General features: G+C 72.8%; 31 protein-coding genes. 11 read left to right on the top strand and 20 right to left on the bottom strand.

Annotated features, from left to right (window positions below; all coding sequences use genetic code 11):
- The first annotated feature begins 163 nt into the window (after positions 1–163).
- The gene (locus ACWCQK_RS10245) at positions 164–829 is read left to right on the top strand and encodes an HAD family hydrolase (protein ID WP_451153893.1); all 666 of its coding nucleotides are present in this window, start codon (positions 164–166) and stop codon (positions 827–829) included.
- Positions 830–903: 74 nt separating this feature from the next.
- Here the strand turns inward: ACWCQK_RS10245 and ACWCQK_RS10240 are convergent, their stop codons facing one another.
- Positions 904–1,470 (bottom strand): DJ-1/PfpI family protein, encoded by a 567-nt coding sequence (locus ACWCQK_RS10240; RefSeq protein WP_451153891.1) that lies wholly within the window; start codon positions 1,468–1,470, stop codon positions 904–906.
- A gap of 598 nt (positions 1,471–2,068) precedes the next feature.
- On the opposite strand from ACWCQK_RS10240, the gene ACWCQK_RS10235 reads away from it, so the two are divergent.
- The 3 genes from ACWCQK_RS10235 to ACWCQK_RS10225 all read left to right on the top strand — a co-directional run bounded on the left by ACWCQK_RS10235 (position 2,069) and on the right by ACWCQK_RS10225 (position 9,073).
- Positions 2,069–7,009, top strand: a complete 4,941-nt coding sequence (locus tag ACWCQK_RS10235; RefSeq protein WP_451153889.1) for an NAD-glutamate dehydrogenase — start codon at positions 2,069–2,071, stop codon at positions 7,007–7,009.
- Positions 7,010–7,152: 143 nt separating this feature from the next.
- Positions 7,153–7,623 carry a GtrA family protein gene (locus ACWCQK_RS10230; RefSeq protein ID WP_451153887.1) on the top strand — a complete coding sequence of 157 codons (471 nt, stop codon included), beginning with the start codon at positions 7,153–7,155 and terminating at the stop codon, positions 7,621–7,623.
- On the top strand, positions 7,604–9,073 hold the full coding sequence (locus ACWCQK_RS10225) for a hypothetical protein (protein WP_451153885.1): 1,470 nt from the start codon (positions 7,604–7,606) through the stop codon (positions 9,071–9,073). Before ACWCQK_RS10230 ends, ACWCQK_RS10225 begins: the two co-directional genes overlap by 20 nt.
- 17 nt (positions 9,074–9,090) lie before the next feature.
- Here ACWCQK_RS10225 and ACWCQK_RS10220 read toward each other — a convergent pair whose 3' ends face one another.
- The 4 genes from ACWCQK_RS10220 to ACWCQK_RS10205 all read right to left on the bottom strand — a co-directional run bounded on the left by ACWCQK_RS10220 (position 9,091) and on the right by ACWCQK_RS10205 (position 15,033).
- Positions 9,091–10,779 carry a glycosyltransferase family 2 protein gene (locus tag ACWCQK_RS10220; protein WP_451153883.1) on the bottom strand — a complete coding sequence of 563 codons (1,689 nt, stop codon included), beginning with the start codon at positions 10,777–10,779 and terminating at the stop codon, positions 9,091–9,093.
- On the bottom strand, positions 10,776–12,986 hold the full coding sequence (locus ACWCQK_RS10215) for a CDP-glycerol glycerophosphotransferase family protein (RefSeq protein WP_451153881.1): 2,211 nt from the start codon (positions 12,984–12,986) through the stop codon (positions 10,776–10,778). Before ACWCQK_RS10215 ends, ACWCQK_RS10220 begins: the two co-directional genes overlap by 4 nt.
- A gap of 273 nt (positions 12,987–13,259) precedes the next feature.
- Positions 13,260–14,126 (bottom strand): ABC transporter ATP-binding protein, encoded by an 867-nt coding sequence (locus ACWCQK_RS10210; RefSeq protein WP_451153879.1) that lies wholly within the window; start codon positions 14,124–14,126, stop codon positions 13,260–13,262.
- Positions 14,119–15,033: an ABC transporter permease gene (locus tag ACWCQK_RS10205; protein WP_451153877.1), complete on the bottom strand. Its 915-nt coding sequence runs from the start codon at positions 15,031–15,033 to the stop codon at positions 14,119–14,121. Before ACWCQK_RS10205 ends, ACWCQK_RS10210 begins: the two co-directional genes overlap by 8 nt.
- A 313-nt stretch (positions 15,034–15,346) precedes the next feature.
- Between ACWCQK_RS10205 and ACWCQK_RS10200 the strand changes: the two genes are divergently transcribed.
- Positions 15,347–15,985 (top strand): TetR/AcrR family transcriptional regulator, encoded by a 639-nt coding sequence (locus ACWCQK_RS10200; protein WP_451153875.1) that lies wholly within the window; start codon positions 15,347–15,349, stop codon positions 15,983–15,985.
- Between the two features lie 59 nt (positions 15,986–16,044).
- Here the strand turns inward: ACWCQK_RS10200 and ACWCQK_RS10195 are convergent, their stop codons facing one another.
- From ACWCQK_RS10195 to ACWCQK_RS10180, 4 genes are all read right to left on the bottom strand, one after another.
- Positions 16,045–17,067: an ADP-ribosylglycohydrolase family protein gene (locus ACWCQK_RS10195; RefSeq protein WP_451153873.1), complete on the bottom strand. Its 1,023-nt coding sequence runs from the start codon at positions 17,065–17,067 to the stop codon at positions 16,045–16,047.
- Between the two features lie 71 nt (positions 17,068–17,138).
- Positions 17,139–18,131, bottom strand: a complete 993-nt coding sequence (gene galE, locus ACWCQK_RS10190) for a UDP-glucose 4-epimerase GalE (RefSeq protein WP_451153871.1) — start codon at positions 18,129–18,131, stop codon at positions 17,139–17,141.
- 64 nt (positions 18,132–18,195) lie between these two features.
- A complete protein-coding gene (locus ACWCQK_RS10185; RefSeq protein ID WP_451153869.1) occupies positions 18,196–19,830 on the bottom strand; it encodes a glycosyltransferase in 1,635 nt (544 codons plus the stop codon).
- On the bottom strand, positions 19,764–21,041 hold the full coding sequence (locus ACWCQK_RS10180) for a glycosyltransferase 87 family protein (RefSeq protein ID WP_451153867.1): 1,278 nt from the start codon (positions 21,039–21,041) through the stop codon (positions 19,764–19,766). Before ACWCQK_RS10180 ends, ACWCQK_RS10185 begins: the two co-directional genes overlap by 67 nt.
- 92 nt (positions 21,042–21,133) lie before the next feature.
- On the opposite strand from ACWCQK_RS10180, the gene ACWCQK_RS10175 reads away from it, so the two are divergent.
- On the top strand, positions 21,134–22,780 hold the full coding sequence (locus ACWCQK_RS10175; protein ID WP_451153865.1) for a glycosyltransferase family 39 protein: 1,647 nt from the start codon (positions 21,134–21,136) through the stop codon (positions 22,778–22,780).
- Here ACWCQK_RS10175 and ACWCQK_RS10170 read toward each other — a convergent pair.
- The gene (locus ACWCQK_RS10170) at positions 22,728–23,219 is read right to left on the bottom strand and encodes a MarR family winged helix-turn-helix transcriptional regulator (RefSeq protein WP_451153863.1); all 492 of its coding nucleotides are present in this window, start codon (positions 23,217–23,219) and stop codon (positions 22,728–22,730) included. The two genes, ACWCQK_RS10175 and ACWCQK_RS10170, sit on opposite strands and share 53 nt — an antisense overlap.
- A 122-nt stretch (positions 23,220–23,341) precedes the next feature.
- Here ACWCQK_RS10170 and ACWCQK_RS10165 point away from each other — a divergent pair, with 122 nt between their 5' ends.
- Positions 23,342–23,755, top strand: coding sequence for an organic hydroperoxide resistance protein (locus ACWCQK_RS10165; RefSeq protein WP_451153861.1), 414 nt, complete (start codon positions 23,342–23,344; stop codon positions 23,753–23,755).
- Positions 23,756–23,782: 27 nt separating this feature from the next.
- On the opposite strand, the gene ACWCQK_RS10160 is transcribed toward ACWCQK_RS10165, so the two are convergent.
- From ACWCQK_RS10160 to ACWCQK_RS10120, 9 genes are all read right to left on the bottom strand, one after another.
- Positions 23,783–25,342, bottom strand: coding sequence for a hypothetical protein (locus tag ACWCQK_RS10160; RefSeq protein ID WP_451153859.1), 1,560 nt, complete (start codon positions 25,340–25,342; stop codon positions 23,783–23,785).
- 79 nt (positions 25,343–25,421) lie between these two features.
- Positions 25,422–26,696, bottom strand: a complete 1,275-nt coding sequence (locus tag ACWCQK_RS10155; RefSeq protein WP_451153857.1) for a hypothetical protein — start codon at positions 26,694–26,696, stop codon at positions 25,422–25,424.
- The gene (locus ACWCQK_RS10150) at positions 26,693–28,921 is read right to left on the bottom strand and encodes a bifunctional glycosyltransferase/CDP-glycerol:glycerophosphate glycerophosphotransferase (protein ID WP_451153855.1); all 2,229 of its coding nucleotides are present in this window, start codon (positions 28,919–28,921) and stop codon (positions 26,693–26,695) included. Before ACWCQK_RS10150 ends, ACWCQK_RS10155 begins: the two co-directional genes overlap by 4 nt.
- A 7-nt stretch (positions 28,922–28,928) precedes the next feature.
- Positions 28,929–31,130 (bottom strand): bifunctional glycosyltransferase/CDP-glycerol:glycerophosphate glycerophosphotransferase, encoded by a 2,202-nt coding sequence (locus tag ACWCQK_RS10145; protein WP_451153853.1) that lies wholly within the window; start codon positions 31,128–31,130, stop codon positions 28,929–28,931.
- Between the two features lie 142 nt (positions 31,131–31,272).
- Positions 31,273–33,579, bottom strand: coding sequence for a bifunctional glycosyltransferase/CDP-glycerol:glycerophosphate glycerophosphotransferase (locus tag ACWCQK_RS10140; RefSeq protein WP_451153851.1), 2,307 nt, complete (start codon positions 33,577–33,579; stop codon positions 31,273–31,275).
- Positions 33,580–33,729: 150 nt separating this feature from the next.
- Positions 33,730–34,638 (bottom strand): carbohydrate ABC transporter permease, encoded by a 909-nt coding sequence (locus ACWCQK_RS10135; protein WP_451153849.1) that lies wholly within the window; start codon positions 34,636–34,638, stop codon positions 33,730–33,732.
- A complete protein-coding gene (locus ACWCQK_RS10130) occupies positions 34,635–35,978 on the bottom strand; it encodes a carbohydrate ABC transporter permease (protein WP_451153847.1) in 1,344 nt (447 codons plus the stop codon). Before ACWCQK_RS10130 ends, ACWCQK_RS10135 begins: the two co-directional genes overlap by 4 nt.
- Before the next feature lie 7 nt (positions 35,979–35,985).
- The gene (locus ACWCQK_RS10125; protein WP_451153845.1) at positions 35,986–37,371 is read right to left on the bottom strand and encodes an ABC transporter substrate-binding protein; all 1,386 of its coding nucleotides are present in this window, start codon (positions 37,369–37,371) and stop codon (positions 35,986–35,988) included.
- 342 nt (positions 37,372–37,713) lie between these two features.
- Positions 37,714–41,301: an FHA domain-containing protein gene (locus ACWCQK_RS10120; protein ID WP_451153948.1), complete on the bottom strand. Its 3,588-nt coding sequence runs from the start codon at positions 41,299–41,301 to the stop codon at positions 37,714–37,716.
- Positions 41,302–41,720: 419 nt separating this feature from the next.
- On the opposite strand from ACWCQK_RS10120, the gene ACWCQK_RS10115 reads away from it, so the two are divergent.
- From ACWCQK_RS10115 to ACWCQK_RS10100, 4 genes are all read left to right on the top strand, one after another.
- Positions 41,721–43,412 (top strand): protein kinase domain-containing protein, encoded by a 1,692-nt coding sequence (locus tag ACWCQK_RS10115; RefSeq protein ID WP_451153843.1) that lies wholly within the window; start codon positions 41,721–41,723, stop codon positions 43,410–43,412.
- Positions 43,413–43,551: 139 nt separating this feature from the next.
- A complete protein-coding gene (locus ACWCQK_RS10110; protein WP_451153841.1) occupies positions 43,552–44,793 on the top strand; it encodes a serine/threonine-protein kinase in 1,242 nt (413 codons plus the stop codon).
- Between the two features lie 61 nt (positions 44,794–44,854).
- Positions 44,855–45,958, top strand: coding sequence for a peptide chain release factor 2 (gene prfB / locus ACWCQK_RS10105; RefSeq protein ID WP_451153839.1), 1,104 nt, complete (start codon positions 44,855–44,857; stop codon positions 45,956–45,958).
- A 305-nt stretch (positions 45,959–46,263) separates the two neighbouring features.
- On the top strand, positions 46,264–47,049 hold the full coding sequence (locus tag ACWCQK_RS10100; RefSeq protein WP_451153837.1) for a hypothetical protein: 786 nt from the start codon (positions 46,264–46,266) through the stop codon (positions 47,047–47,049).
- Between the two features lie 101 nt (positions 47,050–47,150).
- Here ACWCQK_RS10100 and ACWCQK_RS10095 read toward each other — a convergent pair whose 3' ends face one another.
- Positions 47,151–47,342 carry a hypothetical protein gene (locus ACWCQK_RS10095; RefSeq protein ID WP_451153835.1) on the bottom strand — a complete coding sequence of 64 codons (192 nt, stop codon included), beginning with the start codon at positions 47,340–47,342 and terminating at the stop codon, positions 47,151–47,153.
- Positions 47,343–47,516 lie beyond the last annotated feature (174 nt).

Raw genomic sequence — 47,516 nt, 5'->3', positions numbered from 1 at the left:
CCTGCGGCCTGCGGCCTGCGGCCTGCGGCCTGCGGCCTGCGGCCTGCGGCCTGCGGCCTGCGGCCTGCGGCCTGCGGCCTGCGGCCTGCGGCCCGTTGCTCCGTCGCCCGGCTGCGACCTGCGGTTCTCTTGAATGTCAGCGGTGGCGGGTAGCTTTTCTGGCATGGGGAAGCACGAAGCTGCGCACATTGTCTGGGACTGGAACGGGACGCTGTTCCACGACAACGAGGCGATCATCGGGGCCACGAACGCCGCGTTCGTCGAGCTGGGCCTCGCACCGATCACGCTGGAGCGGTACCGGTCGCTGTACTGCGTGCCGGTGCCGAAGTTCTACGAGCGGCTGATAGGGCGGCTGCCGACGGACACCGAGTGGGAGGTCATGGACGAGATCTTCCATCGGTACTACAGCGAACACCGGTCGGCCTGCAGTCTCACCGAAGGGGCGGTCGAACTGCTCGCGGGCTGGCGGTCGGCAGGGCAGAGCCAGTCGATCCTGAGCATGTACGGGCACGACGAACTGGTCCCGCTGGTGCGGGGATTCGGGATCGAGCCGCACTTCGTACGGGTCGACGGGCGGGTGGGGCCGTCCGGAGGCAGCAAGGCCGAGCACATGGTGCGTCACCTCGGTGTGCTCGCCGGGGTGGATCCCGCCCGTACGGTGGTGATCGGGGACGCGGCCGACGACGCGGTGGCCGCGCTGCACGCGGGGGCGCGGGCGGTGCTGTACACCGGGGGGTCGCACAGCCGGGCCAGCCTGGAAGCGGTGGGCGTGCCGGTCGTGGACACGCTGGCGGAGGCCGTCGAGGAGGCCCAGCGGCTGGCCGCGTGAGGGTGTCCGCGCGGGGCGCGACGTCCCGGGGGCGTCGCGCCGCACCGGGGTCCGGGGGACGGTGACGGAGTGGGTCAGCTGACCGGTGCCTTCGCGCGCAGCACCTTCAGGAACTCGCGCATCCAGGCCGAGTGGTCCGGCCAGGCGCGGGAGGAGACCAGGGTGCCGTCGACGACGGCCTCGCTGTCCTGGAAGGTGGCGCCGGCGGCCTGCATGTCCAGTTCGAGCGCGGGGTAGGCGGTGACGCGCCGGCCGCGGAGGCCGTCGACCGCCGCGGTGAGCAGCGGGCCGTGGCAGATCTGGGCGACCGGCTTGTCCGTGTCGAAGAACGACTTGAGGATCTTGCGGAGCTCGGGGTCGTTGCGCAGGTACTCGGGGGCGCGGCCGCCGGGGATGACGACGGCGGCGTACTGGCCGGGGTCCACCTCGGAGAAGGCGAGGTCGGCGGGCCAGGTGTAGCCGGGCTTCTCGGTGTACGTGTCGAAACCGGGTTCGAAGTCGTGGACGACGAACTGGAGCTTCTTGCGGGTGGGGGCCGCGATGTCGACGTCGTAGCCTTCTTCGAGGAGGCGCTGGTAGGGGTAGAGGACCTCCAGGGACTCTGCTGCGTCGCCGGTGAGGATGAGGATTTTCGCTGGCATGTCGGGCGGCTCCCCTCGGGCGTGGACTGTCATGGGCAACGTGCCGCGTGCGGGCGGGGTTGCCAAGAGGCGCGGTCGCTTTCAGCGTGCGCGCAGGTGCGGCCGGCGTCGACTTTTCCGCGCCGTCGCCCACCGCGCGGCACCCATTGCACGACATGTCCTCCGCCGCCCCTGTGCAGACTGTCAAAGTTCGCCCCCCTGTTTTGTACACATACGGCTCATGACGGGTCCCCCGTCGGGGGCGATAGCCTTAGTGGCGTGATCAGCGCGATAGCTCGCGGAGGCACTGTTGCCTCTGCCCTGCGCCCGGGCCGCACGGAGTACCTCCGTGACCGGGCGGCGGTCGCTGGTTCTCGCGGGCGGGACGGGGCCTCCAGGGCTCCCAGGACGCCGTACATCTCCCGGGCGAAGACGCGACAGAGAGCAGCGTCACACCCCGTGGACGTGTCGAACATGGCTGATAAACCCCCGCTCATCTCACCTTGCGGCATAGCGTCGGAGCAGACCGGAGACCCCGCGTCGCGGCGTTACGTCGGAAGGCACGAGACCGTACTTCCTTCTACGTCACGCAACGGCGCGCGACAGGAGCCAGAGGACAATGCAGACCAAGCTGGACGAAGCCAAGGCCGAGCTGCTCGGAAGGGCCGCTCGGGTCGCTGAGAACAGCCCGGTCGGGGGGCACCTACCGACTGGGACGACGAGTGAAGGGGCCCCGGACCGGGACTCCGTACTCGCGTTCCTCCAGCGTTACTACCGGCACACCGCTCCGGAGGACCTCTCCGACCGTGACCCGGTCGACGTCTTCGGAGCCGCCTTCTCCCACTACCGGCTGGCGGAGAACCGTCCGCAGGGCACGGCCAACGTCCGGGTGCACACCCCGACGGTCGAGGAGAACGGCTGGACGTGCAGCCACTCCGTCGTCGAGGTCGTCACCGACGACATGCCCTTCCTCGTGGACTCGGTGACCAACGAACTGACCCGGCAGGGGCGCGGCATCCACGCCGTCATCCACCCGCAGGTCGTCGTCCGCCGCGATGTCACCGGCAAGCTCGTCGAGGTGCTCACCGAGCCGCCCGCCGGTGAGCTGCCGCACGACGTGCACGTCGAGTCCTGGATCCACGTCGAGATCGACCGTGAGACGGACCGCGCCGACCTGAAGCAGATCACCGCAGACCTGCTGCGGGTGCTCTCCGACGCCCGCGAGGCCGTCGAGGACTGGGAGAAGATGCGGGACACGGCCATCCGCGTCGCCGACGGTCTCCCGGAGGAGCCCGTGCCCGGTGATCTGGCCCGGCCCGAGGTCGAGGAGGCCCGCGAGCTGCTGCGCTGGCTGGCCGCTGACCACTTCACCTTCCTCGGCTACCGCGAGTACCGGCTGGGCGGGGACGACTCCCTCGCCGCCGTCCCGGGAACGGGCCTCGGCATCCTGCGCTCCGACCCGCAGCACTCCGGGGACGAGAGCCACCCCGTGAGCCCCTCCTTCGAGCGGCTGCCCGCCGACGCCCGCGCCAAGGCCCGCGAGCACAAGCTCCTCGTGCTGACCAAGGCCAACAGCCGGTCCACCGTGCACCGGCCGTCGTACCTCGACTACGTGGGCGTGAAGCGGTTCGACGCGGACGGCAACGTCGTCGGTGAGCGACGGTTCCTGGGGCTGTTCTCCTCCGCCGCCTACACCGAGTCCGTGCAGCGCGTGCCGGTCATCCGGCGCAAGGTCGACGAGGTCCTGCGGCGGGCGGGCTTCTCGCCCAACAGCCACGACGGGCGCGACCTGCTCCAGATCCTGGAGACCTACCCGCGCGACGAGCTCTTCCAGACCCCGGTCGACGAGCTCCAGTCCATCGTCACGTCGGTGCTGTACCTCCAGGAGCGGCGCCGGCTGCGGCTGTACCTGCGCCAGGACGAGTACGGCCGCTACTACTCCGCTCTCGTCTACCTGCCCCGCGACCGCTACACCACCGGTGTCCGGCTGCGGATCATCGACATCCTCAAGGAGGAGCTCGGCGGTATCAGCGTCGACTTCACCGCCTGGAACACCGAGTCGATCCTGTCCCGGCTGCACTTCGTCGTGCGGGTCCCGCAGGGCACCGAGCTGCCGCAGCTCAGCGACACCGACAAGGACCGCATCGAGGCCCGTCTGGTGGAGGCCGCGCGGTCCTGGGCCGACGCGTTCGGCGAGGCGCTGAACGCCGAGTGCGGCGAGGAGCGCGCCGCCGAGCTGCTGCGCCGCTACAGCGGTGCCTTCCCCGAGGGCTACAAGGCCGACCACACCCCGCGGGCCGCGGTCGCCGACCTCGTCCACCTCGAACGTCTCACCGAGGAAGCGGGCAACGACTTCGCGCTCAGTCTGTACGAGCCGGTGGGCGCCGCCCCCGACGAGCGCCGCTTCAAGATCTACCGCAAGGGCGCCGCCATCTCCCTGTCCGCCGTGCTGCCGGTCCTCAACCGGCTCGGCGTCGAGGTGATCGACGAGCGGCCGTACGAGCTGCGCTGCTCGGACCGCGCCCTCGCCTGGATCTACGACTTCGGCCTGCGGATCCCCAAGTCGCTGGGCGGCGGCAACGGCGACTACCTCGGTGACGACGGCCGTGAGCGCTTCCAGGAGGCGTTCGAGGCCACCTGGACCGGCAAGGCGGAGAACGACGGCTTCAACGCCCTCGTGCTCAGCGCCGGGCTGACCTGGCGGCAGGCGACGGTGCTGCGGGCGTACGCGAAGTACCTGCGGCAGGCCGGTTCGACCTTCAGCCAGGACTACATGGAGGACACCCTCCGTAACAACGTCCACACCACTCGCCTGCTCGTCTCCCTGTTCGAGGCGCGGATGTCGCCCGAGCGGCAGCGGGCCGGTCTGGAGATCGTCGACGCGCTCCTGGAGGAGCTCGACGCAGCGCTCGACCAGGTCGCGTCGCTCGACGAGGACCGGATCCTGCGGTCCTTCCTCACCGTGATCAAGGCGACCCTGCGCACGAACTTCTTCCAGCTGACCGCGTCCGGCAAGCCGCACGACTACGTCTCCATGAAGTTCGACCCGCAGGCGATCCCCGACCTGCCGGCACCGCGCCCGGCGTTCGAGATCTGGGTCCACTCGCCGCGGGTGGAGGGTGTGCACCTGCGCTTCGGCAAGGTCGCGCGCGGCGGTCTGCGCTGGTCCGACCGGCGGGAGGACTTCCGCACCGAGATCCTGGGCCTGGTCAAGGCGCAGATGGTGAAGAACACCGTCATCGTGCCCGTCGGCGCCAAGGGCGGCTTCGTCGCCAAGCAGCTGCCGGACCCGGCCGTGGACCGGGACGCGTGGCTGGCCGAGGGCATCGCCAGCTACCGGACCTTCATCTCGGCGCTGCTGGACATCACCGACAACATGGTGGCCGGCGAGGTCGTGCCCCCGGCGGACGTCGTGCGGCACGACGAGGACGACACCTATCTGGTGGTCGCGGCCGACAAGGGCACGGCGACGTTCTCGGACATCGCCAACGACGTCGCGCAGTCGTACGACTTCTGGCTCGGCGACGCCTTCGCCTCCGGCGGCTCGGCCGGCTACGACCACAAGGCCATGGGCATCACCGCCCGCGGCGCCTGGGAGTCCGTGAAGCGGCACTTCCGGGAGCTGGGCGTGAACACCCAGGTCGAGGACTTCACGGTCGTCGGCATCGGTGACATGTCCGGTGACGTGTTCGGCAACGGCATGCTGCTGAGCGAGCACATCCGGGTGGTCGCCGCCTTCGACCACCGGCACATCTTCATCGACCCGAACCCGGACGCGGCCACCTCCTACGCCGAGCGCCGCCGTCTGTTCGAACTGCCGCGCAGCTCCTGGGCCGACTACGACAGCGGGCTCATCTCCGCCGGTGGCGGCGTCTTCCCGCGTACGGCGAAGTCCATTCCGGTCAACAGCCACATTCGCGAGGCCCTCGGCATCGAGGCCAAGGTCGCCAAGCTGACCCCCGCCGACCTGATGAAGGCGATCCTCCAGGCCCCGGTGGACCTGCTGTGGAACGGCGGCATCGGCACGTACGTCAAGGCGTCCACCGAGAGCCAGGCCGACGTCGGCGACAAGGGCAACGACGCCATCCGCGTCGACGGCCGCGACCTGCGCGTCAAGGTGGTCGGCGAGGGCGGCAACCTGGGCCTGACCCAGCTGGGCCGGATCGAGTTCGCGCTCCAGGGCGGCCGGATCAACACCGACGCCATCGACAACAGCGCCGGCGTGGACACCTCCGACCACGAGGTGAACATCAAGATCCTGCTCAACGGTCTGGTCGCCGAGGGCGACATGACCGTCAAGCAACGCAACAAGCTGCTCGCCGACATGACCGACGAGGTCGGCGCCCTGGTCCTGCGCAACAACTACGCGCAGAACACGGCGATCGCCAACGCCCTGGCCCAGTCCAAGGACATGCTCCACGCGCAGCAGCGCTTCATCCGCCACCTGGTGCGCGAGGGCCACCTCGACCGGGCCCTGGAGTTTCTGCCCACCGACCGCCAGATCCGGGAGCGTCTGGGCTCCGGCCAGGGGCTGACCAGCCCGGAGACGGCCGTCCTGATGGCGTACACGAAGATCACGGTCGCCGAGGAGCTGCTGCACACCTCGCTGCCCGACGACCCGTACCTGCGCAGCCTGCTGCACGCGTACTTCCCGACGGCGCTGCGCCAGCAGTTCGGCGAGTATGTCGACAAGCACCCGCTGCGCCGGGAGATCACCACGACCGTCCTGGTCAACGACACGGTCAACACGGGCGGTACGACCTATCTGCACCGGCTGCGCGAGGAGACCGGCGCGTCGCTGGAGGAGATCGTGCGCGCGCAGACCGCGGCCCGCGCGATCTTCAGCTCGGCCTCGGTGTGGGACGCGGTCGAGGCGCTGGACAACAGCGTCGACGCCGACGTCCAGACCCGGATCCGGCTGCACTCGCGCCGGCTGGTCGAGCGTGGCACGCGCTGGCTGCTCAACAACCGGCCGCAGCCGCTGCAACTCGCCGAGACGGTCGACTTCTTCGCCGAGCGTGTCGAGCAGGTCTGGCAGCAGCTGCCGAAGCTGCTGCGCGGTGCGGACCTGGAGTGGTACCAGCACATCTACGAGGAGCTGACGGGCGCGGGCGTCCCGGACGAACTGGCCACGCGGGTGGCCGGGTTCTCCTCCGCCTTCCCGACGCTCGACGTGGTCTCGGTGGCCGACCGCATGGGCAAGGAGCCGCTGGACGTCGCCGACGTGTACTACGACCTCGCCGACCGTCTGCGGATCACCCAGCTCATGGACCGCATCATCGAGCTGCCGCGTGCCGACCGCTGGCAGTCCATGGCCCGCGCCTCCATCCGCGAGGACCTCTACGCGGCTCACGCGGCCCTGACCGCGGACGTCCTCGCCGCGGGCAACGGCACGTCGACCCCCGAGCAGCGCTTCAAGGCCTGGGAGGAGAAGAACGCGCCGATCCTGGGCCGGGCGCGCACGACGCTGGAGGAGATCCAGGGGTCGGACACGTTCGACCTGGCCAACCTGTCGGTGGCGATGCGGACGATGCGGACGCTGCTGCGGGCGCATTCGTAAGCCGCATCCGTAGGACGTAGTCACATCGGTCGACGAGGGGCGCCCCGAACCATAGTGGTTCGGGGCGCCCCTCGTCGTGCAGAGGGTTGTGCGAAGAATTACCTTTTACGGTTAATCGGGATGATTCGGTTAAAGTGTCGCGCGTGACTGTGAATCTGTCCGACGGGCGGGTGGCGGCGCTCGTCGTCCCCGCCCTGCCGGCGAGGAGTGTCGTCTTCGAGGTCGCGAGGTTCGCGGTCGTCGGCGGTAGCGGTGTGCTGGTCAACTTCGTGGTGTTCAACTTGCTGCTGAGCGGCCTGGGGCAGCCGGCGACGGCGGCGACGGTGCTGGCCGGCGTCCTGGCCATGAGCGCCAACTACCTCGGCTTCCGCTACTTCGCCTACCGGGACCGCGCGTCCCGGACCCGGCGGCAGATCGCGCTGTTCTTCGTCCTCAGCGGCCTCGGCGTCGGCCTGGAGAGCGGTCTGTTCTACGCCGGCTGTCACGGCCTCGGGCTGAACGGCCCGCTCGACTCCAACATCGTCAAGGCCGTCTCGCTGGTCCTGGCCTCCGCGTTCCGTTTCCTCGTCTACCGCGCCTGGGTGTTCCAGCGGGATGCGCGGCACGCCGCATAGGGCGACGGCCGCCGTCGTCCCGGCGGCCGCCGCGCTCGTGCTGGTCCTCATGCTGCTGGTGATCGTCCGTCTGCCGTGGGCGGGCGATCTCGGCATGCACGCGGCGACCGTCGAACGGCTGCGCCACAACCTGGTCGACCCGGGCAACCCCCTGGTCGACGCGGACACGCCGAGCCCGTACTACTCCCCGTGGATGCTGCTGCTGGGGGGCGTCGCGCGGGTGACGGGACTGTCGGTCTTCGTCGTCCTGCGCCTCGCGGCGGTCGTCGGGCTCGCGCTGCTCGCCACCGGGATCCGGCGGTACGTACGGACGCTGAGCCGGCATCCCATGGCGCCGGCGCTGGTACTGCTGTGCCTGCTGTTTCTGTGGGGCACGACGCTGTTCGAGTGGAGCGGGTTCCTCGGTCTCAACTCGCTCGCGCTGACCGTGTCGTATCCGAGCGTGTTCGCGCTGGGGCTCGCCTTCCACTTCTGGGCGTGGCTGGCGCGGGCGGTGCGGGAACCCGGCGGGTGGGGGGACTTCCTCGGGCTCGGGGTGCTGTGGGCGGTGATCCTGCTCTGCCACCAGTTCTCGGGCGTCGTCGCCTCGCTGGGCGCGCTCGCCACGGTGCTCGCGGCACGGCCCGCGCGTGCGGTGTGGACGCGGCTCGCGGCCGGGCTCGCGCTCGGGGTGGTGGTGCTGTGGCTGTGGCCGTACTACGACTTCTTCGCGCTCTTCGGGGCGGGGGCCGACCTGGAGGCACTGCACCGGCAGCTGTACCGGGACCCGTTCGGGCGGTTCGGGCTGGTGCTGGTGGGGGTGGCGGCGCTGGGGGCGCGGTGGCGGCGGGACCGGTGGGATCCGCTGGTGCTGTTCTTCGCGCTGGGGGTCGTGGTCTGCGCGGGCGGCTGGCTGAGCGGGCACTACTCGTGGGGGCGGGCGCTGCCCGCCGTACTGATCCCGGCGCAGGCCGCCGCCGCGCTGGAGGTGGTCGCGGCCGGGCGGCGCGGTGCGCGGGTGGCGTGGGCGTGTGTGCTCGGGACGGCGCTGGTGGTGGGGGCGTGGACCCAGGCGGGGACGCTCGGGTACGTGTTCGGACGGGGGCGGCTGCCGGAGGCGGTCGCGGCGAAGTACCGGGACCCCTGGGTGGGCTACAAGTGGATCACTCCGTGGGTGAGGTACGGCGATGTGGTGCTGGCGCGGACGGCCGCGGCGCGGCAGATCCCGGCGTACGGGCCGTACACCGTGGCCCCCGGCTACCCCGATTTCTTCCTTCCCGACGAGGACCGGCGGGCGGCCGCGGTGCGCAGCTACTTCGCGCCGGGGACCGCGCGGGGGGTGCGGCGCGACATCGAGACGACGTACGGCGTGCGGTGGGTGGTGAGCCGGGGGACGCTGCGGGACGCCGGAGGGCTGCGGCTGGTGGCCCGGGGACCGGGCGGTCAGCTGCTGTACGCCGTCGTGCGATGAGAGGCGCCCTCCCGCGGCTATTTGAGCGCGCTGCGGACCAGCCGGACCGCTCGGCGCACCTTCGGCCGGGCCACCCGGCGCGCCAGCGGTCGTACGACCCTCGCCGTCACGCCCACCGGGCGCCAGCGGATCTGGAGGCGGCCCGGACCGCGGCCCTCCGGTTCCACCGTCACCTCGTGGGGTGACAGGCCGGAGCGGTAGCCGACGTGAGCGGCGACGGCGGGGAAGTCGAGCGGGGCCAGCAGGAGGGCGGTGTGCGGCAGGCCCTGCTGTTCGAGGCGGAGCAGCGGGTGGCGTACGCCCTCGAAGCCCCGTAGCGGCAGCGGGGCCGCCGCGAGGTCGAGGCGGACCTGCCCCTCGAAGACGCCGGGGCGGACCGGGAGCAGGCGGAAGGGCACCGTGAGGCGCTCGCCGGGCGCGATGAGGAGGCAGGCGCGCTGCGGGCCGACCGCCAGCCGCAGCCCCGGGTCGTAGGTGCGTACGGTCAGGCCGAGCGAGGCGCCAGGACCCGGTGTCAGCTCGGTGATCTCGTGGCGGAACTGCGCGCTCGGGAAGGGCCGCGTGTCCAGCTCCAGGTCCGAGACCTCCAGTTCGCGGCGGGCGTCCGCGGAGTCCGGGACCGACTCGCCCCAGTAGGTACGGCCCTGGGCGTCCGCCGTCACCGTCCTCGGGGCCACCCCGTGGCCCAGGCCCCGTGCGGCGAGCCGGGCCCGCTTCACCCGGCCCTCGCGGATCAGCTGGAGGACCACGCGCTCCGCGCGCGGCAGCCGGGCGTACGCGCCCGGTGCCAGCGTCGCCAGGTACGGGTTCACGATCTCCGCGAACGCGCTCAGCCATTCCTCGTCGCGGTAGGGCAGGTCACCGGCGTACATGCGGAAGTCGTGCTTGAGGAACTTGTAGTCCTTGTCCTCCCGCAGCGACTCGTGCCCGCTCTCGGCCAGGAAGGCGTCGATCAGCCGCTGCACGTGGACGCGGTCGGCGACGTTGCCGAGCTTGTGCCGCTGATTGGAGATCGACCGGGACTCCGAGTCCGCGTACGGCTCGATGTACCAGCGGTAGACCGGCTCGGGGATGACGGTGAACTCCTTGGCCAGGCAGTACGCCATGGCCGTGAACAGCTGGTCCTCGTAGTGGATGCCCTCGGGGAAGCGCAGCCCGTGCCGGTCGAGGAACGCCCGCGCGTACATCTTGCTCGTCGACAGGTGTTCGAACAGCAGCCGGGGATCGGCCTCGATGCCCTCCACCGTGCGGCGCTCGGCGACCAGATGCGGCATCCAGGTGGAGCGGCGCCCGGTGTCCGCGCGCACCCGCTGCACCGCGCCCATCGCGAAGTCGACCTCACGCTCGCGGTGGGCGGCCAGCAACAACTCGACCGCGTCGGCGGGGAGTTCGTCGTCGCTGTCCAGGAACATCAGGTACGGCGCCCGGGCGATCTCCAGCGCGCGGTTGCGCGGGGCGCTGCACCCGCCGCTGTTCTCCGGCAGCCGCAGATGCAGGACGCGCGGGTCCTCGGCCGCCAGCCGCCGGGCCACTTCCGGGGTGTCGTCGGTCGAGTGGTCGTCGCTGATGATGATCTCGATGTCGGCGTGCGTCTGGCGGCGCACCGAGGCGACCGCGCGCGGCAGACGTTCGGCGTCGTTGTAGACGATCACCGTGACCGTGACGTCGGGGGCGGCCTCACGGGTGGCGGCCTCGGGCGTACTCATCGGGCGCTCGCCTCCTCGGGGGTCGGGGCCGGGGTCCGTTCGTCGACGGGGACCGGCCGGGGCAGCGACTTCTCGTTCTCGCCGAGGAAGACCCGGCGTACGACCCGCTCGGCGGCGCGTCCGTCGTCGTACTCGCAGAACCGGCGTCGGAACGCGGCCCGCGCCTTCGCCGCGCCCTCGTCGCGCCAGGCGCCCGAGGCGAAGATCTCGGCCAGTTCCTCCTGGGTGCGGGCCACCGGGCCCGGCGCCTCGGCCATCAGGTCGAAGTAGACGCCCCGGGTCGTCGCGTACGTCTCCCAGTCGTCGGCGTAGACCACGATCGGGCGGTCGAGGTTGGCGTAGTCGAACATGATGGACGAGTAGTCCGTGACCAGCGCGTCGGCGGCGAGGGCGAGCTCCTCGACCGGGTCCCAGGCGGAGACGTCGATGAGCCTGCCCGTGCGGCGCAGGCCCGCCAGGGGGGACGCCGAACCGCCGTAGAAGTAGTGGCCGCGGACGAGCAGGACGGTGTTCTCGCCCAGGCGGTCGGCGAGGGCGGCGAGGTCCAGGCGCGGGGTCCAGCCGGCCTCGTAGTCGCGGTGGGTGGGGGCGTAGAGGACGGCCCGCCGGCCGGGGGCGATGCCCAGGCGTTCACGGACGGCGAGGACGTCGGCCGCGGTGGCGGTGTAGTAGACGTCGTTGCGCGGATAGCCGTGGTCCAGGGAGACGAAGCGGGACGGGTAGGCGCGCTCCCACATCCGGGTGGAGTGGCTGTTGGCGGAGACGCTGTAGTCCCACTTGTCGACGCGGGCCAGCAGCGCGGCGAAGTTCATGCCCTTGGCGGCGGCCGGGAAGCGCATCTGGTCCAGGCCCATGCGCTTGAGGGGGGTGCCGTGGTGGGTCTGGAGATGGATCGCGTCCGGGCGCTTGACCACCGCGTCGGCGAAGTTGACGTTGTTGACCAGGTACTTGGCCGTCGCCACGACCTCCCAGTACCGGCGGGTGCCGGGGACGACGTGGTCCGTGCCGGGCGGCAGGAGCGCCACGTGGTCCGCCGAGACCACCCACACCGGGTGGACGCGCGGGGCGAGCTCGGCGAGCTTGGCGGCGATCGCGGCCGGGTTGCAGGAGACCCCGCGGTTCCAGTAGGCGGAGAAGACGGCCAGCTCGGGGTCGACCGGGCGGCCCAGCGCCCTGCGGTACTGGTGGTCGCGGAGCTTCGCCGCGAACCTGCGCCTGCGGGTCCGCACCGCCGTCCTGGCCGTGCGGCGGGTCCGGTTGGCGGCCTGGAAGGCGCGGTACCTGGTGTAGGCGCCCTCTTCGAGCAGGGTGCGGCGGACGCCTTCGAGGCCGGCCGGGCGGCGGTGGTTCTCCGGGCGGCGGCGGACCGCCGCGAGCGACGCCCGGCGGAAGAACTCCCGCGCCACCGCGTCCGGCATCGCCGAGCGGGCGAACGTGCGCAGGCAGTCCTGGACCATCGTCTCGTACAGCACGGCGTGGGGGCCGGGGCGGGCCCGCGTGGTGCGGGCCAGGAGTGTCTCGTAGCGGTCGATCAGGCTGTAGCGGTCCTCCGGGGTGATCCGCGGGAGGCTCTCCGGGCGCACCTGGCGGTGCTCGTAGGCGACGTGCGCGAGACAGGCGACGCGTTCGGCGTGCAGGAGGGTGGCGTACGCGGCGAACGGCTCGTCGGCCGTGCCGAGGTCCTCCTCGTGCGCCCGCCAGAAGGCGGTGCGGATCGCGCGGTTGCCGAGGAGCGGGGTCAGACGCAGGAGGTGCGGGGCGTCGTCCAGGGTGACGGCGGTCCGGCCCGCGCGGGCCAGCAGGCGGCCGTCGGGCGAGGGCTTCCCGCTGGTCCGCCAGGTGGAGCGGACGTGGTCGAAGAGCAGGACGTCCACCGTCTCCGGCAACTCGGCCAGTTCGGCGGCGCGCTCGGCGACGGTGTGCGGGGCGTCGGCCGGCAGTCCGTCCCCGGCGCGGACGAAGTGCAGCCAGCGGCCGGACGCCCGCGCGGCTCCGGCGGCCCGGGCCTCGGCGTCCCGCGTACCGGCGGGCAGGGGCAGCACCGTGAGCTCGGACGCGTGCCCTTCGGCGGTCTCACGGGCCCAGTCGCCGACCGCGGCGACGATCACCTCGACGGACGGGAGCGGGTGGGCGGCCAGGCCGTCGAGGAGGGCGGACAGGTTCCCCTGGGTGTTGGGTCCGTGGACGATGACGCTGAGCTCGGGCATCGCGGTGGACTCCTTCGCGTGGTGACGTCGCGTGGTGACGTCTCGTCGTCGTCCGCCTTGTCGTCGGCTGGGCGCACCCTTCTGGTCATAGTGGCACTGATCGGATAAAAGGGGTCGGTGTGGTTGGGCCGGTGGTGTGGGGGAGGGGCGGGGCCCGGTGAGCCGGGGCCGGGCCCCCGCCGGGTGCGGCTCAGGACTTGTCGGGGCCGGGCCCCGCGCCGGGTGAGGCTCAGGACTTCCGGGTGGCGCTCAGGGCTGCTTGCCGGGTGGCGCTCAGGACGGGAGGGCGGCCTTGTCCCGCTGCGGGTTCGGGCGGGTCTCCCGCAACGGCCGGGGCGCCTCGCCCTTGCCGCCGGTGAAGGCGTCGTACGCGTTCATGACCTCGTCCGTCGGACCGTCCATGAGCAGCTCGCCGCGTTCCAGCCACAGGACGCGGTCGCAGGTGTCGCGGATCGACTTGCTGCTGTGGGTGACGAGGAAGACCGTGCCCGCCTTCTGGCGCAGCTCGCGGATGCGTTCCTCGGAGCGCCGCTGGAAGGTGCGGTCGCCCGTGGCCAGCGCCTCGTCGATGAGCAGGACGTCGTGGTCCTTGGCGGCGGCGATGGAGAAGCGCAACCGGGCGGACATGCCGGAGGAGTACGTCCGCATCGGCAGCGTGATGAAGTCGCCCTTGTCGTTGATGCCGGAGAAGTCGACGATCTGCTGGTAGCGCTCCTTGACCTGTTCCCTGGACATGCCCATGGCCAGGCCGCCGAGGTAGACGTTGCGCTCGCCGGTCAGGTCGCCCATCAGGGCCGCGTTGACGCCGAGGAGGGAGGGCTGGCCGTCGGTGTAGATCTTGCCGCGCTCCACCGGGAGCAGGCCCGCGACCGCCTTGAGCAGCGTGGACTTGCCGGAGCCGTTGGTGCCGATCAGGCCGATCGCCTCGCCCCTGTAGGCGGTGAACGACACCTCCTTCACCGCGTGCACCTTGCGGACGCCCGCCGCCTTCTCGGTCTTGCCGCGGCGCACGATGCGGTTGAGGGCGGCGGTCGCGGAGCCGCGGCCGGCTCCGGTGCCGTTGACCCGGTAGACGATGTCGACGTGGTCGGCGACGACGGTGGGGATGCGCTCGTGCGTCGAGCTCTGGTTCTCAGCCACGGCCGTACGTCTCCTCAGCCTTCCAGAAGTAGATGAAGCCGCCGACCCCGGCGAGCAGCGCCCAGCCGGTCGCGACCAACCACACGTGCGGCGGCAGCTGGCTCGCGTGGAAGCTGTCGATCAGCGCGAAGCGCATCAGGTCGATGTAGACGGCCGCCGGATTGCACTGGAGTGCCGTCATCGCCCAGTGGGGCAGATCGTCGTGGCTGAGCACCTTGTCGATGCTCCACATCACGCCGGAGACGTACATCCAGGTGCGCAGAACGAACGGCATCAGCTGGGCGATGTCCGGCGTCTCCGCGCCCAGGCGGGCCATGACCATCGAGACACCGGTGTTGAACGTGAACTGCAGCACCAGGGCGGGCAGCACCAGCAGCCAGGACACGGTGACGGGCACACCGAAGCAGAGCAGGATGACGATCAGCGCGATCATCGAGAACAGCAGCTGCTGGAGCTGCTGGAGGCAGAAGGAGATCGGCAGCGCGGCCCGCGGGAAGTGCAGGGCCCGCACGAGGCCGATGTTGCCGGAGATCGCCCGGGTGCCCGCCATGATCGAGCTCTGGGTGAACGTCCAGACGAACACGCCCGTGACCAGGAACGGCACGAAGTCCGGTACGCCATGGGAGGTGCCCAGCAGCATGCCGAAGATGAAGTAGTAGACCGCCGCGTTCAGCAGGGGGTTCATCACCTGCCAGAGCTGGCCCAGCTTCGCCTGGCTGTACTGGGCGGTGAGCTTGGCGGTGGCGAAGGCGGTGATGAAGTGGCGGCGCGCCCACAGCTGGCGGATGTACGCGGGCAGTGAGGGGCGGGCACCGCTGACCGCGAGGCCGTGGCGGGCGGCCAGGGTCGCGAGGTCGTCTTCGGCCGGGGCCGGGGTGGAGGGCGGTGTGTGGAGGACCTGGCTCACATCCGCTGCTTTCGTTCGGGGGGAGGGGTGCGTGCGTCCGGCGGTGGGGCCGGGCCCGTCGCCCGGGATTTTCTTACGTTTTTCTTTACGTTTTCTCACGTCGGGACGGGACCGTATCGTCGCAACGCGAGCGTAGGCCGAGGTGGCGTCGGAACGCAACCGTTTCGTCGTGACGGACTTCGCGGGGACGAGACCGTATCGACGCAAGGACGAGACCGTTCCGTCGTGCGGACGGGACGGTTCCGTCGCCGGAACAAGGCCGTCGCGTCGCCACGCTTTGCGTGGGGACGGCACCGTATCGTCGTAACGCCCTATGCTGGACCGCATGACGACGAACGCCGACGGGCCCCAGACGCGTCCGCGCCGCCGCCCCCCCGCGGGAGCCGCCGTGCTCCGCGAGGATGTGACGGAAGCCATCCGAGCGGCCGTCTTCGAGGAGCTCGCGGCCGTCGGCTACGCGCGGATGTCGATAGAGGGCATCGCGCGCCGGGCGGGTGTCGGCAAGACGGCGGTGTACCGCCGCTGGCGCTCCAAGCTGCACCTCGTCCTCGACGTCGTCTCGGCGATCGCCGTGCAGGGCCTGCCCGCCCCGGACACCGGCTCCCTGGAGGGAGACCTGCGGCTGCTGTACGAGGTGACCTCCCGCGCGCTGCGCCACCCCGTGGCCTCGCAGATCATCCCGGACCTCCAGGCCGAGGCGGCCCGCAACCCCGAGATCGCCGAGGCCATGCAGAACGCCCTGCGCGAGGGGCAGGAGGGCGTCGCCAGCGGGATCGTCGCGGCGGCGGAACGGCGTGGTGAGGTCCGGGTGGGCATCGACGAGGAGCTCGCGCTCGACCTGATCTCCGGTCCCCTCTACTGGCGCTCGGTGGTGATCCGCAGCCCGAAGCTCCCGAAGGGATACCTGGGGGCTCTGGCACGAGCGACCACGGCGGCACTCAAGGCGCTGTGACCGCGGATCCCGTACGAGCGGAGCGGTGACCGCCGAGCCGACCCCCTCCCCGAAGGGCCCTACTCGCCGCCGAGCTTCGCTCCCGGCCGCACCAGCCGCCGGGCGAGCCCGACCAGTTCCTCCACCCGCAGCACCCGCTCCCCGAACCCGGGCAGCGGCACGTGCAGCGGCCGCGTCCACCGCTCGGGGACGGCGCCGGCGCCGTACACCGCCCCGGCGAGCCCGCCCGTCACCGCGGCGACGGTGTCCGTGTCCCCGCCGAGGTCGATCGCGGCCCGTACGGCGTCCTCGTAGGAGGACGTGGTGCGCAGGGCCCAGACGGCGGAGCCGAGGCAGGGCCAGACGGCGCCGTTGAACTCCGTGGCGTCGTCCGGGTGCCAGCCGGGGGCGAGGACGACGGCGTAACGGTCCCGGTGGTCGGGGTGGACGGCTTCCAGGGTCGGCGCCACGGCGGTGAGGGGGTCGTGCCCGGCCAGCGCGACCCGGACCAGTTCGTGGAAGACGGCCGTGCCCTCCCAGGCCGCCCGGTCCCCGTGGGTGAGCGCGGCCAGCCGCCGGGCGGCGTCCATGGTGGCCGTCCGCCCCCGGTCCGCGAAGTGCACGGCGGAGGGCGCGGCCCGCATCAACGCGCCGTTCCCCGCACCGCGCCGGCTGACCTGGAAATGCAGCGCGGCGGCCGTGTCCCACGGGTCGCCGCCGCCCAGTACCGCCTCCGTCTGGAGCCCGATGTCCTTCGGCTCGGCCAGCGCCCACCGCCGGAACCGCGCGAAGACGTCCGCCGGATCCAGTCCGCCGCGCTCCAGCAGGGACTCGGCGACGAGTACGGCCATCTGCGTGTCGTCGGTCGCCTCGCCCGGGTCCCAGCCGCCGCCCCCGCACATCTCGCCGCCGTGCCCCGGCCGTGCGAACCGCGCCGAGAAGGCTCCCTCGGGCCCGAACTCGAAGGGCGCGCCCAGCGCGTCACCCACGGCGGAACCGACGACGGCCCCGACGGCACGGTCGGTACGCGGATCGGTCCGAGGATCGGCGGACGGTTCCGCCGGCGGTTCGGTGCGCGGAGACGGGTACGGCCGTTCGGTCATCCGGGCAGGGTACGCGGCGGCCCCGCACGCGTGTCCCCCCGCCCGCTCCCGCCCCCGCATCCCTCGCACCCCTACGCGCGTGCCGCCTCCGGGTGGTGGTGTACCCAGCCTGCCCAGGCTGACGTGATCATGTCCTGGACGTCGTGTTTCGCCTTCCAGCCCAGTTCGCGCGCGATGCGGTCGGCGGAGGCGACGACGCGTGCGGGGTCGCCGGGGCGGCGCGGGGTGACCGTGGGGGGACGGTCGTACCCGGTGACCGCGTTGATGCGGTCGATCATCTCGCGCACGGACACGCCCTCGCTGCGGCCGATGTTGAGCGTGAGGTCGCGGCCCGGGGACGCCTGGAGGGCGTGGGCCGCCGCGACGTGGGCCTCGGCCAGGTCGACGACGTGGATGTAGTCCCGGACGCAGGTGCCGTCCGGGGTGGGGTAGTCGTCGCCGAAGATGCGCGGGGCCGCGTTCTCCGTGAGCTTCTCGAAGACCATGGGGACGAGGTTGTAGACGCCCACGTCGGCGAGTTCGGGGTCGGCCGCGCCCGCCACGTTGAAGTAGCGCAGCGAGGCCGTGGACAGGCCGGTCGCCCGGCCGGTGGCCCGGACCAGCCACTCGCCGGCCAGCTTCGTCTCGCCGTACGGCGACATGGGCACGCACGGGGTCTCCTCCGTCACCAGGGCGCCGCCGCCCGTGGCGTCGGGCATGCCGTACACGGCGGCGGAGGAGGAGAAGACGAAGGAGGGGACCCGGGCCGCGGTGACCGCCGCCAGCAGGACGCGCAGGCCCTCCACGTTCTCGCGGTAGTAGTGCAGGGGGAGGTCCATCGACTCGCCCACCTGCTTCTTCGCCGCCAGGTGCACCACACCGGTGACGTGGTGGGCGTCCAGGGTGCGCGCCAGCAGCGCTTCGTCCAGGGTCGAGCCGGTGACCAGCGGCACCCCGTCCGGCACGCGTTCGGCGATGCCGGTGGACAGGTCGTCGTACACGACGGCTCTCTCGCCCGCCTCGGTCATCGCCCGGACGACGTGTGCGCCGATGTAGCCGGCGCCGCCGGTGATCAGCCAGGTCATGTGCGGCCGTCCCCTCGTCAGGTGGCCCGTGGGTGCGCGCGCTCGCGTGGGCCGTGTGCGGCTTTCAGTCAAGCAGGCGGCGGAGCCTTGCGCGGACGACCGCGGCGACTCCCCGTGCTCCGGGTGCCACGCGCAGGGCCAGGGCGCCGGAGTGGGTGGCGTACGGCTGTACGAGGACCACGCCGTGACGGACGCTGGGCACGGCGTGACGGCGGGGCGGGCCGGCGGAGGTGTCGGCGTGGGCCGTCACCTCGCGGTGCGAACCGTCGGCGAACAGCACGCGCAGGCGCAGGTCCCAGGTGCTCGCGCCGTACGCCCCGAGTGCCGCCAGGTCCACGGCGGTGTCGGCGGTCCAGGTGCCGTTCGGGGCGGCGGCGAGGGCGACGGTACGGCGCGCGGGGACGGGCGCCCCGGCCCGCGCGGCCCCCGCGCGCATCGCGTCCTGGCGCGGCCGCCACTCCACCTCCGCCGCCTCGGGGCCCGCGCCCGCCATCCGGCCGTACAGCTCGTGCAGGCGCAGCCGCAGCAGGGTGCCCCGCGCGCGCGGGCGCAGCAGCGCGTCGACGGTGAAGGGGAGGAGGCGGATCGGACGGGTCAGCAGGGATTCCAGGGTGACCTGGGGGAGGTCGGCGGACCAGACGGGGGTGCCGTCGGCCGCGCGCGCGTAGGGCGGCAGCAGCCGGGCGGGGCGGGCGGCGAGCTCCCTGAGCCGGGGCAGGTCACGCGGTTCGGGGGAGGCGAGGACGACCCGCGCGAGGAGCCGGCCGGGCGCGGTCGGGTCGGAGGCCCGGTCGGCGGCGTCGTACTCCGCGAGGTAGGCCCGCGTGTGCGTCCACCACGCGCGCCGGTACTCGCTGTCGCGCAGGCCCAGCTCGCGTGCGTACAGGCGCAGTTCGTGGTCGAGGAACTTGGCGCGCGCCGCCCGCGCGAGGCTCTTCTGCCCGGCGTCCAGCAGGATCTCGTGGGCCGTCCGGCTCGCCGCCGTGCGGGCCCGCCAGTTGTCGGCGTCCGCGCGGTCCAGCGAGATCGACAGCCGCTCGGCGGACCGGCGCACGTGCCAGATGTAGACGCGGTCCGGGACGAGGGCGACGCGGGGGCCGGCGGCGAGCACCCGCGCGGTGAAGACGAAGTCCTCGTAGGGGTGGCGGCCTTCGGGGAAGCGGATGCCGTGCGCGTCGAGGAAAGCGGTGCGGTAGAGCTTGTTGACGCAGAGCGTGTCGTGGACCAGGAGCGGGCGGTGCGCGGGGTGCGCGATCACGGCGCGTGCCGCGTACAGGCGGTGCTGCCAGGGCACTTCGCGTCCCGAGGGCAGCTCCCGGCGTACGCACAGGCCGGCCGCCACCTCGGCGTGGTCCTCGGTCGCCGCGGTGAGCAGCGCGTCCACCGCGCCCGGTGGCAGCAGGTCGTCGCTGTCCAGGAACATCACGTACGGCGCCGTTACCGTGTCAAGGCCGGTGTTGCGCGGGGTGCCGCAGCCACCGCTGTTGACCGTGTGCCGCACGACCCGCAGCCGGGGTTCGGTCGCGGCGAGGCGGGCGAGCAGTTCGGCGCTGCCGTCCGTCGAGCAGTCGTCGACGGCGACGACCTCGTGGACGGCGGGGCCCTGCGCGAGCGCCGAGCGCACCGCGTCGGTCACATGTGCTGCGTCGTCGTGACCGATGACGACGACCGCGACCTGGGGGAGCTGACGGAGGAGCATGAGGTCCAGGTGGCGGAGTCGGCGGAGCGGCCGTCGGGGCGGCCGGAGCGCCACAGACGGACGAAGGACAGGACGGCGGCGGTGGCCAGCAGCCCGTTGCGGACGAGCATCAGCGCGCAGCCGGTCCACGTGGAGGCGATGACGTCGGTGTAGAAGGTGGGGAACACGGCGGTGCTGACCGGGGTGGCCGCCACGATCAGCCAGGCCACCGGACGTTGTGAGGTCCGCCGCGAGGTCAGGCACACGGCGGCCAGGCCGAGCAGCCAGATCATGTACTGCGGGCTGATCACCCGGCTGGTCACGGTGAACAGGAGCAGGGCGCTCAGCGCGGCGTCCAGCGGCGTCGCCTCGGTCCACCGCCTGGCCCGGAACCGCCACAGCAGCAGCAGCCCGAAGGCGGCGGCCGTGAGGGCGAGGCAGACGTGCGCGACGGTGGAGACGTACGGGCCGGTGAACTCCATGGCGCCGTACTGGTAGCGCACTTCGCCCGGCCAGCCGAGGTGGGTGGCGAGGCCGAGGACCGTGCCGCCGAGGGACTCGATCTGTACGCCCCTGCCGCCCTGCTGGCGCAGGAAGGACAGGGCGTTGTCGAAGGAGACGACGAGCGGGACGAGCACCACGCCCGCCGTCACCGCCGCCCATGTCCACGCCGACCGGGTGGGCCGCCCCTTCGCGACCCCCACCAGCACCAGCAGCGGCCACACCTTGACCAGCGCGGCGAGCGCGGCGAACGCCCCGCACACGCGCGTGGAGCGCGACAGCGCCAGCAGCGACACGACGGCGAGCGCGGTCACCTCGACGTCGTAGCGCGCGAGCGGCAGGCGCAGCAGCAGCGGCAGCGCGCCCACCCACAGCCCGGCCCCGAGCAGGCTGCGGCCGGGCCGCAGGCCGGCCCGGGCCAGCGCCACGGTGACGATCGCGTCCGACGCGAGGGTGATGACGACGAACGCCTGGAGGTAGGTGAGCCACGGCAGCAGGCCGGGCGACAGCAGCACCGCGCCGGCTCCCGGCGGGTACTGCCACAGCTTGTCGTGCTCCGGGAAGGCTCCGTGCGAGAGGACGACGTACCAGTGGTGGTACAGCCGCCACACCTCGCGGGCGACGCGGCCGCCGAGCAGCGGCAGGGAGTCGTGGGCGAGCAGCCACAGCATCAGGGCTCGGGTGGCGAGCCAGACGGCGGCGAGCGTGAGGAGGCGGTGGCGACGTGTCATCACAGCGGATCGTAAGCCGCACGAGTGCCGCATATGCTTCGATACGCCGTCAATAGCCAAGAAGCATTGATTAATAGCACAAAATCGGTCACGTGTGGAACGGGAAGCCGAGAGGTACGAGGAGCGGCGCGGCCGGTGTGGTGGCGGTGGCCGTGCCCGCCGCCGTCATGCTCGCGGTCGGTCTGTGGGGCCTGGACCGTGGTGGCGCGTGGCGCGACGAGGCTGTCACGCTCCAGGTCGCCCGGCGTTCGGTGCCGCAGATCTGGCGGCTGCTGCACGGCGTGGACGCGGTGCACGGCCTGTATTACCTGCTCATGCATGTCGTCCTCGGCGTCCGCGCGACCGGCGAGGCCGCCGACGAGGTCGTCGTGCGCCTGCCGTCGGTCGTCGGCGCGGCCGTCGCGGCCGGCCTGGTCGCGGCGCTCGGTGCCCGACTGGCCCGGCCACGGGTCGGCCTCTGGGCCGGACTGCTGTACGCCGTCACCCCGCTGGTCGGCCACTACGCGCAGGAGGGCCGGTCGTACGCGCTGGTCGCGGCCGGGGCGGCCGGGGCGACCCTGTGGCTGACGAAGGCCGTGGCCGGGCGGCCGTGGTGGCCGTACGCGGCCGTCGTCGCGGTCACCTGCCTGCTGCACGAGCTGGCGGTGCTGCTGCTCCTCGCGCACGCGGTGACCCTGGCGCTGTGGCGGGTCCCGCGGCGGGTGTGGGGACGCTGGGCGGCCGCGTCCGGCGCGGTGCTGCTTGTCGTGGCGCCCCTGGTGCTCGTCTCCCGCCGGCAGGCCGCCCAGGTGGCGTGGCTTCCGGTGCCGGGCACGGGGACGGCCGAACGGCTGTTGCGGGAGTTCACCGGGCCGGCGGACGGGGTGTACTGGGCGTGCGTAGGTCTCGCCGTCGTGGCCCTCGCGGCGGGCCGGCGCTCGGAACTCGTGCGGGTGGCGCTGCCGTTGGCGGTGGTGCCGCCGCTGACCCTGATGGCCGTGTCGCAGGTGCGGCCGGTCTACGACGACCGCTACGTGCTGTACGCGCTGGCGGGCGCGCCGCTGCTGGTGGCCGCGGGCGCCGACCGCCTGCTGAGGTCCCTGCCGCGCGCCGCGACACCGGCCGGCGCCCTGGCCGTCACTCTCGCGGGCGTCCTGGCCATCGTCCTCGCCTTCGCCCAGCAGCTGCCGCTGTACCGCCAGGACCGCACCCCCGCGAGCCGCCCGGACAACCTCGCCGCCGTCTCCGCGGTCGCCGCGCGGGAACTGGGTCCGGGGGACCCGGTGGTGTTCCTGCCGTCCATCGGGCGGCGCTCGGCGATGGCCTACCCGAAGGGGTTCCGGCGGGCGCGGGACATCGCGCTGAAGGCGTCCGGGCCGGTGTCCGGGACGCTGTACGGGCGGGAGGTCGGCCCGTCGGTGCTGCGCCAGAGGCTGGACGGCCTCGACCGGCTCTGGGTCGTCGCCGAGTCGTACGCCCTGAGCTCGTCCTGGCGTCCGGACGACCCGGCCGAGCGGCTCAAGCTCGCCGTCGTCACCGAGGACTTCGTCCCGCGCGAGCCCCGGCGGGAGTACGTCCGCACGGGAGTCACCCTGCGCCTCTACGTGCGCCGCGCGTCCCTGCTCGGGCCGCTGCCGGCCCCTGCGCCTCGGGCCGGACCGCTGGGGGTCCCGCGGGCCGGGGTGCGACCGCCCGGGACAAGCGGCCCTACCCGCAGTCCGGCGTCTCCTCCAGCGATGCCGCGTCCAGCGCCGTGGTGAGCCGGTCGAGGCGCTCGTGCAGCTCGAGGATCTCGTCGATCTCGAAGCCGGTGGCGGTGGCGATCCGCTGGGGCACCAGCAGGGCCCGCTCCCGCAGCGCGAGCCCCTGGCCGGTCGGCCGCACCTCCACCGAGCGCTCGTCGCGCGCGCTGCGCTCCCGGGTGACCAGACCGGCCGTCTCCAGCCGCTTGAGCAGCGGGGACAGCGTGCCGGAGTCGAGGCGCAGGTGCTCGCCCAGCTTCTTGACGGGAAGTTCGCCCTCCTCCCACAGGACCAGCATCACGAGGTACTGGGGGTAGGTGAGTCCGAGGTCCTTGAGGATCACGCGGTAGACGCCGTTGAAGGCGCGCGAGGCCGCGTGCAGGGAGAAGCAGATCTGGCGGTCGAGGCGGAGCCAGTTCTCCCCGGCCTCGGTGTGGGGCGTCTGGGTGGGCGTCATGGCTCCAGAATAGCCCTTGCGAGTCATTCAGTTGTGCACAACTGAGTTGTGTGCTCTACTTGTGGTCGTGAGGGCGGCCGGACCGGGCCGCCGGAACATGACTTCGAGAGGGATGGTTTTCCATGGACGCGCTCTACACCGCCGTCGCCACCGCCACCCACGGCCGCGACGGCCGTGCCGTCTCCTCCGACGGCAAGCTGGACATCCAGCTCGCCCCGCCGGTGGAGCTGGGCGGCAACGGCCAGGGCACCAACCCGGAGCAGCTCTTCGCCGCCGGTTACGCCGCCTGCTTCGCCAGCGCCCTGGGCCTGGTCGGCCGTGCCGCCAAGGTCGACGTCAGCGACGCCACCGTCACCGGCGAGGTCGGCCTCGTCAAGCAGGGCGAGGGCTTCGCCCTGAAGGTGACCCTGCGCGTGGAGCTGCCCGAGGGTGTCGACGAGGGTGTCGGCCGCAAGCTGGTCGAGCAGGCCCACCAGGTCTGCCCCTACTCCAACGCCACGCGCGGCAACATCCCGGTCGACCTCGTCATCGAGTAGTCCCCCGGCCGCCCCGAGGGTCGGCTCTCAGCCGCCGACCCGCGCCAGCACCTCACCCGTCCGCCGGCTCCACGCCACCACCACCGCCTCCTCGGGCACCGTGCGCCAGCGCGTCAGCAGCAGCCAGCGCACGTGGTAGCGGCGGACGATCACGGAGCGCTCGGCGCGGGTCGCGGACGGGGAGAGGTAGGCCTGGACGTCGGCGATCCGGCGAAGCCGCACCCGCTCGTCCAGGGACGCGTCGGGCCACGCGGGCGCGGCGAGGTTCGGGCCGTAGCCCGCGATCGCGTGGACGGCGTAGTAGCCGTCGGCGATCACGACCTCGCCGGGACCGATGTGCCGCGCGGCCCAGTGGTAGCTCGGCCAGTGCGGCGGCTGGGCGAAGCCCACCGGGTCCAGCGAACCGGGGATCACCGCGCCCGCCTGCACGGTGAGGAAGCCGACGCAGGCGCCCGCCGCCGCCACCGCGCCCAGCGCCCTGCGCCACACCGGCCACGGCCGTGCCGCCGCCAGTTCCACCGCCAGCGCGAACTGCGGCCCCACCAGCGTCAGCCCGAGGATCCGGCCGTAGGTGTAGTGCCCGCTGACCCAGCCGTACGCCACCACCAGGCAGTCCAGCCCGAACATCAGCACCAGCGGATCACGCCACGACGACCGGCGGGCCCGCAGCCACAGCGCCGGCAGTCCCAGCAGGGCCAGCCAGAAGTGCCCCCCGAGGTCCAGGTACAGCCGCCGGTGCATCGCGTCCACGCTGCCGTCCCCGGCCAGCGCGAACACGTCGAAGTACGGCCAGGACGCCGCGAGGGCCAGGGCCACCGCGCCCGCGAGCGCCCACCGCAGCGCCACGGCCGGCCGCCATCCCCGCTGGAGTCCGGCGACGCAGGCCACCGCCCCCAGCACCGCCGCCACCGACGTGATCGGATGGACGAGCAGGATCACCCCGAACAGCGCGCCGACCCCCGCGTACCCGGCGAGACCGCGCAGTCCGCTCGGGCCGACGAAGCGCACCCGCCGGGTGTCCCGGGCCCGCGCGGCCGTCAGCGACCAGGCCCAGAAGGCGAGTCCGGTCGCGAACGCCGACGGGTAGGCGAGGGTGCCGGTCATCGACATCAGCCCGAGGTAGCCGCTCCACCAGGCCCGCTCGGTGCCCCACAGCAAGGTCATCGACGCCAGCGCCAGCACCGGCGCCCACGGCCGGGGGCTCAGCGCGCGCACGAAACGGCCGATGCCGGTCAGCAGCACCACCAGGTTCACCGGCCCGGCGAGCTTCACCACCTCCCAGCCGGACAGCCCCGTCAGCCGCGCGAACACGCCCTGGGCGACGGCGTACGGCGAGTAGTACGGACTGCCCGCGCCGGGCAGGTCCGCCATCGGGTGGCGCGGGTCCAGGAGACGCGCCTCGAGGCGTTCGACGACCGCCGCGTGCTGGCCCGCGTCGCAGCACAGCGGGACCCGCCAGTACGCGAGCGTCATCACCAGCCAGAACAGGAAGCCGAACACCTGGTACGGGGTCGGACGCCGGCGGTGGCCGCCGCGCAGCGCGGTGGCTCCGCGCACCGGCCGCCGGACGAGAGCGCCGGCGCTCACCGGACCGACACGGGGGCACAAGGTGACATGAAGGGCATTGGCCGTACCTTCCCGCCGGGCTCGACGGCCCTACCGACCGTCACCTCATCGAGTGAGCCGGTTCGGCCCGGTCCTGGAGCGGCACGACGACCGGCCTCCGTACGAGGGGTTCCAGCAGCAGCGGAACCCCGACCACCGGCAGCAGCCAGGCCAGCACGATCAGCCGGTCGCCCCAGATGGTGATGTCGGGGTGCCCGGCCTGGGTGAGGACACCGGTGGCCGAGGCCGCGAGCAGCAGGCAGCCGAAGGCCCGGCGCCGGCGCAGCGCCCCGCACGCCCCCGCGGCCAGCGCGGCCACGAACAGCGGCTCCCACAGCTGCCGGCGCAGCCACTCCACCCAGAAACCGGACTGGAGCTGGAGGAACTCCGGCCATGGACGGGTCCGGTCCGGCCGTGAGAAGTGCCCGGTGAGCAGGTCCTGGAGGCTCTCCGACTCGGACGGGTAGCGCAGCGCCCCGGCCAGCAGCAGCGTCCCGAGCGCACCGCAGCACCCCGCCGCCGTGACCGCCACCAGGCCGCGTCCGAACGGCCTACCCGCCCGCCGCCGCCGTACGCCGACCGCCGCGCCCGCCGCCGCCAGGCACAGGCCCAGGAACAGCGACTGCGAGTGCTTCACGGTGAACAGCGCGGCCAGCGCGCCGCCGACGAGCAGCGTCCCCGTACGCACCCGGCCGTCCAGGGCCAGCGCGCAGCCCCACACCGCCGCCAGGGTCAGCGCCAGCAGCAGGCCCTCGGTCATCGGGCGCATGGCGGTGGTCCCGCACGGCAGGACGTAGAACAGGGCCTGTCCGGTCAGGCACAGGGCCGTCGGGGCGCGCAGCGTGCGCAGCACCAGGAAGGCGAGGACACCGCCCGCGACCGTGACGACGACGCTCGCCGCCCACACGCCCCACGTCACGCCGAACACCGTGACGAACGGCAGCAGGAACAGCGGGTAGCCGGGCCGTACCTCGAAGATCCGCATGAACCGCTGCGACATGTACGGCACGGTGTGGCCGCCGGTCTGCCCGGCCGCCAGCCGGCCCCCGACGACCCGCCACTCCCGGGCCCGGCACCGCGCCAGGGCCCGCGCGGTGGGATCCGGCCGGTGGAAGTGGAGGACGTCCACGCTCTGCCTGCGGGCCGCCGCCGACGCCCTGCCCGCGCAGGCGTAGTCGATGGTCGCGGCCGCCGCCGTGTGCTTGTCCGCACCGCCCAGACTCAGCGCGTACGACAGGTAGTTCTTGGTGTCGGGGGTGTCCCGGCCGGTGACGTTCGCCAGCTGGCACACGGCGAAGACGGCGGCCAGGACCAGGACCCAGCTGCGCGGCCTCACGAGGACGCGAACAGGTCGTGCCCGGCGGCCGGTCCGGGCACGAGGGCCGGGGCGGACGCCGGGGGCATGGACTCGCCCAGCATCAGGGTGCGGACGACGCGTTCGGCGGCGCGCCCGTCGTCGTACGCGCAGAACCGGGCCCGGAAATCCGTCCGCAGCCGGGTGGACTCCTCGTCCCGCCAACTGCCCGAGGCCAGCAGCCAGGACAGTTCCCGGTAGGAGCGGGAGACATGGCCGGGCGGATCGGCGGTGATGTCGAAGTAGGCGCCCCGGCTCGCCGTGTACGCGTCCCAGTCGTCGGCGTGCACGACGATCGGCCGGTCCAGGTTGGCGTAGTCGAACATCAGGGCCGAGTAGTCGGTCACCAGCACGTCCGAGGCGAGCATGACGTCCTCCACGTGCGGCTCGTCCGTCGCGTCGACCAGCACCCCGCGCCGGTGCAGGTCCGCCAGCCCCAGCCCGCGCGCCGGGCCGGTGGCGAGCGAGGGGTGCAGCCGTACGACCAGGGTGTGGCCCGCGCCCAGGTCGGCGGCGAACCGGGCCAGGTCGACGCGGTCGACGTGGCCGCCGCGCCGGTAGTCGCGACGGGTCGGCGCGTACAGCACGACCGTGTGCTCCGGCGGGAGGCCCAGCCGGGCACGGGCCGCCGCAGCCGCCGCCGGACCGGCGCCGACCAGGACGTCGTTGCGCGGGCTGCCCGTGCGCGCGGACGCGAAGTGGCACGGGTACGCCCGCTGCCACACCAGCTCGGAGTGCCGGTTGGCGACCAGGCTGTGGTCCCAGCGGTCGGCTCGGCGCAGCATCTGCGGCACGTCGAAGCCGTGCCGGGCGCCGGGCTTGCCCAGCAGATCGACCCCCATGTACTTCAGCGGGGTGCCCTGGTGGGTGTGGATGTGCACGCTGCCCGGGCGTTTGGCCAGCGTGCCCGGCCAGTTGACGTTGTTGACGAAGTACGTGGCCCGCGCGGTGAGCGCGCGATAGCGCGGCGAGTCGAGGAACACGTACTCCACGCCCTCCGGGAGCAGCGCCGCGTCCGCCGCCTCCTCCTCGCCGCGCACCACCCACACCCCGCGCAGCTGCGGGGCGAGTTCGCGGGCCTTGCGGTAGACGGCCGCCGGGTCGCCCAGCACGCCCCGGTGCGAGAACGCCGAGTACACGGCGAGGCCGGGGTCGAGCGGACGGCGGGCGTGCAGCGCCGACCACCCCCGCTCCAGCCGCCCGGCCGCCGCCCTCCGGACCGGCAGCGCCCGCCGCCCGAGCTCCCGGCCCAGCCGCCCGGCCTGCCGCTTCAGCAGGTAGGCCGGGTAGCCGCCGGTCAGCAGCCGCAGTTCGCCGTCCATCGGCGCGCCCGCAGGCCGGTGCCTGCGCAGCAGTTGCGCCGTGCGCCGGAAGAACTCCGCCTTGTCCGCCTCCGGCAGCCGGTCCGGCTTGGCGAGGATGTCGAGACAGTGCTCGCCCATCTTGCGGTGCAGGTAGGGGAGCCAGGAGGCGAGTTCGGGACGGGAGTCGACGAAGGCGAACACCCGCTCGTACTGGTCGTGGATGTCGAAGTGCTTGCGGCTGGTGGTGGACAGGATGTTGCCCTGGCGGCGCTGGCGGTAGTTGAGGCAGATCCGGTCCAGGGTGGCGATCCGCCCCGCGCTGAGCAGGACCGGGAAGGTCCAGGGGGTGTCCTCGTAGTAGCCGGGCGGGAACTCGAAGCCGTTCTTCGCCACGAACTCCCGGCGGTAGACCTTGTTCCAGACCACCATCAACAGGTCCAGGATCTCCGGGTGTTCGGCGACCGTGAAGGTGCCCTCGCCGCTGTCGGCCAGCACCTGGGCGAGCACGTTGCGCCGGGTGCCGCCCCACCAGTAGGTGCGCGCGTAGTCGAAGACCAGCACGTCCGGGTCGCCGGTCTCGTCGAGCCGGTCGGCCATCGCGCGCAGCGCGCCCGGGGTGAGCGTGTCGTCGCTGTCGAGGAAGAAGAGGAAGTCGCCCGTCGCCAGGGGTGTCCCGGCGTTACGGGCGCGGCCGAGCCCGACGTTCTCCGGCAGGTGCAGCACCGTGACGCGCGGGTCGCGGTCCGCGTACTCGTCGAGGATCGCTCCGCAGCCGTCCGGGGAGCGGTCGTCGACGGCGATCACCTCGATGTCCCGGTACGACTGTTCCAGGACCGAGTCGAGGCACTCGCGCAGGAAACCCTGCACCTTGAAACAGGGGATGATGACGCTGAAGCGGGGCACTGCGGGGTCAGCTCCTTACGAGGGGGGCGGCGGCGGGGGCCGGGACGCGCTCCGCGAGCGGCAGCACGGGCGGGATCGCCTGCGGCGGCTCGCCGAGCAGCACCCGGCGCACGACCCGCTCGGCGGCCCGGCCGTCGTCGAACTGGCAGAAGCGCTCCCGGAAGGCGGCCCGCAGCGCCCGTGACGCCGGGCCCGCGTACGAGCCGTCGCGGAAGACCCGCGCCAGCTCCTGCGGGGTGCGGGTCACCGGGCCCGGCGGCGCGGCCGGCAGGTCGAAGTAGACGCCCCGCGTCTCCTGGTAGACCTCCCAGTCGTCGGCGTACACGACGATCGGCCGGTCCAGGTTGGCGTAGTCGAACATGATCGACGAGTAGTCGGTGATCAGCGCGTCGGCGGCCAGGCAGACGTCCTCCGAGGAGCGGTGCGCGGTGACGTCGATGACCCGGCCGGTGCCGCCGCCGCGACCCCGGTCGTAGAAGTAGTGGGCGCGCAGCAGGACCACGACGTCCTCGCCGGCCTCCTCGCAGAAGGCCTCCAGGTCCAGGCCCGGTTCGAAGCCGGTGTGGTGGTCGCGGTGGGTCGGGGCGTACAGCACGGCCGTCCGGCCCTCCGGGACGCCGAGTTCGCGGCGGACGCGGGCCACGTCCTCGGCGGTCGCGGTGCAGTAGACGTCGTTGCGCGGATAGCCGTACTCCAGGGCCTCGTACGAACCGGGGAAGGCGCGCTCCCACATCTGGGTGGAGTGCCGGTTGGAGGAGAGGTTGTAGTCCCAGCGGTCGACGCGGCCGAGGAGCTTGGCGAAGCTGCCGGTGGCCGCGGCCACCACCGGGTACGTCGACTGGTCCACGCCCATCTTCTTCAGCGGGGTGCCGTGCTGGGTCTGCACGTGCACGCTGCCCGCGCGCTTGACCACGCCCTCCGCGAAGTTGGCGTTGTTGACGAGGTACGTGGCGCGGGCCAGGACCTCCCAGTAGCGGCGGCTGCCGATCACGGCGTGGTCGACGTCCTTCGGCATCGCGTGCGCCTGGTCGGCCTCCACCAGGAACACCGAGCGGATGTGCGGGGCGAGTTCGCGGGCCTTGGCGTGGATCGCGGCCGGGCTGCACGCGTAACCGCGGCCCCAGTAGGCGCAGTACACGGCCAGGCCGGGGTCGAGGGGGCGGCGCAGCTGCCCGCGATAGCGCAGCCGGGTGCGCAGCCCGCGGGGGCGGGGGACGCTTCCGGCGGCGCTCGTCGCGGCCCGGTTGGCGCCGCGCAGGGCCCGGAACGCCGTGTACGCACCCGCCGCCAGCAGCCGGTGCTGGACCCCCAGGCTGCCCCCTGGCGCGCGGAAACCCGCCGGGCGGTGGCGTCGGTACAGCCGGGCCGCCCGGCGGAAGAAGGCGCGCTTCCTCGACGGCAGCCGCCGGGGGTGGGCCGCCGCCCTCAGCACCGCCGCGAACAGTTGCTCGAACAGCGCCCCCGACCGCGCGCCGGACAGCCCCTGCTCGGCGGCCCGGGTGAGCACCAGTTCCGTCTGGTCGAGCAGGTCGAAGTGGTGGGCGCCCGGCTGGTTCAGCCGGCTGCCCTGCCGGCGCAGCAGATGCCGTACGACCACCGCGCGCAGCACCGCCATCCGCTGTGCCGCGACCGTGACCAGGCCGCCGAAGCCCACGTCCGTGAAGTGACCGTCGGGGAAGGCGAGCCGGTGCTCGGCGAGGAACGCCCTGCGGTAGGCGGCGCTCCACGCGGGCAGCGGGACGCCGGTCACCTCGGGCGCCTGTCCGGGGGCGAAGGCCTCCGCCGGCGCCCGCGCCAGCAGCGGCCCGGCCGGACGGGTCGGCTCGCCCTCCCACCAGGGCGTCCGCTCGTGCTCGAAGTACAGGACGTCCACGTCACCGGTGGCGTCCAGCCGGTCGGCCAGCGCGGCCAGCGCGCCCGGCACGAGGACGTCGTCGCCGTCGAGGAACAGCAGATACGCCCCGGTCGCCGCCCGCGTCCCGGTGTTGCGCGCCCCGCTCGGACCGGCGGACGGCGGCGAGTGCACCGGGGCGACCCGCGAGTCCCGCTCGGCGTACCCGACGGCGACGTCCGCCCCCGGGGCGTCGGGCGCGTCGCACACCGGGATCAGCTCGAAGTCGCCGAAGGACTGGGCGAGGACCGAGTCCAGCGCCAGGGACAGCCGGCCCTCGACCCCATGGGACGGGACGATGATGCTGAAGCGGGGCATTCTGCTCTTTCTCTGTAGGTCCTGGTGCTCAGGCCGTACCGGTACGGCCCGGCCGTCCGGTCGGCCGCCAGGTGGACGGCCGGGTCGGGGTGGGCCGCGAGGTGCCGTGGGGCATGCGAACTCCCTGTGACGCAAACGGTGTTCAGTGGCTCTCGGTGACGGGAAGCGGTCCGGAGGGCGGCGGCACGGTCGCGAGCGGGGAGCGGGCGGGCGCGCTCGCGGCCGACGGCGCCGGCCGGCGCTCGTGGAGCGGCACGACCGCGGGCAGCCCCGCCGTCTCGCCCAGCACCACATGGCGCACGACCCGTTCGGCGGCGCGTCCGTCGTCGTACGGGCAGAAGCGCTCCCGGAACGCGGTGCGCAGCTGGGCGGAGCGCGAGCCGCGCCAGTGGCCGGTCGCGAAGATGTCGATCAGCTCGTCCTCGCTGCGGGCGACCGCGCCCGGCGGGAAGGCCCGCACGTCGAAGTAGGTGCCGCGGGCCGCCTCGTACGCCTCCCAGTCGTCGGCGTGGATCACGATCGGCCGGTCCAGGTTGGCGTAGTCGAACATGACCGACGAGTAGTCGGTGACCAGCGCGTCCGAGGCGAGGCACAGGCTCTCGACGCTCGGGTGGCCGCTGACGTCGATGACCCGCCCGCCGCCCGCCAGGGTGCCCGCGGCCGGGGCTTCGCCGGTCCGGGCGCCCGCCGTGAGCGGGCCGTCCTGCCAGTAGTGGGCGCGGGCCAGGATCACGTAGCGGGGGCCCAGGCGGCGCAGGACGCGCTCCAGGTCGAGCGAGGTGCGCTGGGTGACGCGGTAGTCGCGGTGGGTCGGGGCGTACAGGATCGCCACCGCGTCCTCGGGGATGCCGAGGCACGCGCGCAGCCGGGCCACGTCCGCCGCCGTCGCCCGCAGCAGCACGTCGTTGCGGGGATAGCCGTAGTCGAGCGTGGTGTAGCCGCCGGGATAGACGCGCTCCCAGGTCAGCGTGGTGTGCCGGTTGGCGGACAGGACGTAGTCCCAGGTGTCGACGCCTGCGAGGAGCGCCGCGAAGTCCAGGCCGCGGGCGGCGGCCGGACGCTCCTGGAGGTCGAGGCCCATGTGCTTGAGCGGGGTGCCGTGCTGGGTCTGGACATGGACCTGGCCGCGCCGTTTGACCAGACGCCGGTCGAAGTTGACGTTGTTGACCAGGTACCTGGAGCGGGCCAGCGCCGTCCAGTAGGCGGCCGAGCCGGGGACCAGCCGGCGGGTGCCCGGGGGGATCGTGGCGTGGTGCTCGGGGCGGGCGATCCACGCCGTGCGGATATGCGGGGCGTGGGTGCGGAAGGCGGCCTCCAGCGCGCCCGGGTTGCAGCCGTGGCCGCGGCCCCAGTAGGCGGCGAAGACGGCCCGGTCGGCACGCAGGGGGAGACGGAGCTGGATCCGGTAGTGGAGCTGGAGGGAAGCCGCCCGCAGGGCCCTGAGCAGCCGGCTGGCGAGCTTGGCGGCGCGGCGGCGCACGGTCATCGCCCGTTGCAGCACCCGGTAGGTGCGGTGCAGGCCCAGCCCGACCAGGGCGTGACGCAGCCGGGAGCGGAGCGGCACGGGCGCGCCGGGGGTGCGGTAGCGGCGGTACCGGGTGCGGGCCCTGCGCAGGAACTCGGCCCGGGCGGCCCGCGGCAGCCGGCCCGGCCGGGTGAACACCGTCGAGAAGTGGTCGACCATGCGCCGGAACAGCAGCGGCCGCCAGCAGGAGAGCTGGGGACGGCTCTCGATGAACGCGAAGACCCGGTCGTACTGTTCGAACACATCGAAGTGCCGACGGCTGGTGGTGCCGAGGATGTTGCCCTGCCGGCGCTGCCGGTAGTGCACGCACACCCGGTCGAGGGTCGCGATCGACCGCGCCGCCATCAGCACCGGATAGGTCCAGGGGGTGTCCTCGTAGTAGCCGGGCGGGAAGAGGAACCCCTCGCGCGCCACGAAGTCCCGCCGGTAGGCCTTGTTCCAGGCCACCATCAGCACCTTGAGCAGGCCCGGGCGGTCCGCGAGCAGGAAGGGGGCCGGGCCCCGCTCGGTCAGTTCGGCGGCGACCTTGTTGCGGACGGTCTCGCCGGACCAGTGCGTGCGCGCGTAGTCGTAGACCAGGACGTCCGGTTCGTCGGTCTCCTTGACGCGGTCGGCGATCGCGTACAGCGCGTCCGGGGTGAGCGTGTCGTCGGAGTCCAGGAAGACCAGGTAGTCGCCCGTCGCCTGCTCCAGGCCGGCGTTGCGGGCCCCGCCGAGGCCCCGGTTCTCCGGCAGGTGCAGCGGTCGTACCCGAGGATCGCGCGCCGCGAACTCGTCGATGATCGCACCGCAGGCGTCCGGGGAGCAGTCGTCGACCGCGATCAGTTCGAGATCCGGATACGACTGCGAGAGCACCGACTCCAGGCACTCGTGCAGGTACGCCTGAACCTTGTACACGGGGACGATGACACTGAACCTGGGCAAGGCACATCCATGGGTCGGCGCGGGCGTTCTGCCCGGGAACGGCCGATGGAGTGACTTGGTTACGGGGCGTACGGCATACGGGGGATGTGCGGTGAACGGGAGAGGGCGGCCCGGTGTCGGACCGCCCTCTCAAGTGGGTTCCGCCGTGCGTTACTTCACCGCGCCCGCCATCACGCCGGAGACGAACTGCCGCTGGAACGCGAAGAACACGGCCAGCGGGATCACCATGGAGATGAACGCGCCCGGTGCCAGCACGTCGATGTTGTTGCCGAACTGGCGTACCTGCGTCTGGAGCGCGACCGTGATCGGCTGGGTGCCGGACTTGGTGAACACCAGCGCCACCAGCATGTCGTTCCACACCCACAGGAACTGGAAGATGCCCAGGCTCGCGATCGCGGGCCCGCCCAGCGGCATCACGACACGGGCGAACAGCCGCAGCTCGCCGGCTCCGTCGAGACGGGCCGCCTCCAGCAGTTCGCGGGGGATCTCCGCGAAGAAGTTCCGCAGCAGGAACACCGCGAACGGCAGACCGAAGCCGGTGTGGAACAGCACGACTCCGAGCACCGTGCCGAACAGGCCTATCTTGCCGAAGAGTTCGGCGATCGGGATCAGCGCCACCTGCACCGGCACGACCAGCAGGCCGACCACGCCCAGGAACCACCAGTCGCGGCCCGGGAACTCCATCCACGCGAACGCGTAGCCCGCGAGCGAGCCGATGACCACGACCAGGAGCGTCGCCGGGACCGTGATCAGGACCGTGTTCATCAGCGACGCGGTGATGTCGCCGTTCTCCAGCAGCTTCTGGTAGCTGTCCAGGGTGAGTTGCGAGGGCTCGCTGAAGACCTTCCACCAGCCGCTCGCGTTCATGCTCTCGGGAGTGCGCAACGACGAGATGAGCAGACCGATCGTCGGGACCAGCCAGAACAGGCCGACGAGGATCAGGAACACGCGAACCGCGCCGCCGCCGAGTTTCTCCACGATCCGCGCGCCGAGCGACCGCCGGGCCCTCACGGTCGCGACGGGGGCCACCTTGGTGACAGTGCCGGCCTGCGTCGTCATCGCCTGACCTCCCGCCTGAGCCGCCGTACGTTGAACCACATCACCGGAATCACCAGCAGCAGCAGGAACACCGCGATCGCGCTGGCGATCCCCGGCTGGTCCTCGGAGAAGCCCTTGCGGTACAGCTCCAGCGCGAGCACGTTCGCGTCGTCCTGGGACGATCCCGGGGCGATGATGAAGACCAGGTCGAAGACCTTCAGCACGTTGATCATCAGCGTGACGACGACGACCGCGAGGACCGGCGCGAGGAGGGGCACGGTGACCCTGCGGAACACCTGCCACTCGTTGGCGCCGTCGACCCGGGCGGCCTCCAGGAGTTCACGGGGCATGCCCGCGAGCCCGGCCGCGATCAGCACCATCGCGAAGCCCGCCCACATCCAGATGTACGAGCCGATGATCGCCGGGGTGACCAGCGACGGGCCGAGCCAGTCCAGACCGTTGTACGGCTCCTTGAAGTTGCTCGCCGGCAGCCGCAGCCGGGCGCCGTCCGCCTCGGCCGGGAGCGTGAAGGTGCCGTCGGCCGAGGCCTTCGTCGACGCCACGACCCTGCCGTCCTTCACCGCCTCGATCCGCATCCCGGAGTAGCCCACTTCGGTCGCGTCGGGGGCGCCGAGCGTGCCGACGCCCTTGCCGCGGGTGAAGTCCTGCCAGGTGGTGCCGGTGATCCTCCCCGGGTCGGGCTTCGGCGCCACGGCCGGCGCGGCGCCGTCGGGCAACTGGTCGGGGGCCACACCGACGAGCGGCAGGGTGACCGTGTCCCCGGCGCGCACCGGGGACTTGGTGACGAACCCGCCCTGCTCGGCGACGAGCGGCGACTCGCGGCCCGGGTGCGCCTTGGGGAACGCCGACGACTCGGCGAACGTGTCGTGCACGCCGACCCACACCGCGTTGGCGACACCCTTGTCCGGGTCCTGGTCGTAGACGAGCCGGAAGATGATGCCGGCCGCCAGCATCGAGATCGCCATCGGCATGAAGACGACCAGCTTGAACGCCGTTCCCCAGCGCACCCGTTCGGTCAGCACCGCGAAGATCAGACCGAGCGCGGTGGCGACCGTCGGGGCGAACACCACCCAGATGATGTTGTTCTTCAGTGCCGTACGGATGCCGTCGTCGGTGAACAGGGCCTGGTAGTTGTCGAATCCGGCGAAGCCGTCGCCCGACTGGTCGTAGAAACTGCGCACGACCGAGTACCCGATCGGGTAGACCACGAGCGCGCCGAGCAGCACCAGGGCGGGCAGCAGGAACAGGGCTGCCACGGTTCTGCGGGTGCCGGTCACGCTCTTGCGGCTCTTCGGCGCGGCAGGGGTCGGGGGGACCCCCGCCGCCGTGGCCGACGTCATCGCCGGATCAGCTCCCGCTCCCGTACGCGGCCGCCGCGTCCTTCTCCAGCTTCGCCTGGATGCCCGCGATGTCCGTCGGGTTCTTCAGGAAGTCCTGGAGATCCTTCCACTCGCCCTTGCCGGGCGTGCCGCCGAAGGCCTGCGGGGCCTGGTCGGACATGTCGAAGCGGAAGTCGTCACCGGCCGCGATCAGCGCCTTGGCCATCTTCTGCTGGACCGCGTTCGGGTACGCCGACGGGTCGACGTTCTTGTTCGGGGAGAGGTAACCGCCGAGCTTCGCCTGCACGGTCGCCGCGTCCGGCGAGGCCAGGAAGGTGGCCAGCGCCTGCGCGCCCTTGGAGTCCTTCAGGATGACGGCCGCGTCGCCGCCGCTGACCACGGGCGCGGTGTCACTGACCGACGGGAACGGGAACACCTTCGCGTCCGTGCCCACCTTCGACTTGGTCTCGGTGATGTTGACCTGCACGAAGTCGCCCTCGAAGACCATGCCGGCCTTCGGCTGGTCGCCGCCGGTGAAGGTCTGCGTCACGGAGGCCGGGAACTCGGTCTGCAACGCGCCGCTCGCGCCGCCCGCCACGAAGTCCTTCTTGCCCCAGACCTGGGCGAGGGTGGTCAGCGCCTCCTTCACGGAGGGGTCCGTCCACTTGATCTTGTGCTGGGCCAGCTGGTCGTACTTCTCCGGGCCCGCCTGGGAGAGATAGACGTTCTCGAACCAGTCCGTGAGGGTCCAGCCGTCGGCGCCGCCGACGGAGAACGGGGTGACACCGGAGTCGTACACCGTCTGCGCGGTGGCCAGCAGCTCCTGCCACGTCTTCGGCTCGCTCGCCCCCGCGTTCTCGAAGACCTTGGCGTTGTACCAGATCAGGGACTTGTTGGCGGCCTTGTAGTAGACGCCGTACGGCTTGCCGTCGACCGCGCCGATGTCCTGCCAGCCCTGCGAGTAGTTCTTCTGGAGCTCCTTGACCGCGTCCGCGCCGAGGGGCTTGGCCCACTTCTTCTCCACGGCCTGCTTGATCGCGCCCGGCTGGGGCAGCATCGCCACGTCCGGCGGCTGGCCGCCCGCGATCTTCGAACCGAGGAAGTTGATGATCGGGTCCTGGGCCGGCACGAAGGTGACCTTGGCGCCCGTGCGCTTCTCGAACTCCGCCAGGACCTTCTTGAAGTTGGCCTGTTCGGCACCGGTCCAGACGGCGGCGACCTCCAGGGTGGTGCCGTCGAGCCGGGGGAGGGTGACCGTCCCGGCCGTGCCCTTGGTGCTCTCGCCGCCGCCGTCGCTCTTCTTGTCGTCGCTGCCGCCGCAGGCGGTGAGCGAGAGCGCCAGTGCTCCCGCGGCGACGGCCGCCGCGGTCCTCGCGGCCCTGCTTGTCCGGTGTGCTCTGCTCGTGCTCCGCATCACTGCCCCGTTCTTCGTTCGTCGTCGAACGTCGAGCGCTTGCCCCGTGCGCTCTGGTCTACGCCGGGTCCCTGGGGTCGGCAAGAGCGCGTACGGTGTCAAGTGGGCGATCGTGACCGCGTCGTGATCGTGAGTGAGGTCGGCCGCCGGGCCGGGTCCGCGCCGCGGGGGCGTATGGGGGCTTTTGCGGGCCGGAGTTGCGTGCGAAAGACGCGCTGCGGACGCGTATGGGGGCATGTGCGGCACGAAAACGCCCACGAGGACGCGCGGACAGGTGAGCGGACGCGGGACAAGAACCGGGAGCGGGCGCCGACGTGTTGTGGGTCCGGACGGGGGAGCCGGTCACAGCAGGGAGGGCACTTCCGCCGCCGACACCTCCCGCGCCGCGCGCTCCAGTGCGCTGGCCAGCAGGGCCAGGTCCGTGGGCCCGTTGCCCAGTTCGCGGACCGGGCGGCGGGCCGGCGGGTCGCCCATGCGCTGCCAGTCCAGGGGGACCACCGTGGGACGCAGGGTCGCCGTGCGCGGGATGCGGCCCGTGACCCGGCCGCCCTGGAACGGGGTCGTGCGCCCGTCCGCCCCGGTGAGTCGGCCACGTCCCGGCGCCGGTTCCTCCGCGCCGGACTCCGGCGCGTCGAGTGTCACCCGCAGTGCGGCCCCGCGGGCCGGTTCCGTCTCCGCCGTACGCCCGCCGGGGCCGGTGGCCGCCACCAGGTGGACGCCGAGCCGCTCGCCCTCACGGGCCACCGCCTCCAGCGCCCGCATCACGGAACCCGCGGCGGGCCGCCCGGGCGAACCCAGCGCGGGGGAGACGAGCGCGTCCAGGTCGTCCACGACCACGACCAGCCGGGGCAGCGGCGGTGCCTCGGACCGCTGACGGGCCGCTCCCGGTCGCAGCCGGATCGTCGCGCTGGGCGGAGCGTCGAGATCGCCCGCGCCGTCGGACCCGGCCGAGGTCCCGGTGCCGGCGCTGGTGCCGGTCCTGGACGTGCCCCGCGCCGACGCCGTGCGCTGGGCGACGATCCGGCCCGACACCTCGCGGTGCGTGTGCCAGGCGGCGAAGTCCGAGCGGCCGAGCAACTCCGCCCGGCGCTTCAACTCGGCGCTCAGGGACTGGGCGAACTCCCGCATGCGCACCGGGTCGTTGGCGGTCAGATGGGTGGTCACATGCGGTACGTCCGTACAGACCCGCAGGCCGTCACCGTGACCGCCCGCCGTCCCGCCGGTGCTGTCCCGGCCGTCCATGAGGACGATGCCCAGCCGGTCGGGGCGCTCGGCCGCGGCGAGCGAGGCGACGACGGCCCGCAGCAGTTCCGTACGCCCGCTGCCCGCCGGTCCCTCGATCAGCAGGTGCGGGCCCTCGGCCACCAGGTCCACGCCGACCGCGCCGCGCGGCCCGGCCCCGAGCACGGCCGACGCCCGGCCGCCGAACGCCTCCCGGTCGTCGGCGGCGTCCGCCCAGCGCGCCATCAGGGACGCCGGGGTCGCGCGAGCCAGCCCCAGCTCGTCCAGGAGCCGCGCCGCCGGCGGCAACGGCACCGACACGCGCGGGTGCCGCCCGCCGGGAGCGCCGTCCGGACGCAGCGGCGCCAGCGCCCGCCCGAACCGCTCGGCCCAGGCGGCCGACACGGCGTCCACGGCGGCGACCGTGCCGTGCCCGACGGGGCCGTGGCGGTGCGGGTCCGCGGAGGTACGGCCGACGCGCATCAGGTGCAGCGCGGTCGCCACGTCCCCGCTCAGCAGTGCCACGGCACCGCACTCCCGGAACACCGGCGCCACCGCGCAGGCCGCGTCGTACGTCTGCGTCACCGGGGAGGCGGGCGAGGCCGGGGCCGTCTCGGCCAGGCACACCACGTGTATCCCGGCCCGGGGCCCTTCGACCGTCAGCCGCGCCACCGCCTCGCGCAGGTCCGCGCCTCCGGGGTCGCCGTCCACGACGACCACGGTGTACGGCCCGGGGAAGCCGCCGGCCGGGTCCGCCGGGTGGTCGTCCCGGGCCCAGGAGGGCCGTCGGGGAGCGGGGACGGAGAGGTCGGAAGGAGAGCCGGAGGAACCGGAGGAGGGGACGGGCGGGCGGTCGTGCGGTGCCTCGGGTCGGACCGGGCCGGCCGGCCCGCCCGCGTGGTCCTCCAGCCGGCGCAGGAGTTCGTCCGTGCGGGCCGCGGCCTGTTCACGGTCGTAGGCGAGCAGGAGACGGCAGTCCTGGCCGTGTCCCGGCCGGACATGGGGCAGCCAGCCGAGCCAGGACCACTCCGCGGTGCGCTCCTCCACGGAGCGGGAGCGGTCCGTGCTGACCAGCACGACCTCCAGGGTGTCCGGCGAGTGCAGCGCGGTGAGCTGCGCCACGACCGCGCGCGCCAGCCCGGACAGCCGGGGGCGCGGTCCCGCGAGCCCCAGCGCCCCGGCCTCGCGCAGGTCCGCGGTCACCGGCACGGTGGGGAGCGGCCCCGAGCCGTCCGGCGCGGACCGCTCGGTGGTGCCCAGCCGCACGGTGAGCGTCTCCGGGTGCCCCGGGCCGCGCTCCCACAGCCGGGGGCCGGGGCCCAGCGCCGTCAGCAGCAGGGCGGCCGGGTCCGGCCAGGTCTCCGGCGCCCGGGACGGCCGGGCCGACGGCTGCGCGGCCCCGCCCTCCGGCGTTCCGTCGCCGGCCTCGTCACCCGTCGTGTCCGGTGTGCCGCGGCCGGACGTCAGGCGTCGGGCCCAGGCGGTGAGCCCGCCGGCGCGCCTGCGCGCGCCCTGTGGTTCGTCGCCGGGGTGCGGGGCGGGCGCCGCGGCCGGGTGCGCGGGCCCCGGCTCCGCCGTCCCGCCGGGTCCGACGGCCCCGGACCGTCCGGCGTGAGTGTCGCCGTCCGCGCCCCGCGCCGGCTTCCGGGCGGCGGAGCGGCTCTCGATGTGCGGGGGGCCGCCCTGGAGCGGCACGGCGGGGGGTCCTACCGGGCCGTGGTCGCGGGCGCCCGGAGCGGCTCCGGAGGCGCCCCAGCTCACCGAGCCGTAGGTGTGACCGGTGCTCCCGTCGGGGCGGTCAGGACCGTTTGCCCGGTCCGCGCCGTCCTCCTTCGCCTCCGCCCCCGCGCGCGTGGCGGAGGAAGCGGCGGACGTGGAGGACGGGGAGGACGCTCCGGACGAGGAAGGCGCTCCGGACGGGGAGGACGCTCCGGACGGGGAGGACGCGCCGGACGGGGCGGAAGCGTCCGTGCCGGCCCGGTCGGCGGTGCCCGCGGCGGCGAAGCCGCTCCCGGTCCCGCACGACACCCGCACATGACCCTCACCGTCGGGTGTCGTCGCCACCCTCGCTCCGGGGCCGCCGGCCGGCGCGAGCCGCAGGGCCGACTCGCCGATGCGCAGCAGCGCGCCCGGCGCGAACCGCACCGGGCGGGTGTGCACCCGGGTGCCGTCCAGGACGGTGCCGTTGGTGGAGTCGAGGTCGGTGACCGAGACGCGGCCGTCGGGGTCGAGGGTGACCGCGCAGTGCAGCCGGGAGACGTCGGGGTCGTCGAGCGGGACGTCGGCGTCGGCGGAGCGGCCGATGTTCACCGGGCCGCCGTGCAGCAGGTGGACCCCGCCCGCGTCCGGGCCCGCCACCACGTGCAGTTGGGCGGGGGCGTCGTCGAGTTCGGGGTGCGGCTCGGGCTCGGCGGGCGCGGCCAGGGACAGCACGGCACCGTCGATCAGCGGGGGTTCGCCCAGCGTGCAGCGTTGCGAGTCCAGCCGCTCCGCACCGGCGTACAACACCACGGGACCGCTTCCGGGCTCCCGGCCGCGCTCGTGCGGGGAGGCGCCCGCGTCGCCGGAGACCGCCGACGCCAGCGCCGACGCCACCGCCGCCAGGGCCGTCCCCGCCGGCGCTGTGACCAGCACGTCGCGGGTCGTGGCGCGACCGCGCGAATCGGAGGGCGGACCCAGCGGGTCTACGACGGTCAGCCGGATCTGCATCGCCGTCAGCGGTCCCTTCTGCGCGGGCGCCCGCCGGGCGGGGACGAAGGCGCGCCGCGGTCCCCCACCGCGGACTTCCCCCACCGCACGAGCACGTCGGCCAGTAACTGGAGGCATCCTCGCACCTGCCACCGACAACACGCCCGCCGCCCACCGGTAAGTGATCTTGATTGGTCGGCTCTGCCCGTAAAAGTGCCTGACCGGGACCGCGCGGATGACAGCTTGAGATCGGTCACGTCCGCTTTCGGCAACCACGGGAACCCGGGCGGGCGTCTTTCCTTCGAACATGTACGGGAGCGGGTACGTAAGTCCCACAGAATGACGAGCACCCGGTGCCGGGCAAGGCGGCACTACAGTTGGGGCGGAACACCGGACAGTGGGTCGGACACAAGGCAAGCAAGCAGCAGGGAGCGCATGACGTGCGGCCGGTAGGCAGCAAGTACCTGCTCGAGGAGCCGCTCGGACGCGGCGCCACGGGCACCGTCTGGCGAGCCCGCCAGCGTGAGACCGCGGGTGCCGAGGCGGCTGTGGCCGGCCAGCCCGGCGAGACCGTCGCCATCAAGGTCCTCAAGGAGGAGCTGGCGAACGACTCCGATGTCGTGATGCGGTTCCTGCGGGAGCGGTCCGTCCTGCTCCGGCTGACCCATCCGAACATCGTCCGGGTCCGTGACCTGGTCGTCGAGGGCGATCTGCTGGCGCTGGTCATGGACCTCGTCGACGGCCCCGACCTGCATCGCTACCTGCGCGAGAACGGCCCCTTCACGCCCGTCGCCGCGTCCCTGCTCACCGCGCAGATCGCCGACGCGCTCGCCGCCAGTCACTCCGACGGCGTAGTGCACCGCGACCTGAAGCCGGCGAACGTCCTGCTCCAGCAGCACGGCGGCCAGATGCACCCGATGCTGACCGACTTCGGTATCGCGCGCCTCGCCGACTCGCCCGGTCTCACCCGCACCCACGAGTTCGTCGGCACGCCCGCGTACGTCGCCCCCGAGTCCGCCGAGGGCCGTCCGCAGACGTCCGCCGTCGATGTCTACGGCGCCGGAATCCTGCTGTACGAGCTGGTCACCGGGCGTCCGCCGTTCTCCGGCGGTTCCGCGCTCGAGGTGCTGCACCAGCACCTGAGCGCCGAGCCCCGCCGGCCCTCCACGGTTCCGGACCCGCTCTGGACGGTCATAGAGCGCTGCCTGCGCAAGAACCCGGACGACCGGCCCAGCGCCGAGAGCCTCGCGCGCGCTCTGCGCGTCGTCGCCGAGGGCATCGGCGTGCACGCGAACTCCGCGCAGATCGCCGCCGCGGACGCCGTCGGCGTCCTGCTGGCGCCCGATCCCCGGCCCGCCGCGGTCCCCGGGTCCGCCGACCCGACCCAGGTGCTGCCCACGGGCCAGGCGCACGGGGCGTACGACCCGAACGCGGCGACCAGCGTCCTGCCGCACACCGGGGGACCGGCCGGCGCGGCCGACCCCACCGCCGTCATGCCCCCGGTGCCGCAGAACCAGCAGCCGGGCAACCCGGCGGAGCCGCACCCGTGGCAGTCCCAGCTGCGGGCCGCCCGGGACCGCAACGAACAGACGCAGATCCAGTACCTCGACCCCGGCGAGGACCCGCTGCGCCGCCGCCCGCAACGGCAGGTCGCCCCCCGGCCGCAACAGCAGCAGCCCGCCCAGCGGCCCGCGCAGCAGCAGCGGCCCCAGCAGCGCGGCCAGCAGGGCTATCAGGGCCAGCAGGGGTATCAGCAGGGTCAGCAGGGGCAGGGCTATCAGCAGGGGTACGGCTACCCGCAACAGCAGCCCCAGCAGCAGCCGAGGCAGCGGCAGCAACAGCCGTACGCGCCGCCCCAGCAGCCGCAGCGGCCTTCGCGGGAGCCCAGGGAACCCCGGCAGCGCGGCGCCAACCCGATGAAGATCCCGGGTCTGGGCTGTCTGAAGGGCTGCCTGTTCACGATCGTCATCCTGTTCGTCGCCGCGTGGCTGATCTGGGAACTGAGCCCGTTGCAGGGCTGGATCGGCACGAGCAAGAGCTTCTGGGGGGAGATCACCGACATGTACAAGCAGGTGTCGAACTGGGTCGGAGACCTGGGCGGCGGCGGGACACCGAGCGGCGACGACAACTGACCCGACGACGGTGTCCGACGCCACCTGATCGCCAGCTTGGTGACTTGTCGACATCCGGTGGGTGATTTCCGCCCCGGCGGTGAAGGTTGGCTCTCCGGACGCGTAGTTTTGGCGACAACACGCGTCCGTAGGAGCAGCCTTGGCACGGAAGATCGGCAGCCGGTACGCCGCCCACCAGATCCTGGGGCGCGGCAGCGCCGGCACGGTGTGGCTGGGTGAGGGGCCCGAGGGGCCCGTCGCCATCAAGCTGCTGCGCGAGGACCTCGCGTCCGACGAGGAGCTCGTGGGCCGCTTCGTACAGGAGCGCACGGCGCTGCTGGGGCTCGAGCACCCGCACGTGGTCTCGGTGCGGGATCTCGTCGTCGACGGCAACGACCTGGCGCTGGTCATGGATCTCGTCCGCGGTACGGATCTGCGCACCCGCCTGGACCGCGAGCGACGGCTCGCGCCCGAGGCGGCGGTGGCGATCGTGGCGGACATCGCGGAAGGCCTGGCGGCGGCGCACGCGGCCGGGGTCGTGCACCGGGACGTCAAGCCGGAGAACGTCCTGCTGGACATGCAGGGCCCGCTCGGTCCGGGCGGCGCCCACCCGGCGCTGCTGACGGACTTCGGGGTCGCGAAGCTGATCGACTCGCCCAAGCGGACCCGCGCCACGAAGATCATCGGAACGCCGGACTACCTGGCGCCGGAGATCGTGGAGGGGCTGCCGCCGCGGGCCGCGGTGGACATCTACGCGCTCGCGACCGTGCTGTACGAGCTGCTCGCCGGCTTCACGCCCTTCGGTGGCGGGCATCCGGGCGCCGTGCTGCGGCGGCACGTGACGGAGACCGTGGTGCCGCTGCCGGGCATCCCCGACGAGCTGTGGCAGCTGATGGTGCAGTGCCTCGCGAAGGCGCCGGCGTCGCGGCTGCGGGCCTCGGAGCTGGCGGCGCGGCTGCGGGAGCAGCTGCCGACGCTGGCCGGGATGCCGCCGCTGGACGTGGACGAGCCGGACGTGGAGCCCGGGGAGGACATGGCGGACGAGGCGGAGGAGCCCGCCGCGCCCGTCCGGGACCGGGGGGTGCGGCGGGGCGCCGTACCGCTGGTGCCGGGTGCCAAGCCGGACTCCAACCGGGACACGCACACGTCGATGCGGGTGCCCGGTCCCGACGAGCTGGCCGGCGGGGCGCGGGGCACCGCGCGGGCACCGCGGGCCGCGGGAGCGCCTCGGCCCGGGTCCGCGCGGCACCGGGCGTCGGCGCGGCGGCGCCGGGTGACGCTGGGAGTGGCCGCGGTGCTGCTGCTGGCCGCGGTGGGCGCCGGGACGTGGTGGGCGACGGCGGGGGACGACGCGGGGGCGACACCGCAGGACACGAAGCACTCGGCACCGTCGGCCCCGTGACCTGGCACCGGCCTCCGTCGCCCCGGCGCTCGCCGCTTGGCGGAGCCGTTACGCTGGATGCGTGGCAGTCGTCGATGTATCCGAAGAGCTCAAGTCCCTCTCCTCGACCATGGAGTCGATCGAGGCCGTTCTGGACCTCGACAAGCTGAGGGCAGACGTCGCCGTGCTCGAGGAGCAGGCGGCCGCCCCGTCGCTGTGGGACAACCCGGACGAGGCGCAGAAGATCACCAGCAAGCTCTCCCACCTCCAGGCCGAGGTCAGGAAGGCGGAGGCGCTGCGTGGGCGGATCGACGATCTCTCCGTGCTGTTCGAGATGGCCGAGGAGGAGGACGACCCGGACACCCGCTCCGAGGCCGAGTCCGAGCTCGCCGCGGTCAAGAAGGCGCTGGACGAGATGGAGGTCCGCACGCTTCTCTCCGGCGAGTACGACTCCCGCGAGGCGCTCGTCAACATCCGCGCCGAGGCCGGTGGCGTCGACGCCGCCGACTTCGCCGAGAAGCTCCAGCGGATGTACCTGCGGTGGGCGGAGCAGAAGGGCTACAAGACCGAGATCTACGAGACCTCGTACGCCGAGGAGGCCGGCATCAAGTCGACCACCTTCGCCGTGCAGGTGCCGTACGCCTACGGCACCCTCTCGGTCGAGCAGGGCACGCACCGTCTCGTCCGTATCTCCCCCTTCGACAACCAGGGGCGGCGGCAGACCTCCTTCGCGGGCGTGGAGATCCTGCCCGTCGTCGAGCAGACCGACCACATCGAGATCGACGAGTCCGAGCTGCGGGTGGACGTGTACCGGTCCTCCGGCCCCGGCGGCCAGGGCGTCAACACGACCGACTCCGCGGTCCGGCTGACGCACCTCCCCACCGGCATCGTCGTCTCCTGCCAGAACGAGCGGTCGCAGATCCAGAACAAGGCGACCGCCATGAACGTCCTCCAGGCGAAGCTGCTGGAGCGAAAGCGCCAGGAGGAGCGGGCCAGGATGGACGCCCTCAAGGACGGCGGCAGTTCCTGGGGCAACCAGATGCGTTCGTACGTCCTGCACCCGTACCAGATGGTCAAGGACCTGCGCACCGAGCACGAAGTCGGCAACCCCGAGGCCGTGTTCAACGGTGAGATCGACGGCTTCCTGGAGGCCGGGATTCGCTGGCGCAAGCAGCAGGAGAAGTAGCCGACGAGGAGACTTGTCGACAAGGCAACTGCCGCCCGAGTGGCGGCAGTTGCCTTTCTCGTCCCCGGAAGTCTGGGCTTTACGTCACACTCACACCTTCGCGGTCAGGCAAAGGCCCCGTAGCCGGACATCGCGTACGCAACGGCCTTGACGTTGCTTTGAAAAGTGGGAAGGGTAAAGCGCGGCATGCGTATCCATGGGGCGCATGTGAACCGGGGGCGCCGCACAGTCGCACAGCTGCCCCCGTCGATCACCGCCCCGGACGCGGCCCTCACTGACGATCGGCTACTGGGGGTAGCAAACAGATGACCAAGAAGACGCGCATCCGCGTCGCGCGGATAGCCGCCGGCGCCGTGATCGCCGCCGGTGCCTCGCTGACGGCGGCGGGCGCCGCCTCGGCGCTCGACATCGGTGTGTCCGTGACCGTCGACGGCGACGACTCGGGCGGCACCTCGGAAGGCACCACCGAGGGTGCCTCGGTCGGTGTGACCGAGGGCACGTCCACGGGCACCTCTGCGGGTACCTCGGAGGGCACCTCGACGGGTACGTCCGAGGGCACGTCCACCGGTACCTCGGAGGGCACGTCCGAGGGCACCTCGACCGGCACGTCCGAGGGCACGTCCACGGGTACGTCCGAGGGCACGTCCACCGGTACCTCGGAGGGCACGTCCGAGGGCACCTCGACCGGTACTTCGACGGGCACGTCCACCGGTACCTCGACGGGTACGTCCGAGGGCACCTCGACCGGTACCTCGACCGGCACGTCCACGGGTACCTCCGCGGGCACCACCGACGGCGGTACGGGCACCGGTGGCTCCGACTCCACCGGCGGTTCCAGCGGCACCGGCGGCAACAACGCCGACCCCGACGGCGGCGGCAACGACAACTCCGCGCAGGAGGAGGGCTCCTCCGCCCTCACCGACACCTCGGAGTCCAACACCGCCGCCCAGGGCAGCGGTGACGAGCTGGCCGAGACCGGTGCCGCGCAGACCACGTTCCTGCTGCTCGGTGCCGCCACGATGATCGCCGGCGGCGTCGGCTTCCGGGTGCTGCCGCGCCTCATGAGCGGCCGCGGCGGCGCGACTGCCTGACGGTAGCCGTTCGCGCACGTGACGTACTCGCACACGCGCAGGGAAAAGGGCCCGGAGCGAAGCCATCGCCTCGGGCCCTTCTTCGTGCGTTCGCCGCGCCTCTACGCGGTCTGGTGCGCGAGCAGTGCCACCGCCGCGATCAGCACCGCCAGCAGAGCGATCAGTGCCATCGGGTTGAGGCCTGTGATGAAGTTCTCCTGCTGCAGCCGCTCACGGTTGGCGCGGCAGACGGGGCATCGGCCCTCGTTCACGGGCGCCGCGCAGTTCGCGCACACCAGCCGGTCGTACGTCATGCGCTCGCCCTCCTTGCACCGGTTTCACGTCTACAACGCTCGGGGAAGCGGGAACGTTCCCACTTCCACTCTGCCAGGTTCCGTGGATTTCGGCGCGGTCCGCCTTATCCTGCCCTGCCATCGCGCCGGGCAGTCACCGTTTTCCGGCCGGAAAGCACCGTACAAAACCGCACA

The organism is Streptomyces sp. NPDC002306, assembly GCF_053593435.1.
This window is presented reverse-complemented; position numbering and strand designations above follow the sequence as displayed.

Excerpts from the sequence above, each read along its gene's own strand:
- ACWCQK_RS10245 (WP_451153893.1), top strand. The coding sequence starts at position 164 with ATGGGGAAGCACGAAGCTGCGCACATTGTCTGGGACTGGAACGGGACG.
- ACWCQK_RS10240 (WP_451153891.1), bottom strand. The coding sequence starts at position 1,470 with ATGCCAGCGAAAATCCTCATCCTCACCGGCGACGCAGCAGAGTCCCTG.
- ACWCQK_RS10235 (WP_451153889.1), top strand. The coding sequence starts at position 2,069 with ATGCAGACCAAGCTGGACGAAGCCAAGGCCGAGCTGCTCGGAAGGGCC.
- ACWCQK_RS10225 (WP_451153885.1), top strand. The coding sequence starts at position 7,604 with ATGCGCGGCACGCCGCATAGGGCGACGGCCGCCGTCGTCCCGGCGGCC.
- ACWCQK_RS10220 (WP_451153883.1), bottom strand. The coding sequence starts at position 10,779 with ATGAGTACGCCCGAGGCCGCCACCCGTGAGGCCGCCCCCGACGTCACG.
- ACWCQK_RS10215 (WP_451153881.1), bottom strand. The coding sequence starts at position 12,986 with ATGCCCGAGCTCAGCGTCATCGTCCACGGACCCAACACCCAGGGGAAC.
- ACWCQK_RS10200 (WP_451153875.1), top strand. The coding sequence starts at position 15,347 with ATGCTGGACCGCATGACGACGAACGCCGACGGGCCCCAGACGCGTCCG.
- ACWCQK_RS10195 (WP_451153873.1), bottom strand. The coding sequence starts at position 17,067 with ATGACCGAACGGCCGTACCCGTCTCCGCGCACCGAACCGCCGGCGGAA.
- galE (WP_451153871.1), bottom strand. The coding sequence starts at position 18,131 with ATGACCTGGCTGATCACCGGCGGCGCCGGCTACATCGGCGCACACGTC.
- ACWCQK_RS10185 (WP_451153869.1), bottom strand. The coding sequence starts at position 19,830 with ATGCTCCTCCGTCAGCTCCCCCAGGTCGCGGTCGTCGTCATCGGTCAC.
- ACWCQK_RS10180 (WP_451153867.1), bottom strand. The coding sequence starts at position 21,041 with ATGACACGTCGCCACCGCCTCCTCACGCTCGCCGCCGTCTGGCTCGCC.
- ACWCQK_RS10170 (WP_451153863.1), bottom strand. The coding sequence starts at position 23,219 with ATGACGCCCACCCAGACGCCCCACACCGAGGCCGGGGAGAACTGGCTC.
- ACWCQK_RS10165 (WP_451153861.1), top strand. The coding sequence starts at position 23,342 with ATGGACGCGCTCTACACCGCCGTCGCCACCGCCACCCACGGCCGCGAC.
- ACWCQK_RS10145 (WP_451153853.1), bottom strand. The coding sequence starts at position 31,130 with ATGCCCCGCTTCAGCATCATCGTCCCGTCCCATGGGGTCGAGGGCCGG.
- ACWCQK_RS10135 (WP_451153849.1), bottom strand. The coding sequence starts at position 34,638 with ATGACGACGCAGGCCGGCACTGTCACCAAGGTGGCCCCCGTCGCGACC.
- ACWCQK_RS10130 (WP_451153847.1), bottom strand. The coding sequence starts at position 35,978 with ATGACGTCGGCCACGGCGGCGGGGGTCCCCCCGACCCCTGCCGCGCCG.
- ACWCQK_RS10125 (WP_451153845.1), bottom strand. The coding sequence starts at position 37,371 with ATGCGGAGCACGAGCAGAGCACACCGGACAAGCAGGGCCGCGAGGACC.
- ACWCQK_RS10120 (WP_451153948.1), bottom strand. The coding sequence starts at position 41,301 with ATGCAGATCCGGCTGACCGTCGTAGACCCGCTGGGTCCGCCCTCCGAT.
- ACWCQK_RS10100 (WP_451153837.1), top strand. The coding sequence starts at position 46,264 with ATGACCAAGAAGACGCGCATCCGCGTCGCGCGGATAGCCGCCGGCGCC.
- ACWCQK_RS10095 (WP_451153835.1), bottom strand. The coding sequence starts at position 47,342 with ATGACGTACGACCGGCTGGTGTGCGCGAACTGCGCGGCGCCCGTGAAC.